Source organism: Micromonospora sp. SD12 (assembly GCF_052068495.1).
Classification (GTDB): Bacteria; Actinomycetota; Actinomycetes; order Mycobacteriales; family Micromonosporaceae; genus Micromonospora; species Micromonospora echinofusca.
In genome coordinates this window covers 57672-115342 of the sequence record NZ_JBQHDF010000018.1, presented here as the reverse complement: position 1 = coordinate 115342, position 57671 = coordinate 57672, and the positions used below count along the sequence as shown (strand labels likewise).

Sequence of the window (57671 nt, the reverse complement as noted above, 5' to 3'; positions counted from 1 at the left end):
CGGTGGCGGGCGCTGCTGTTGAGCAATCTCGCGGAGACCCGGTACGAGTTGGGTGACCTGGCCGAGGCGGTGCCGCTGCTGAAGCAGGCGTTGGCGGTGCAACGGGCCATCGACGACCGGGGGCAGGAGGGCAACTCGCTGTTCTTCCTCAGCATGACACTGCGCGAGCTCGGCCGTACCGACGAGGCGCTGGCCGCGATCGAGGCGGCGCTCGCCATCGCCGAGGATGGTAGCCCGGTGTGGTTGGCGCACTGGCTGGTCGAGTACGCCCGCGTGCAGCGCGTCCTGGGCCGGCCGGACGCAGCGCTGGAGGCGGCGCACCGGGCGGCCACGGTCCAACGCCGGCTGGGTGACCGCAGCCGGGAGGCGATGGCGCTGGACGAGACCGGCGAGGCGTACCGGGGGTTGGGGCGGCCGGAGGAGTCGGTTGCCTTCCACCGGCGGGCCGCCGCGGTCCACCGGCAACTCGGTGACGGCTGGCAGCTCGCGCTGGCCCTGGACCACCTGGCGACTGCACTGGCCGAGACCGGGCACACCGAGGAGGCGGAGCGCCATCGGCAGGAGGCGGTCGACCTGCTGTCCGCGTTCCCTGACGCTCGGGCGGTACGGCTACGCCAGCGCATCGCGGCGGCCCGCCGAGGCGCCGCCAGCTGAACATTGGCCGTCACCTCTACGGGCAGCGGTTTCGGGCGACCATTGATCTGGTCGGCCCGGAGCGCCATGCTCCCGGCGAGGACCGCGCGGACGGCCGACGCCGCGACGCCCCGAATCGGCGCTGTCCGTCTCGACCTCAGAAACTCCTGAGCCCGGCCAGGTCGACCCCGTCACGAGTCACAGGGCGAGAGCGTCGACCGGACGAGCTGTCGCAGTGCATGCAGCCGTACCCGACTGTCGGCAGACCACGCCGGCCCACCTCGAAGCGGACAAGCATGCGGGCGCAGCGTCCGCAGTCGTCGCCGAGCTGCCCGCTGCCCGGTGCGATGCCGGGCCGTCGCCGCTGTGCCCGCCGCACCGCGTCGGCGAACCCCGCGTGCCGGGTGCGGAGGACGACACCGGGGTCCGGGCCGAGCAGCGAACCGGTCGAGGTCCAGACCACGTCGTCGATGACGGCACTGGATTCCAGGATCGGCGTGCACGGGCGGATGTTCACGCCCCCACGTCTGGCCTCCATCGCCTCCGCCGAGAGGTATCCGTCGGGGTCCGGTTCGACCCAGACCGTCACCGGCTCCGTGTCGACGTCCTGCTCGGCGATCAGCTTCAGTGAGGGGATCAGCGGTTTCAGGCCGAGCAGTGGTGCGCGGGGCAGCCACATGTCCACCGATCTGGCGTCCGCCAGGTCGGCGACCAGCAGTTCGATGATGTCGTGGGTCACCCGGCGGGTCACCGACGCGTTGTGGAGCGCCTCGTCCGCCGTGAGGATCCGCCCCCGCTCGACCAGCCGCGCGAAGAACCGCCGCACCGCGTCCCTGGCGGTCCGCTGCCGGTGCAGTTGGTCCAAGGCGGCGACGACCACGAGGTGGTCGCGGGCGCGGCTGGCCGCCACGTTGAGCAGCCGGGCGCCCGTGCCGCCGGCCTCGCCCTCGGTGAACCAGCGGTGCAGCGGGCGTACGCCGCGGCCGGTGTCCACCGTGTCGTAGACGACGATGTCCCGCTCCCCGCCCTGGAACCGGTGCACCGTCGAGGCGGCCCAGCCCACCTGCTCTGCCTCCGGGAGCAGTGACTCCAGCAGACCGGCCTGCGCGGCGAAGGGTGAGATGACACCGAGGCTGGCCACGTCGCCGCCCGAGCCAGCGACGAGCCCGGCGATGAGCTGCGCGTGCATCAGGTTGTACCGGGAGGACATGCCCTGCTTACGGGCGGTCCGTGCGCCCAGCTGCGAGGTGTCGAGCAGGACAAGTTCCCCGTCGGCCCAGTCCGCGCAGCTGGGTCGTGGTCTGGTGGACACCTTCGGTCCGGTGATCAGTGGACTCTCCGGATAGAACGCCTCGCTCACCACGTGGTTGATGTCGCTGCGCATGCGGTACTGCTCGGTGAGCGCCGCGAGTCGACCCGGCGTCGTCCTCCCGCCGACCGCGAGGTCCACCGCGGCCTTCTCGAACGGGCTCTTCAGCAGCCACTCCTGGGCGGCCGGCGTGTCGGCGACGACGACCGGCGGCAACTGCCGGAAGTCGCCCGCGACGATGGTGTGTCCGCTGCCTGCGCCCGCCACGAGCATCGCCAGCGCCGTCGTGGTCATACTCGCCTCGTCGAGGATCACCACGTCGAAGGTGAGTTCGCGGAGCGTCCGCAGCACCACCTGGTGCGAGGTGGCCGCCACAACCTCGGCCTCGCGGCACACCTGCCGGCGGACCTGGTGCAGTGCCTCATCGAGTTCCCGAATCGTGGCGGTCGCCTCGGCCAGACCACGCTCCAGGGTCAGCCGCTCCTCCTGATCGGCGTCGGTGAGGTTCGCGTGCCGCCGTTGCAGAGCCTTGAGCCGCAGCCGCAGATCGCGAATCTCCTGCCCCTCACGGACCCGCCTCCGAGCCAGAACCTCGCCACGCTTGGCGGCGATCTCGTCGATCAGGACGTGCCCGTCGGACCGCCCGACGAGGTCGGTGTCGGAGGGCTGGCCGAGCCGCACCAGCCCGCCGCCGGCGAGTTCGGGGATCTCCTTCAGGACGGACTTGACCGCGATGTCGACGGCGGCGTTGGTCGGGGCGGTGAGCAGAACGCGTAGCCCGCGTACGCACAGTTCCGCCACGAGGGTGCCGATGGTGGTGGTCTTCCCCGTCCCCGGCGGGCCCCAGAGCCAGGTGACACCGGGGGTGAGGGCGAGCTGGACGGCGTACCGCTGGCCGTGGTTGAGGTGCTCGGCCGTGACGGTCGGCAGGTCGTCCGGCACGGCGGCCCGGCTGGCGGTCAGCAGGGCGGCGGCCTCGGCGTTGAAGCCCGGCCCACCGTTGGTCAGCTCGCGGAGCCGCTTGCTCTGGGAGGAGAGCAACCAGGAGAGGTCGCAGCGCAGTACGGCCTCCTCCGGCACGGTCGCCCCGGGCGGCACCGACAGGGTCACCACGTTGCCGAAGACCGACACCACCTCGACGTCGATCGGCGTGCCGTCGACGACGAGCGTCGCCTGGGCGCCTTCGGACACCCCGAGGTCACCCTCGGCCTCGAACCGCATGAGCTTCCGGGAGGTGGTCTCCGCGACCACGACACCGCCGCTGACGGGTACGTCCTGGAGGGTACGCCGGTCGGTGACGGCCCGGAGTTCCTCGTGCAGCGCCCGGGTCGCTTGCTCGGCGATCCGTGGCCAGGCGGCGGGTACGGGACCGACCGGCGGGGTCGGCTCGTCCATGGGGACGCCGATGGAGGAGGCGAGCCGGCGGATCTCGGCGGCTGCGCGCCGGTTGCCGGCCGGGGCGGGCGGGCTCGGTTGCGGAGCGGCCGTCCCGGTCTCGACCGCCGGGGCGGCCCAGCCGCGTGGTTCCCAGATGTGGCCCCGCAGATCGGCGAGGCCGTGCGTCGTGCACGCGATGTAGAGGCCGCTGCTGTCGGTGCGTACGCCGGCCTGCCGCAGCGCGACGAGCAGATCCTCCTGCGGCATCGGTCCCTGCGACAGTGCCTGTCGTACGGCCGTGACGAGCTTCCGCTCCGCGCCGGCACCCATGTCGACCCCCGTCACCCGCGGTTTCGGCGACGGCTCCGCGCCGTGGCAGCGCCGCTGTCCCGCGCCTGAGATATGCAGGTGCCGGCGAGTGTTGTCCGGACCACATTAGGGGCGGAGGAGTCGGAGGTGACTGGCCCGACCGGGCACGATCGTCGGCGCGGACCGTAGGTCGGGCCCATCCCTTCGCGATCATCTCTGACCGTCCAGCCGATGACACGACCCGGTCCCGTCGGTGGGACCCACACCAACACCTGATCATGCCTTCGTCCGCCTCGGGCAGGATCTGGATCATGACGACGCACCACCCGACCACCCGGCGCCTGGTCTACGGCCACGCGCAGATGCACGACTGCCTCGCCTTCGCCGACGCGGACACCGCCGCCGAGGAGGCCGCCGAGATCAAGGCGATCGCCGCCGCCCGCACCTGGGGTGAGGCCCGGAGGATCCGGACCACCCACGTGTCGAACCCCGCCGACCCGGAGTACTACGACCCCGACGAGGACCCCGCGGACGACGAACCGTTCAACATCAACGAGGTGGGTTCGGTCCTGGAGGGAGACTGGCCACCGTTGGTGGCGGAACGGGCCTTCACGCTGCTGCCGAAGGATCTGCGCACACGCTTCGGTAAGCAGCAGGCCACCGTGCTCAACGGCGATCTGCTGGAGATCCCGCTGAGCGATGAGGCGGAACTGGTGGCCGAGCTGCGGCGGCGCGGCTACGAGGTGCACCGCGACGACGAGCTGATCAACGTGCTCGACGGCCGCAGCTTCAGCCCACTGGCCGGCTGACCCCAACTGCCCGCCCCGACCGCCGGCTCCGGCCGACCCGCCGGAGCCGGCGACGAATTCCGACCACCCCAAGAAACATGCAGGACCCCCATTGGTACGCCGACAATCGTCGCATGGGAATTGCGCGTATATGACTGTTGTCGGGACCGTCTTGTATGGTCAGACGCGTATCGCTATTGATGTAGTGGAGCCGCCGGAGAATCGCCGAACGGCAACGGTCCCACGTTTCAACGATGGCGTCGAGATGTAACACCGTGCAACACGGAGAGGGGTGGCGGATGGCCGACGACATGGGATCGACAGTGCCGCGACGGCAACTCGGGCGGGCGCTGCGCGAGCTGCGCACCGAGGCCCGGATGACCCTCGACGGCGCGGCGGAGGCGTTGCAGTGCAGCCGGCAGAAGATGTGGCGCATCGAGACCGGCCTCGGCGCGGTCCGCGCCGTCGACGCCAAGGCCATGTGCGAGCTGTACGGGGCGACCGCCGAGCTGACCGGCGCGCTCACCGCCCTGGCCAACGAGACCAAGGCCAAGGGCTGGTGGCACTCGTACGGCGACGCCATCCCGGAGTGGTTCGAACTCTACGTCGGCCTGGAATCAGCCGCCTCCCGCCTTCGCGAGTACGACGACACCCTGATACCCGGGCTGCTCCAGACCAGAGGTTACGCCCATGGCGTGTACCAGCACCGCTCGCGCATATCTCAGAACGATCGGGAGCGGCTGGTCGAGGTTCGACTGCAACGTCAGGCGCTCCTGGAACGCCGCCTTCCACCCGCACCACAGTTCGAGGTCGTCCTCTCCGAGGCGGTTCTCCTCCGGGTCGTCGGTAGTCCCGCCACGATTGCCGAACAGCTACGACACCTGCTCGACGTCGGCAGGCTCCCCCACGTCTCGATCCGGGTGCTGCCCCTCAGCGCCGGACTCCACTTCGGCGCGGTCGCTGGCCCCTTCGTCATGTTGGACTTCCCGCTCCGCAACCGGGTCGATCCCGACCCACCGGTCATCTACAGCGAGTCGCTTACCGGCGCGCTCTACCTCGACCGCAAGGACGAACTCGCAATCTACGAAGAAGTCTGGACGAGCCTCACGTCACTGGCCCTCGATAAGCAACAATCGAGGTATCTGATCAACAAGATCGTCAGAGAGGTCCACCATGGCTGAGCTGACCGGCGCCCAGTGGCGCAAGAGCACCCGCAGCGGCGACAACGGCGGCAACTGCGTGGAGGTCGCCGACAACCTGCCCGGCCTAGTCGCCATACGCGACAGCAAGGACCCGGCTGGGCCCGCCCTAACCTTCACCGTTAACGCTTGGACCGACTTCGTCCGGTCAACGAAGTTTGCGCGCTGAACTGCACATCAGACGGAGGCGCGGCCAGCACCCTGCCGGACGCGCTTCCATCGTGCAAAGATCCACCCCGCTCCCCCACGCGCCAACTCAGCCCTCTGGCTAAACAGTTCCAGCAGTTCCGCCACGCAACTACGCTCAACGGCTAGACCGCCGCTTCACGTTACGGGAAGAAACTGCTCTCGCTACAAAGTGTAACCGACTACGACGACCGCCAGCCTCCGTTGGTCGCATCTCGAAGCCGTTTGCTGAACGCGGCATGGGCCTGCCGGTACTCGCTTTCCCGATCCGCCTTATAGAACGGCGCAGCATAGCCTTGCGGAACTAGATTCCGCTGCGGATGATCTAAGTACGCCACAAGTTGGGCGTAGTCATCCCGATTTTGTTTCAAACCACGCGACCTGCTATCACCACAGATCTTCATGCCTGAGGCGTCAAACCAGGTGACCGCCTCCCGCTCAGCAAGGACTGGATAACGAGTTCTATATACGGCAACTAGATCATCGGAGGGAATTCCCAACCACGCCGCCACTAGGGCGTCGACTTCAACGAGAGCAGCACGCCTTTCCCGCTCAGACCTAAGACCAGTCGAGCGACTCCACACGGGATCGACATTTGAGAGCGACTCCATCCCAGGCCATTCGACGGCCCAGTCTTCTTCATGCGGCCACGCCGCGTCAAAGAGCTCCTCCCAGAGATCGGCGTGGCTGGCGCTTAGACAATTGAGGCGTAACGCGCGCAGCAGGAGCGCAGAAGCTAATGGATGATCGCTTTCCCCCGCCGGCATGAACGGAAGGTCGGACGGATGCAGGTTTTTCTTACCAGTTATTCGGAGCAAGTAGTCTAGTGGCAGCGACGCCCAAAAACCAGCCGCGAGCGCGGTCGTAGCATTTTCCCGAAACGCCATCGAATAAAGGCCATCGATGTGAGTGGGACCCGGCGGAATCAGAGCGGCATAAAGGCTCCGCTCGCTATTGAAAGCGATCATTTTTCGCCAGGCCAGCCGGTAATATTCTGAATACCGACGCCCGCGCCAAGAATCCTGCGAATCCTGAAAGCGCCGACGATCACACGAACGAACGAAATTGGTCCGCGCCGAAAAGAGGGGAGCAGCGGTCTTCGGATCGAGAGGATCCCAATCGTTAGGCGATTTGCAGGGAACTCTCGCCTCTTTCGCGAGCGGTAAAGCGACTCCAACATGCGGTCCTTGCAATATCGCTTCATCAGGCTGATTCGGCGAGGTCGACTCCCAGCGGATCAGTCCACGTGTCTGCGCGCCCTTTTCATGCCAGCCTGAACTAACGAATGGGTCAAGCATACCCACCCTGAGGCGGGCCGATGACAACGCCAACAGCGGTCGTCGCTCAGCAGCGGTCAGCGGGTAGAGAAGCGCTGCAGCGTCGGCAGGGCTTTCCTTGTCGCCAGAGAGATCGCGCCAGCCAGCTAGAACCTCAGTGTCGACTTGAAAGAGCCTCAACTTGTGCGGACGGAGGTCCCATTTTTTCTCATTTTTAATACCTGGCAGAGGTCCTTCGCCGTCATGATCGAATGATTGCGCGAGTACCTGCGCTCCGTAAAGGTGGCTAACGTGAACAAATTCGGCAGGGCGTTGGCGGCCATAGATGTGCATTCCGAAGGGCTTGGTATCACCCACTGGCCGAGGGAAAGCCCAATTGCCCCCATTGATGAAAGTCGCATGGGCGCGTAGATGACGATAGGCGACGGACCTGAGGTGGCCAAAATGAACACCAGAGAAATGTGTGTCAGGATGAATAAGTCCAGCGACCCCCTTTCCGGAGCCGATACTTTTCCAGGCTCTCACCATGAAAGCTCGATAGAAATCGGGCTGACTACCAGCAAGCACGGGGTAGTTAGCTGACGCGGTTAGATAGTTGGCAATACCTGATACTATCGCTCGTTCTTGCTTGAATAGATCATGAGACTTGCCTCGGCGGAGCAGGTTCCATCGACGCTCACGCTTCGCGGTAAGGTCCGGCTTGCCGACGATCGCGAACCAGGCGTCCTCCTCGGCAAGGAGCGCGTCCTCGTCCCAGACGGGTTGCACCCATGGTGGATTACCAACCTGGATATCGAAGCCACCTTTTGCAAAGGCCAGACCGAAATTTAGCTCCCAATGGAAGAAAGCTTGCTGATTAGCGATCTGGTGGACGGTGAGTAGCCAGGGGAAACGGTCGTTGAGGGTTCCAAGCGAGTCGACGCCACTAACGCCTTCCAGTTTCCGCTCAAACTCACTCATCTCGCTCAGGCTGGTCAGCTTCCTGCCGTAGAACCGCTCGGTGTCCTCGTCCACGTCGCTGCGGCCGATGAGTGCTTCGGCGAAGGTCAGCCAGTCGTCCAGGTTGGACAGCGGCACCTGCTGGCGAAGCTGTTCCGCCACCGTCATCCGCCGGGTGCCGGTCGCCTTCGTCGGCATCTTCATCTGCTGCGGCTGCACGTTGCCGAAGATGTCCGCAGTCTCGTAGACCGGCGGTTCCTCGTACGCTGGCTCGTCCTTGACGTGGGAGACCTGGACAGGCGCGGCCGGATACGCCGGGTCGGAGCCGTCGAGCAGGCCGACCTTGTCCAGCGGCCAGAACCACAGCGCGCACCAGACGTCCATCAGCGTCTTGAGCCGCCAGTACGGCGTGCCGGGCGCGGTCAGGTCGGCGAGGATCTCGTCCCGGGGCACCGCCTCGGTGACCGGAGGCAGGTCGTCTGCGCCCCAGACCCGGATGTCGCGGCGGATCTCCCGCTCGGAGATGGCGAGCCGCTGCTGCACCAGCCCCCATAGGAACTCCACCCGCCCCGCCAGCGCCTGCAACCGCTTGACCTGTGAGTTCTTGCCCTTGGCGGAGGGGGCGCGCTTCATCGCCGTACGCCATGCCTTGAGCCGGGCGGTCTCGGCCGGCGCCAGCTCGCGGGCCTCCTTCTCCCCCGCGACCGCGCCCCACCCGTCGGCCGGGAGCAGGAAGTGGTGGATGGTGCCCTCGTCGATCGGCCCGTCCCGGAAAGGCTTCTCCGCCGGGGCGGTGGTCAGCCACGACTTGTCCGTGAGCTGCTTCGCCTCGTAGGTCATGCGTCCGCAGCCGATGAGCGAATTGCCGCGCTGGAGGTGCAGGCCGAACCAGGGGGCCTGAAGGCCGGCGTGCATGACGTTGAGCCAGAGCGACACCTCGGCCAGCTCGACAGCGGTGCGGTTGAGGTCGACGCCGTAGCTGTTGTGCAGGGCGATGTACGCCTTCACCCGCTGGAGTTCGAGGTGGTACTGCTCCGGGTCGAGGGTGATCTCGCGTTCCTTCTGGCGGCGGCGCAGGTATTCGGCGGCGACCTGGTTGATCGCCTCGTTGAGGAACGCGCCGGAGCCGAGCGCCGGCTCGCAGATCGTCCAGTCCAGCAGCTCCCGGGCCGGGGTGACCGTGCCGTCCTGGTCGAGGCGGTACTTGAGGGCGAGCTGGACGGTCACCTCGGTCAGCGACTGTGGGGTGTAGTAGGAGGCGCTGGTCTGCCGGTCCCGGCCGGCGAGCCGGTAGACGAACTGGCCGGGCTGGTAGCTGACCCGGCTGCGGACGCCGGTGTACGGGTCCTCCTTGTAGACGAAGACGTTGTCGTCGTACTCGTCGGCCTTGGAGGCCGGGATCATCCACGAGCCGTCCTTCGGGTCACCGTTCTTGGCGACCTCGTAGAGCTGCTCGGTGGCGACGAAACCGGTGTACGACATCAGGCCCTCGTAGACCGCGCCGAGCTGGTTGATGCCGAGCTGGGCGTACGAGATGAAGCCGCCACGGCGCTTCTTGCCGCCCTTGGTGAGCATGAGCCGGCGCAGCACCTCGTAGAGGACCTTGTTGCGCAGCCGGGTGTCGATTTTCGGCGCGTCGGCGTCGTCCATGTCGTCGGCGTCCGGCTCGGGGATGAGCCGGCCGATGAGCTTGGTCTTCTCCGGCAGGAACAGGTCCGACTTCATGGGCTCGAAGCGCAGCCCCTCCCCCTCGCTGGCCTTCTCGTCGACCGCCGCGCCGCCACGCGGCCGGTGCCCGTCGTTGACCATGCGGAACAGCAGGTCCAGCGATTCGTACAGGTGGTAGCTGCCCTCGGCAGAGGGGGCCATCCGCCGGGACACCAGGTCACCGAGGCGGGCGAGGCTGTAGCCCTCGACGTACTGGGGGTCGTTGACCGGCAGCACGCCGAGTTCGGGACGCGCCTCGGCGTAGAGCAGGAACAGGATCCGGTACAGGTAGCGCAGGGCCTCCCGGCCGAGTTCCTTGGCCAGCTCGTCCAGGGCCATCACCTGCTGCGGCTGGTAGCCGGCCCGCCGGATCTGGTCGAGGACCTCGTTGGCGATGAGTTCGACGGAGACCTTCAGTCCCTCGCGGAGTTCACTGGACACCCCGACGGCGTGCTGGCGGGAGCCGGCGACCAGGTCAGCGAGAGGTTCGGTGCCACCCTCGGCGGGTGGGCGCAGCGAGTCGGCGCCGAAGAGGGCGGCGACGACGTCGAGTTCCTTGTCGTCGTTGCGGGCGTACGCGGTGTCCAAGCTGACGGCCAGGTAGCGGCCCTCGCCCCAGACGGTGCGGTCGGCGAGGGTGACCACGCCACCGCTGAGGATCAGCACGTAGCGGAGCTTCGGGCTGTCGGCGGCGAACAGCAGGGACGCGAGCTTGGCGCCCGTCTCGATTGTCTCGGTGCTCGACAGGGTGAGCGGGTCGAGCAGGCGACCGGCGCCGTCCGGGTCCTGGGCCGCCTCGGTGTCGACCGCCCAACCACAGTCCAGCGCGACGATGCCGTGCGCGGCCTCCAGTTCGGCGTGGGCGACGCGGACCTCGTACTCCTGGCCGGTCCGCTCGACGGTGACGGTCTGTGGCTGGGGGTCGAAGCCGAGCGCCTCCAGCACGTCCCGGTGGTGCTTGCGCAGCCGCTCCGGGTCAAAGAAGTCGACGTCGGTCAGCTCGGTCTTGGCGTCGAAGAAGGGCCGGCGCATCCGGCGCAACCGGGTGCGCGGCGTCTGCTCGCCGCTCTTCTCCCGCTCGGCCCACTGCTTGAGCAGGCCGCCCTTGAGGGTGGTGGGCAGGATCTCGGCGAGGTAGTGGGCGGAGAGGTACTCGCCGCGGTTGGTCAGCGACTCGAAACTCATGCGGCACTCTCCTGCGACGGTACGAGGACGGCGAGGACCCGCAGCAGCGGGTCGCCGGCGGTTTCCAGGCGGTCGAGCAGGTCGTGCTGCTCGGCGACGGTGGCGTCGACGCGTTGGCGTCGCTTCTCCCGGTGCGGGCCGGGCAGCTCGTCGAGCAGGCTGGCCTGCTGGAAGGTCGTCAACTGCTCGCGGTAGCGGCACAGCGGCTCGGCGTTGGCCTCGGCCCAGGCGTCGCGTTCGCCTTCGAGGTACCGCCGGGCCACGTCGACGGCCGCCGGCAGCAGCTCCTTCAGCGGAGCGATCGCGATGGTCTCGGCGCGGTTGACCATGGCCGGGCCGACGTTGGCCTCCCGCAGCACCTCGTCCATGGGCCGGATGGTCGGTGACGCGGGCAGGCCGGTGACGGCCATCCACTGCACGACCGTGGGCTGGCCGAGACGGTTGGCGTAGACGCCCTGGATCAGGAACGTCGGCGCGGTCACGTCGGCGGTGAGCACCGGCGCCTGCTGGCGACCGAGCCGGATCAGCACCTTGTCGACCAGCCAGTCGACCATCGGGTGTACGTCGCTGAGGAAGGCGATCTCCGGCCACATCGGGGTTTTGCTCTGCCGGGCCTGGTCAAGCTTGCGTTGCGCGAGCGGCCGGTCGAAGGTGACCTTCAGTCGCAGGTCCTCACCCTCGCGGTGGGCGCGCAGGTAGGAGCGGGGCAGGTCGGTGAGCCGGTGCACCAGGTCGTCGGGGGCGAGGAAGGTCAGCAGCTCGTCCTCCCGGCGCAGGTCGATGTGATCCTCGGGCCGGTCCTCGTAGATCTCGTACAGGGCGGCGTCGACGAAGTCGCGGGTGGAGTCGAAGAGCTTCGGCACTCGCGCCTGAGGCACGTCCGCGGTGACTGGTGCGGTGCCGACGTCGCCGAAAAGGTCGGCCATGACGTCGATCTCCTCGTGGGCCTCCGCGTACGACTCCTCCACCGTCTTGCCGGCGAGCAGGTCACGGACCAGCCGGTCCTCCTCGGCCTTGGCGTCGTAGAGGCCGGTCGCCGCCTCGACGCTGCCGAGGCTGCGGTGGGCGGTCTCCTCCCGGTCGAGCAGCTTCTCGGCGACCGTCCGGTCGTCCTTGGCGTCCTCACGTTCCGAGGTGAGGATTAGCGCGCGGAACTGCGGCTGGTGCTTCTGCCCGTAGCGGTCGACGCGGCCGTTGCGCTGCTCGATCCGGATCAGGCTCCACGGGATGTCGTAGTGGATCAGGTGGTGGCACTGCTGGTGCAGGTTGACACCCTCGGAGGCGACGTCACCGGTGAAGAGCAACCGGACGTCGCTGCCGGCCAACTCGAACTCCTGGAGGATGGTCTGCTCGTCCTTGTCGGCCACCCCGCCGTGCAGCACCCGGATCTGGTTCGGCTTCAGGCCCAGCATCCCGGGGACCACCTCGGCGAGCCACTTGATGGTGGGGACCCGCTCGGAGAAGACCACCGCCCGGATGTCGCTGTTCTTCCCGACGCCGATCTTCTTCAGCTCGTCGACCAGCCCATTGAGCTTGCTGGAGTCCCGGTCGGTCATCGCGGAGGTCAGCTCCGCGAGCCGGTCCAGCGCCGCCCGCTCGGTGCCGGTGGCCTTCTTGCGCCGGTTGGTCACCGTCTCGTGCAGCGCCCGATGGGAGGAGAGGAAGGACTTCAACAGCGTGTACGGGAAGAGCCGGTGCTGCCCGGTGATCGCCTCGTCGGTCCACTTGCCGGCCAGCCACACGTCGGTCAGCTCGTCGAAGATCTGCTCCTCGACCGGGCCGGCCGCGCAGTGCACCGCCTGTGACGGGCCGCGCTCGGCCCAGCGGTCGCCGATCTGGTCGCGCACCTCCGGGCTGATCTTGGTGCGGCGAAGGTAGAGGTGCGCGATGTCCTTGGCCTGGTAGTCCTTCTCGTTGGCGATGGCCGCCGGGTCGAGCAGCGAGATCAGCTGCGCGAAGGACTCCTTGTCACCGTTGTGCGGGGTGGCGCTGGCCAGCAGCAGCGCGTCGGTCTTCGCGGCCAGGCGGCGGGCCAGCTCGTTGCGCTGGGTGCCCCGGTTAATGAGGTTGTGCGACTCGTCGATGACGACGGCGTCCCAGGTGGTGGCGTCCAGGTGGTGGCCGAACTGGCCGGCGTCCTTGAGCGTGTCGACCGAGATGATGGCCCGCTTGAAGTAGGTGAACGGGTTCCGCCCGGCGGGGATCTCCTGCTGGATGCGCTGGATGCCCGTCGAGTCCAGCCGCACCAGCGGGATCGCGAAGCGGGTCCACAGCTCGCGCTGGAACTGTTCCAGCACCTGCTGCGGCGAGACCACCAGGATGCGGTCACCCCGGCCCCGGCGGATCAGCTCGGCGAGGATCAGCCCGATCTCCAGGGTCTTGCCCAGGCCGACCACGTCGGCGAGCAGGATCCGCGGCCGCAGGCCGGACAGCGCCAGCTCGACGGGGCGCTGCTGGTAGGTCAGCGGGTCGAGCAGGAACCGGTCGGCCAGGGCCAGGCCCTTCTCGGTACGCGGCAGCGGAGTACGCCGCAGCACGGCCTCCAGGAACAGCCGGCTCTGCCGGAACCGCGACGACGTGTCCTGGACGAGTTCCGTCTCCTCGGGCACCAGCGGCGTGATGTCCTCGAGTGCGGTGAAGAAGGTCGCCTCGACGTCCTGCACGAACTCGGACACCCCGACCGCCTTGATCATGGTGCCGTCGGCGGTGCCGGTCTTGACGCTGCGGATCAGCCACTCCTCGTCGCGGACGACGATGCGGGAGCCCGGGGCGAAGGTCGCGGCCTGGGAGGTGGTCATCGGGTGGAGCCTTCCTACAGGGTCGAGCGGCGGGCGTACTGGCGGCGAAGCTTGTCGACCAGCCAGCTGACGTCGGTGGGTGGGGGCGCCGGGCGCTCGGGGTCGGCCTTCGTCGGTGCCGTCTCGGGTGCTTGCACGGTGCTCGCCTCGTCGACGACCGGCAACCCTTCCGGATCCTGCTGCGGATCGACCAGGTCCGGCGGGACCAGCAGTTCCGTGCCCGCGTCGTAGGTGAGGGCGGCGACGTCCCGGCGCAGGTCGAGGGCGGTCTTGCCGCCGCTCTCGGTGGCGACGGCAAGCAGTCGGGCGCGGACGTCGTCGAGCCCCGGCCGAGCCGTCGGATCGTGCGCCAGCATGGCGCCGAGCAACTGCACCAACTCGTCCGGCACCCGGGAGAGATCGGGCAGATCGGTCGGCTCGGTGATCCGCAGCAGCAGGTTCCAGGAGTTGGTCGGCGGATAGAGCCCGTGACCGGTGAGCGCGAAGACCAGAGTGGCCGCCAGCCCGTAGATGTCGACCGCCGCTGTCAGATCCCGCTCCCCGCGAACCTGCTCAGGGGACATGTAGGCGGGCGTGCCGACCAGCACACCGGCGTCGGTCACGTAATGCTCGCGGTCCATCAGCACCGCCAGGCCGAAGTCGATTAGCTTGGGGCCGTCCGGGCCGAGGATGATGTTCTGCGGTTTGAGGTCACGGTGCAGGAGCCCGGCCTGGTGCACCTTGGTCAAGCCGTCAGCGAGCATCGCCCCCACCATCGCGGCCATCGGCAGCGACAGCGGTCCCTTCGCGTCGACATGCTGGCGCAACGTGGCACCGGGCACGTACTCGACCGCCAGCCACGCCGGATCACCGGTGGGGTCGGCGTCCTCCAAGCGGGCCACCCGGGACCCGAACACCAGTTTCAGGCTGCCCACCTCGCCGGCGAACCGCTCGCGGATCGTCGGGTCCGACAACAGCTCCTTCTTGATCACCTTGAGCGCGACCCGGTCGGCGGTGGGCGAGACGGCGAAGTACACCGTGCCCATCCCGCCCGATCCGAGCGGCCGCACCACTTCGTACCCGCCGACTCTCTCCAGCGCCATCAGACCCCCCACGTGGTGGCACCCACCTGCACCGATGCGCCCGCCGCCGGCCCCACGCCCGGCGGACGCACGACCGTACAACGATGGACGAGCACGATGCCAGCCGCCGAACGGCGGTTCTTCCGCACCGCAAGCTTCATCCGCCGTGCGGACGGACACTGCCCTGGGCCAGGCCGTCGGCGGTGAGCTGGACGAGTTCAGCCCCCAGCGACGCCGCCTGTCGGATGGCCGACTCGAACGCGTTCAGCCGCCGGAACGCCTCCCCGTGCGCCCGCTGCTCATCCAACGGCAGCCGCCGCACCTGCGCCCGTCGGATGTCGAACCGCAGCGTCCCCGACAGGCTCGACGCCTGCTTCTCGTTGGCCGACGTCCGCAGTTGCCCGGCGAGGAACCACGGATCGAGGGCGGCCGGGTTGGGGCGTAGCAGGTGCAGGTTGCGCCCCAGCAGCGCACCTTCGGCGGTGATGACGCGGGCGGTGAGCGTACGGGCGATCATCGGCACCACCACGTCCCCGACGGCGAGCGGGATCTCCTGGCCGAGCCGCTCGTCGACCTGTCCGGTGGCGTCGACGCCGGCCAGCACGTCGGGCACGGTGAGCACCGGCGCCGAGCTGGTCACCGGGGTCGAGGTGGAGACCCGGACCGGGCCGAGCAGGTGGAGTGCGCCGCTGCGGATCAGCTCGGCGACCGACGTCGTGAGCGGTGCTGCCCCGTCAGGTGTGGGCGTGACCTGGGGCATCAGCGCGGGCAGGTCGCCGACGATCGCGGCGAGCCGTTCCCTGGTGCGTACCAGGTGCTCGCCGGTCCGCTCGACCCCGACGGCGGGTTGCCGGCGCGCGGGGGTGAGGTCGACGTCCTCGTCGAGCAGCTCGATGACCGGCACCGCGCGGGCGAACCCGGCCTCGTCGGCCTCGGCCTCGGGCGCGGCGGCGAAGGCCCGCCAGGCGGTGAGCACCCGCGCGGACAGCTCCGCGAGGTCGCCCTCGGCGGCGTCGACCAGCAGCGCCCGCGCCGGTGCGGGCGCGTCGGCGGCGGGTCGCCGCAGCACCCACAGGTGCAGAGGTACGCCGTGTGGCGCGGCCGCGCCGCTGGGCAGCGCGATGACGGCGCGCAGCGCTCCTCGGCGCAGCAGCTCGGCCCGGATCCGCCGGCCGGCACGCCGTCCGGCCACGGTCGGCGGCATGAGCAGTACGGCATGCCCGCCGGGCCGCAGGTGCGCCAGGGCGTGCTGCACCCAGGCCAGCTCGGGTTCGGTGCGGGGTGGGACGCCGTACTCCCAGCGGGGGTCGTAGCCGAGTTCCGCGTCGCCCCAGTTGGTGGCGCCGAACGGCGGGTGGCAGACGACCGCGTCGACGGTGCGGCCGGAGAACGCGTCGGCGCGCAGCGAGTCCCCCGGGCACACCTCGCCGGGCACCTCGCGCAGGGCGAGCGACAGCCCGGCGAGTCGGGCGAGGTCGGGATCGAGTTCCTGCCCGTACGCCGAGGTGCAGCCGGCGCGGGCGGCGGCCCGCAGGAGGGCGCCGGTGCCGGCGGCCGGGTCGAGGACGGAGCCGCCGACGCCGGCGAGGCCGACCATCAGGTCGGCGAGCTCGTCGGGGGTGGCGTAGGGCCGGCCCGGGCCGGGGGCGGAGAAGCGCCGCCACAGCTCATCGAAGGCGGCCTGGGGGCCGAGTTCGTCGGCGAGGGCGTCAACGTCGGGTAGCAGGGCGGCGAGATGGGCGTCGGCGGGTCCGGGTGCCGGGCGGTCGTCACGGTGGCGGGCGAGCAGCAGGGCGCCGACGGCGGCCAGCGCGGCGGCGGGGGTCTCCTTCGGGGCGGCGAGGTGTTGCCAGAGCCGGTCGGCGCGGGACAGCTGCGGGAGCTTGCCCTGGCCGCGTAGCCACTGCTCGACCTCGATGAGGTCGAACTCCGGGCTGGCCGTGGTGCCGCCCACCGGGGCCGGGAAGTCGGGGTGCCGTTTTCGCCAGTTGCTGACCGCGGCGCGTCCGACCCCGGCGAGCCGGGCGATCTCTGCGGCGGTCACGGTCGGTGTCTTCACGTAGAAAGTCTCGCACACCCGTCAAGGCTCACCTTGTCTGTTGACAGAGTTGTCGGACGATGCTCTTATTGACCCCGCCACATTCACAGTTGGAGGACAACGATGCGCAAGACCACGACCTTCGCCCTGCTCGCCACCGCCGTCGTCGCGCTGGGATGCGGCGCTGGTACCACCGACACCGACACCGCGACCAGCTCGGGCAGCGACAGTGCCGCCAAGGGCGAGGAGAAGGCGGCGAAGACCGCGAAGATCGGCCAGCCGGCCCGCGACGGGAAGTTCGAGTTCACGGTGAAGTCGTCCAAGTGCGGCGTCGCGAAGGTCGGCGACAGCGTGCTCGGCGAGAAGGCGCAGGGCCAGTTCTGCCTGGTCACGATCAACGTCAAGAACATCGGCAAGGAAGCCCAGATGTTCGACGGCAGCAGCCAGAAGGCATACGCGGCCGACGGCACCGAGTACTCCTCCGACACCGGCGCCGCCATCTACGCCAACAAGAACGCCGAGACGTTCCTCAACGACATCAACCCCGGCAACCAGGTCACCGGCGTCGTCGTCTTCGACATCCCGAAGAACGTCAAGCTCACCAAGCTCGAGCTGCACGACTCGCCGTTCTCGGGCGGCGTCACCGTCTCCCTGAGCTGACCACCCGCCGTCTCGTCGGGGCGGGCGGTCCCGCCCGCCCCGTTGCCTCCCGGGCGTCAGCCCACCACCGCGTCAGTTCACAGAGGAGCACTGTCGTGACCGATCCGACCACCCCGATGCCCGCCGAGCGGCCCGCCGTCCCACCGGTGTCCGCCGTGCCGCCGCACCCGGCCGCGCAGCTTCCGCCTCCCTCGACCGGCGCGGCGGTACCGCCGCCCGGCCCGTCCGGTTCGTCGGGCTACACCATCGCCGGGATGCCCGCCCCGCCCAGGCGCTCGAACGCCCGAGCCTGGGCCGTCGGTGGCGTGGCCCTCGTCGTCGCGCTGTGCTGCGGTGGTGCGGTCATCGGTGCGGTCGCTGGCAACGAGGACGAACCGGCCACCAGCGCCAGCAGCCTCCCGTCAACCACTCCGAGCAGCGCCACGCCGAGCACGGCTGCTCCCAGCACCGCCGCCCCGACCACGGCGGTTCCGACCACGGCCGCTCCCACCACCACCGCCCCCGAGCCGACCACGGCCCCGCCGACCCCCAAGCCCAAGGTGGTCAAGGGGCGCGGCGACGACATCGTGCGGGTCGGCGAGCTGACCGAGTTGTCGGTCGTCAAGTTCACGTGCAAGTGCTCCAGCAACACGGTCCTCAAGAGCGACGGGGACGGGCTGCTGGTCAACGAGATCGGCTCCTACAGCGGCAAACGGTGGATCAACCTCGAGGATGGCTCGCTGACCACCCAGTTCGAGGTGGAGGCGTCCGGGTCGTGGACGTTGACGATCGGCAGCGTGGCTCAGCTGGCCACGAAGGCAACCACCGGCAAGGCCGCGGGCAAGGGTGACGACGTGCTCGTGCTCGGCGGTGCCGGCACCGCCGCGAAGATCACCCACACCAGGGGCAGTGGCAACTTCGTCATCCACGCCTACTCGATGGAGACCGGGGAGGGCGGTCTGCTGGTCAACGAGATCGGCGGCTACTCGGGCGTCCGTCCGCTGGAAGCGCCCGCCCTCGTCCAGGTTACGGCGGACGGCAACTGGACCATCACGCCCGCCTGATCCGTTCACGACATCAGCTCCACAGCGGCGAGGGCGGGCCGACCGCGTCGCCCTCGCCCCTCCCCCGCTACGAGACGTCAGGAGGCGTCGTGCGTCCCGATGAGTTCCTGCGCGCCCTGGACCTGCTCCCCACTCCCCTACACGAGCGCGCCGTCGCGCTGCGCGCCTACGCCCGCGTCACCCGCTGCGACGACTGCCAGCGCATCGGCGACGCCGTGCGGCTGGCCCTCACCGCCGCCCACTACGACGAACTCGGCTCGGCCCGACAACTGCTCGACACGGCGGAGCAGCAGGCCGCCCGGCACGAGGTCCACCGCCCGCAGCCGAGCCCCGAACGCGGTCGCGGCCACGTCGGGCGCTGGGCGGGGACGTCCGCGCCGCTCGTCGCCGCGACCGACGCCAGCTGGAAGGGGCGCGCCGGCGGCATCGCGTACGTCGTCAGCGACGGTCACTGGGGCCTGCGCAGCCGGGGCACCGGCCGGCTGGACCCTACCGGCCCGTCGCGCGTGCTGATCAACGAGCTGCGGGCGGTCGAATTCCTGCTGTCCGCGTACGACGAGGTGCCCGCCGGCATGACCGTGCTGCTGGACAGCCTGATCGCCCTGCGGTACCTGCGCCGCTGGCAGGCCGGCGAGGCCGACGCCATGCCGGTCGGCTACAGCCTGCGCCCGCGCAGTTCGTCGGCCCAGCCGACCCTGGTCCGGCTCGCCGAGCTGGTGGGCCGGCGGCCGGATCTGTCCTTCGGGCACGTCAAGGGGCACAGCGGTCATGCCCTCAACGAGGCCGCCGACGGCCTGTCCCACATGGCCCGCCGCCGGCTCGGCGAATCCTTCGACGTGCGTCCCCGCGCGTACGCCCTGGTCGACGCGTTCCTCCGCGACTGGCACGCCACCGTCGCCACCTGACCACACCGGCTGACTTCTCACCCCGGGAGATGATCGTGGTTCTCGATGGCCAGCACAGCGTCGACTCGTACACGGAGGCGTTCCCTTCCTGGGTCGGCCCCGGCCTGATCCTCCGGCAGACCGGCACATTGGCGACCTTCCGCCTGCCGAGCCACACCCCCTGACCATCCATCCCGCTGACCCAGACCAGCCGCACACATCCGGAGACGAGCATGCCGGTCCCCCGTCAGCCGCCCGACCACACCATCTGGCTCTCCTCGATCACCGTCGCTGGGTTCCGCGCCGTCGGCCCGGAACGCACTCTGCGGATCGACCCCAGCCCCGGCATCACGCTGGTAATCGGGCGCAACGGCTCGGGCAAGTCGAGCTTCGCGGAGGCCGTCGAGCTGGCGCTGACCGGCGACAGCGCCCGCTGGGCGGAACGCCACATCGACTGGCGTACGGGATGGCGCAACCTGCACTCCCCCGACCCGTGCTGGATCGTGGCGCAGCTGCACGTCGACGGGGAGGCGAAGCCGGTGACGGTGACCCGGTCCTGGCCGCTCGGTGCGACGTTGGCCGACGCGGAGGTCACCGTCGCCAGCGAGCGGGGACGGCACTGGAGCCTGGCCCAGCTGAGGCTGGCCCGCCCGCTGGAGCGGTACCGGCCGTTCCTCACCGCCACCGAGCTGAGTCGGCTCACCGAGGCCAGCCAACGGGTCGCGCCGCGCGGGTGGGCGCCGGAGAGCCCGTTCCGGTTCGTCGTCGCCGACGACCCGGTGCGGGGCATGGACTCGGCCAAGGTGGACGGCCTGGCCCGGGTGCTCGCCGCGTTGGCCGTGCGGCGGCAGGTACTGGTCTTCACCCACGACGTCCGCCTGCCGGAGGCGGTCCGCCGGCTCGGCCCAGGCAGGGTCCAGATCGTGGAGATGACCCGTGCGCAGCGGTCGGTGGTGACACTGCGGCCCGCCGGCGACCTGTGACGCGCTGCTGACTCAGATCGGCAGGCGCCCGCCTTGGGACCGAAGAGAACGTACGCCTTGTCGCCCAGCGGGACGGTCGGAGATCGATAGCACTCTTTACGAGCGTGAAATCGGCTGTTACCTTTTCGTAAATCTTGCAGGAACTTGCAAGCACCCCGGTTTCGCGTCCCGTCCGGAGATGACCATGCCCGTAGCGCAAGCCTCGCGTGCCCGAGCCGCCCTCGCCGCCCTACTCTGCGCCGCCCTGGCCAGCGTCGCCGCGCCCCTGGTCACCGCGCCCGCACCGGCCGTCGCCGGGATCGACTCCCGCACCCTCGGCGCCCGCTACGACAGTGCCGGGTCGCGGATCACCTTCCGGGTCCACTCGTCCGCGGCCACCCGGATGACGGTCAACCTCTACGCCGCGCCCACCGGCACCCAGGAGAACGCCAGCTATCTGCTCACCAGGGACAGCGCCGGCACGTTCAGCGTCACCGTCGACGTCGCCGCCCTGCGCAGCGCGGGCATCACCGGCACCGTCTACTACGGCTACCGGGCCTGGGGGCCGAACTGGCCGTACCGCACGGGCTGGACGAAGGGTTCCTCGGTCGGGTTCGTCACCGACGTGGACGCCACCGGCAACCGGTTCAACCCCAACAAGCTCCTGCTCGACCCGTACGCCCGAGAGATCAGCCACGACCCGCTGCGGCCCGGCATGACCACCTCGACGGTGTACGCCTCCGGCCCGACGCACCGCAACGTCGACAGCGGCCCGCACGCGGCGAAGGGGGTCGTCCTACCGACCACCACGCCCGCCTTCGGCACCAAGCCGGGCCGCGCCCTGAAGGACGACCTCGTCTACGAGGTGCACCTGCGCGGGTTGACCCGCAACGACCCGTCGGTGCCGGCCGCCTACCGGGGCACCTACCGGGGGGCGGGGATGAAGGCCGCGTACCTGGCCTCGCTCGGGGTGACCGCGGTGGAGTTCCTGCCGTTGCAGGAGACCCAGAACGACACCATCGACGTCGACCCGACCGGCACCGCGGGCGACAACTACTGGGGTTACATGACCCTGAACTACTTCGCCCCGGACCGCCGGTACGCCTACGAGCGCTCGCCGGGCGGGCCGACCCGGGAGTTCCAGCAGATGGTGAAGGCGTTCCACGACGCCGGGATCAAGGTGCTCCTCGACGTGGTCTACAACCACACCGGCGAGGGCGGTGTCTACAGCTCCGGTGGGTCGAACGTCTACGACATCGTCTCCTGGCGTGGGCTGGACAACCCCACCTACTACTCGCTCACCGCCGACCGGCAGTCCTCCTGGGACAACACCGGCGTCGGCGGCAACTACAACACCTACAATCCGGTCGCCCAGGACCTGATCGTCGACTCGCTGGCGTACTGGAAGAACACGCTCGGGGTCGACGGCTTCCGGCACGACCTCGCCTCGGTGCTCGGCAACACCTGCCAGCACGGCTGCTTCTCCTACAGCCGCACCGACCCGAACACCGCACTCAACCGGATCACCCGGGAGATGCCGCCCCGACCGGGCGGCGGGGGCACCGGCGTCGACTGGATCGCCGAGCCGTGGGCCATCGGCGCCGGGACCTACCAGGTGGGCAACTTCCCCGCCGGCTGGTCGGAGTGGAACGGGCAGTACCGGGACACGCTGCGCCGCGACCAGAACAAGCTCGGCGTCAGCCCCGTCACCCCAGGCCAACTCGCCGACCGGTTCGCCGGCTCCTCCGACCTCTACGGCGACGACGGCCGGCGGCCGTGGAACTCGGTGAACTTCATGGTTGCCCACGACGGGTTCACCCTGGCCGACCTGTACGCCTGCAACAGCAAGAACAACAACCAGGCGTGGCCGTACGGGCCATCGGACGGCGGCAGCGACGACAACATCTCCTGGGACCACGGCGGGATCGCCGCCGACCAGCGCCGGGCCGCCCGCAACGGGCACGCCTTCCTGATGCTGTCGGCCGGCACCCCGATGGTCACCGGCGGCGACGAGGTGCTGCGCGGCATCCGCTGCAACAACAACCCGTACAACCTGGACTCGTCGGCGAACTGGCTGGGCTGGAGTCCGACCGCCGAGCAGAGCACCTTCCGCACCTTCGCCTCCCGGCTGGCCGCCTTCCGCCACGCGCACCCGGCGCTACGGCCGGCGAACTTCTACTCCGCCGCCGACACCAACGGCAACGGGCTTGCCCAGCTGGCCTGGTTTACCCCGGCCGGCACCAGCCCGGACGGCGCGTACTGGGGCAACGCCAACAACCATGCGCTGGGCTGGCGGATCGACGGCACCGAGCTCGGCGACCCGGCCCCGGCGGTCTACGTCGGCTACAACGGCTGGTCCGGGGACGTGAATTTCACTCTGCCATCCCCGGGAGCCGGAAAGAACTGGTACCGGGTCACCGACACCGCCACCTGGGCCGAGGGCGCCGACCAGGTCGCCGTACCCGGGTCGGAGACGCTGCTCGGCGGCCAGGGCACCAACTACCTGCTGCGTGGTCGCAGCCTGCTGCTGCTCATCGCCCGCTGACCCAAAAGGCGCTACGCCGCCGTCGAACTGGGTCCGACGGGCGCGCCTACGCGTCAACCCTCGAAACTCACGCTGAACGGCGTCAGCTCAGGGGGAGTGCGGCCACGGCCTGGATTTCGATGAGCAGGTGCGGGTGGGGTAGCTGGTGCACGGCGACGGTGGTGCGGGTGGGTCCGGTGGCGTCGAAGTACTCGGCCCAGACCTGGTTGTAGCCGCCGAAGTCGTTCATGTTGACGAGGTAGGTGGTGACCTGCACGAGGTCGGTCAGGTCGGCGCCGACCGTCCGCAGCAGGTCGGCGATGTTGTCGATGACGGCTCTGGTTTGTGCGCGGATGTCGAGGTTGGTGGTGCCGAATTCGTCGACTTCGACGCCGGCGAAGGTGTTGTCGGGCCGGCGTGACGAGGTGCCGGAGACGTAGACGAAGCCGCCGGCGACCTTGACGTGGGGGAACGCGCCGCGTGGTGTGGCCTTTCCGGCGACGACGTGCGCCTGCGTGCTCCCGCCGTGGCCAGCGGTCGCGCTGCGGCCTGCTGTCGTGCCCTGGTTCGCGGTCGTGCCCTGGCTCGCGGTCATGCGGTGGCTCGCAGGGTGGTGGTGCCGAGGTGTTCGACGACGGCGCGGACGTGGGCGCCGGGTTTGAGGGGCACGGCGGCGGTGGCGGCGCCGGCGAGGAACACCCAGCCCTCGCGTAGGCGTACGCCGTGGCGGCCGGCGAGGCGGATGCCTTCGTCGAGGGCGCGGCGGGGGTCGCCGAGGATCGCGGCGGTGGAGCCGACTTGCGCGACGCGTCCGTCGATCTCCAGCAGCACGCCCAGGTTGTCGAGGCCCTCGGGCACCGGCGACCAGGGCCCGATGACGAAGGCGGCGGCGGAGGTGTTGTCGGCGATCACGTCGGGCAGGGAGAAGCTGAAGTTCGCGTACCGGGAGTCGATCACCTCGATTGCGGGGGCGACGGCGCGCACGGCGTCGGTGAAGTCGCCCACCGGCTCGCCCGGCTCCGGGAGGCGGTCGAGCAGGAACGCCACCTCCGGTTCGACGCGGGGGTGGATGAACCTGGTGGGATCGAGGGTGCCGCCGTCGGGGATGCGCATGGTGTCGGTGAGGCGGCCCCAGATGACCTCGTCCACGCCGACCTGCGCCATCTTCGCCTTGCTGGTCAGGCCCATCTTCAGCCCGACGAGGCGTTCGCCCCGGTCGAGGCGACGCTGGATCAGCGCGGTCTGCACCGCATACGCCGCATCCACGTCCAAGCCGGTCTCGGCGGCCAACTGCGGGATGGCGGTGGCGGTGTCCGCCGCCATGCCGAGGCGTTCGGCGATACCGGCGGTATCCGGGCCGATCATGATGTCTCCTTGCCGGCGAGGTCCAGTGCCACGTCCACGATCATGTCTTCCTGCCCGCCGACCATGCGGCGGCGACCCAACTCGACCAGGATCGAGCGCACGTCCACCCCGTACTTGTCCGAGGCGCGTTCGGCGTGCCGCAGGAAACTCGAATACACCCCCGCGTAGCCGAGGGAGAGGGTCTCCCGGTCGACCTGCACGGGCCGGTCCTGCAACGGCCGCACGATGTCGTCGGCCGTGTCCATCAGGGCGAACACGTCACACCCGTGTTCCCACCCGTGCAACTCCGCCACCGCGACGAACACCTCCAACGGCGCGTTACCCGCCCCCGCACCCTGCCCCGCCAGGGACGCGTCGACGCGGACCGTGCGACCCGACGGGGAGCCGAGCGGCCCGTCGCCAGCGATCCGGCCGTGCTCCACGGCAACCACACTGTTGGCGACACCGAGGGACAGGTTGTGGTGGGCGTGGATACCGATCTGCATGGTCGGCTCCAGCACCTGCCGGTAGGCGTCCACCCGCTGCGCGACGTCGGACATGAGGAGCCGGCCGCCGGAGTCGGTGACGTAGACGCAGTGCGCCCCGTACGACTCCATCAACTTCGCCTGCCCCGCCAGACCAGCCGGGTCGTTCATGTGCGACATCATCAGGAACCCGGACACGTCCATGCCGTTCTCCCGCGCCCACGCAATGTGCTGCGCCGAGATGTCCGCCTCCGTGCAGTGCGTCGCGATCCGCACACTCGTCACCCCGAGCGCCTTCGCCGCCTTCAAATCGGCGATCGTGCCGATCCCCGGCAGCAGCAACGTCGTCAGCTTCGCGTTCGTCATCACCTCCGCCGCCGCCGCAATCCAGTCGGCATCACTGGCCGCACCATGGCCATAGTTCACACTCGACCCGGCCAGCCCGTCACCATGCGCGACCTCGATCGCCGCCACCCCCGCCGCGTCCAACGCCGCAGCGATGGTGCGGACCTGCTCGACCGTGTAGCGGTGGGCGACGGCGTGCATGCCATCGCGCAACGTCACGTCCTGGATGTACAGATCAGTCACCGGGCCACCTCCACGACGTCCCGACCCACGCCATCGCCACCAGCGCCGTCATGGCCCGCGCTGTCGCCGTCAGTGCTGGGGTGGTCCGCGCTGTCGTCATCAGCGCCGTCGCGGCCCGCGCTCTCATGACCGGTCGCTGCCGATCGCAGCCCGACCAGCCGCTCCGCCGTTCGCAGCGCCGCCGACGTCATGATGTCCAGGTTCCCCGCGTACGCCGGCAGATAATGGCCCGCGCCGGAGACCTCCAGGAACACCGACACCTGCAACCCGCTCAGGCGCCGACCCAACGACGGCACGTACGCATCGACGCGGTCGAACTGCACGTCCTGCTTCAGGCGGTACCCCGGCACGTACTCCTGCACCGCCGCCACCATCTGCGCCACCGATGCGGCGATCGCCGCCCGGTCGGCGTCGGCGTCCTCGCACAGGCAGTACACGGTGTCGCGCATCAACAGCGGCGGATCCGCCGGGTTCAACACGATGATCGCCTTACCGCGCTGCGCGCCGCCGACCACCTCGATCGCCCGCGCCGTGGTCTCCGTGAACTCGTCGATGTTCGCCCGCGTCCCCGGCCCCGCCGACTTGGAAGCGATGGAGGCGACGATCTCGCCGTACACCACCGGCGTGACCCGACCGACGGCCGCGACGATCGGCACGGTCGCCTGCCCACCACACGTCACCATGTTCACGTTGCGCTGGTGCAGGTGCTCGTCCAGGTTCACCGGCGGCACCACGTACGGACCGACCGCCGCCGGCGTCAGGTCCACCACCAGCCGACCATGCGCCGCCAACACCGCGTCGTTACGCCGATGCGCGCCCGCCGACGTGGCATCGAACACCAACTCCACCTCGGCGAACTCCGGCATCCCGACGAGGCCGTCGACACCCTCGGCGGTCGTCGCCACACCCAACCGCCGGGCCCGCGCCAACCCGTCCGACTCTGGGTCGATGCCGACCATCGCCACCATCCGCAACGACTCCGACAACCGCAATACCTTGATCATCAGATCGGTGCCGATGTTGCCCGACCCGATTACCGCCACACCAACACTCACGACGCCTCCCCCTCACCGAAGACCGCGACGGTCGCCGGGCCATACCGCGCATGCACCACCGCGAAGACCGCCACCGCACTCACGACGCCTCCCCCCAGAAGCAGGTACGCACCAAACCCAGCCCCGAGATGCGCGCCTCGTACGCCGCACCGGGCGTCACCGGCACCATCGGGCCGAGCGCCCCGGACAGCACCACGTCGCCCGCGCGCAGCGGGTCACCCGAGCGGGCCATCGTCTGCGCCAACCACTGCACCGCGTGCAACGGGTTGCCCAGGCAGGCCGCGCCCGCCCCCACCGACACCGGCTCACCGGCGTGCTCCAGGACCATCCCGCACAACCGCAGATCCACGTCCGCCAGCCGACGCGGCGTCGTACCGAGCACGAACAGGCCGCTGGAGGCGTTGTCCGCCACCGTATCCACGATCGAGATGTCCCAGCCCGCCACCCGCGAATCCACGATCTCGATCGCCGGCAACACGTGATCCACCGCCCGGATCACGTCCGCGCTGGTGATCCGCTCGTCGGGCAGGTCCGCACCGAGCACGAACGCGACCTCCGCCTCCACCCGAGGCTGCAACAGCCGGCCCATCGGCACCTCCGCGCCGTCCGGCACCGCCATGTCATCCAGCAGCACCCCGAAGTCCGGCTGGAACACACCGAAGCTCTCCTGCACCGCCCGCGACGTCAACCCGACCTTCGCACCCACCCGCCGATGACCGGCGTCCAGCCACCGCCGGACCTGGAGCTGCTGCACGAGGTACGCCGTGTCGACGTCGCCCTCCGGCAGGAGCCGCCCGCGCAGCGGCGGGCAGGGCGTGCCGGACTCCCGTGCCTGGAGCAGCTCGCCGGCCGCCAACTCGATGGCGGTCATGTCAGGTCCACGCAGACGTTCGTCAGCTCGGAATAGAAATCGAGGGAGTGCACGCCGCCCTCACGCCCGATACCCGACGCCTTCACCCCACCGAACGGCGTCCGCAGATCCCGCAGGAACCACGTGTTCACCCACACGATCCCCGCGTCCAACCGCATACCGGCCCGATGCGCCCGACCCACGTCCCGCGTCCACACCGCCGCCGCCAACCCGTACTCCGTGCCGTTGGCCAGCGCGAACGCCTCGTCCTCGTCATCGAACGGGGCGACATGCACCACCGGCCCGAAGATCTCCTCACGATTGGTCCGCGCATCCGCAGCAAGCCCCGTCAACACCGTCGGCTGTACATAAGCGCCACCATCACGAGCGTCACCGAACGCCGGCACACCACCCCCGGCCAACACCTGCGCGCCCTCGGTACGGGCAAGGTCGTAATAGCCGAGCACCTTGTCCCGATGCTGACGCGAAATCAACGGCATGTTCACTGTCGCCTCGTCGGCGGGCCACCCGAACCGCAACCCCGCGGCCTCCCGCGCAAGCCGCGCCGTGAACTCCTCGAACACCGGCCGCTGCACGTAGATCCGCTCCGTGCAAAGGCACACCTGACCACCATTGGTGAAACTCGACCGCACCGAACCCGCCACCGCCGCGTCGAGGTCGGCGTCGGCGAACACCAGACCGGCGTTCTTGCCACCCAACTCGAACGACACCGGCCTCACCCCGTCAGCCGCCGCCCGCATGATCGTGCTCCCGGTCGCCGACTCGCCGGTGAACGTGATCGCATCGACGTCCGGATGCCGGGTCAGGAACTCCCCCGCCGAATCCGGGCCGAACCCGTGCACCAGGTTGAACCCACCCTCCGGCACCCCGGCAGCGGCCATCACCTCCGCCAACAGCGTCGCCGACGCCGGCGTCTCCTCACTGGGCTTCACGATCACGGCATTGCCGCACGCCAACGCCGGAGCGACCTTCCAGGTGAGCAGCAGCAGCGGCAGGTTCCACGGCACGATCACCGCCACCACCCCGACCGGCTTACGCACGGCGTAGTTCAGCGCCCGCCCACCCGACGGCGTGACCGTCGTGAACGACTCCGTCGGCGCCGTCGCCACGATCTCCGCGAACGCCCGGAAATTCGCCGCACCACGCGGAATGTCCAACGTGCGCGCCTGCGAGATCGACTTACCCGTATCCGCCACCTCAGCGGTCACCAGATCATCGAAACGGCGCTCCAACTCGTCAGCCACCCGACGCAACACCTCCGCGCGTTCCCGCTCCCCCATCCGACCCCACGGCCCCCGCAGCGCCGCCCGTGCGGCGGCGACCGCGTCGTCCACGCACGCCCGATCCGCCTCCACCACCTCGAACACCGACTCACCCGTCACCGGACTGCGCTTGACGAACCGCCGCCCACCCTCGACGAACTCACCACCGACGAAGTTGCGCAGGGTCGGCGGGTCGGCGCTCGGGTGGCCGTCGCGCAGGCTCACCGGCCAGGATGACTCGGGCATGGTCGGGTGTCCCTTCCGGTTCAGGTGGTGGGGTCGGTCCGCTCGCTGCCGGGGTCGGCGACGAGCGCGACCACGGCGGCGTCCACGGTGGGTTGGCCGGTCACGGCCGCGGCGGCCTCGTCGGTGACGACCAGGACGGTGGTGCCGACGCCGACGTTCAGGGGGTCGACGGCGACGAGGTCGGGCCCGTCTCCGCGCGGCCGGACCAGGACGAGCCGCCTGCCCTGCAACGCCGGCAGGATGCGGTCGGCCCACACCTTGCCGACGACCTCACCGAGCACCATCGGTTTCTCCCCGCAGGCCGGCGATGACCTCGCGGATGCGGGCCGGTTCGGGCGCGTCCAGCAGGGCCGCCGTGGTCGGGTGGGGCTTCGGGTAGACCTGGGAGCTGCGCAGCTCGCCGTGGGCGCGGATGGCGGCTTCTCCGGCGGAGACGGCCTGGCGTACGGCGGCGAGGGTGCCCCGGACGGCGACCGCGAGGTAGCCGCTGGTGACCCGTTCCACGGCCACGCACCGGACGTCGGCGGTCTTGATCATGGCTTCGATCCCCGCCGAGAGCGCCACCAGGCCGCGTGTCTCGACGATTCCGATCGCGATGTCGGAGGACATGTCTGATTCTCCTTACCCGGTTGTCAGTTGCCGACGAGGTCAGGCTCGGCGGCCAGCGCGCTCACCGCGTCGCAGGGGCTGGCGAAGACGATCGAGCGCACCGAGCGGCTGCGCGTCCGGGCGGTCTCCTCGCCGATGTCCACCGCCTCCTCGACGGTGGCGAGGTCGCCGCGCACGGCGACCGCGACGATGCCGCCGCCGAGGCGTACGACCTTCGTCACCTCGACCTCGGTGGCCTTAACCATCGCGTCGACGGCGTCGAAGATGGGGGTGAAACCCTCGGCTTCGACGAAGCCCACGGCCACGTTTCGCATGTCTGCTCCTTGCTCTGGTTGCGGGTCGGCTTCGGTCAGGGACGCTCGGGCAGGTTCCAGGACAGGACGGCGGCGCCGGTGCCCCAGATCGGGCCGTACGAGTGCAGCTGCGCGGGGCCGCTCGCGGCGCCGGTCCCGGCGGCGAACGCGAGGGCGCGGAACTGGCTGTCCGCCTGCGCCTGCCGGGCGTAGTCCTCGCGGATCGCGAGCGCCTCGTCGACCTTGCCGGCGGTGAGCAGGTCGAGTACGCGGGTGTTCCACTGCTCGTGCGCGGGCGCGCCGATGTGGTCCTGCCCGGGCTCGATCCACTGCTGGATCAGCCCGGAGGACAGGCCGCTGACCACGACGACGGCGGCGCGTAGGCCGGCGTCGCGGGCGGCGGCGGCACCGGCCCGGCCGACGTCGGCGAGGGTGTCGGCGTCGGCGTACAGGTTGCAGGAGACCTGCGCCCAGCGCAGCTTGCGCTCCGGGTCGAGCAGCGCCGAGGTGACGATGGTGCCGGCGTCGATCGGGAATCCCTCGTAGCGGGTGCGGCGCGCCTGCTTGCCGTCGGCCCGCACCCGATCGGCCCACCGCTCACTGAACTCCACGTCGAAGCGCAGGTCGTAGCGGAGCAGGCCGTAGTCGTAGGCGTACCAGTTCTCGTCGACGTGTTCGCCGCGCGGGTTGGGGTCGCACTGGAACTGGTGGCCGAGGACGGTGAACCACTGGGTGGACAGCAGCAGGACGACGTCGGGCTCCAGCCGGCGCAGCCGTTCGCCCACGTCGCGCGCGGCCGAGGCCAGCGCTTTCCAGCTCGGTGCGGGTTCCTTCGCGAGCAGGTGGGGCATGCCGGGCAGGAGTGCGCCGGCGACGATTCCGGTCCGGTCAGCCATGGGGGCTCCCCTCGGGCAGCCACTCGACGACGGCGTTTCCGGTGCCGATGATCGTGCCGTAGCCGAGCACGTCACCGGCGACCTTGGGCCAGCCCATCGCGGCGAGCAGCCAGGTGAGGCTGCCGGCCTTCGTCTCCGACGCGGTGGCCTCGATGTGTTCGGTGATGAGTTCCCGCAGCGGGGCGGTCGGCCCCCGGCGGATCGCTTCGAGCAGCTTCATGTCCCACCGGTACTGGTGGTTGTTGTACGGGTGTTCGCGTTCCATGTCCTCCGGCAGCTCCGGCTCCTCGTGCCAGTGCAGGTGCGACAGGGAGTTGGAGGCGACCAGCACGGCGCGGCGGCCGGTGGCCTCGACGGCGCGGCGGGTGGCCTCGCCGAGCACCTCCATCTCCTCCAGGGACGCGTCGGAGTAGAAGTACGGGTTGTTGTTCGCCGACAGGGAGACCACGGGGATGTCCCAGGCGGGGTTGACCAGGTGCAGCGCGCCGATGGTGGCGTAGTCGACGCGTACCCGGGGGTCGCGCATCGCGCGGGTGACCAGGCCGAGGCCGCTGGCCTCCTCGACGATGGCCTCGCCGAGTTCGACGTCGCTACGGAAGTCGTACCGGTACCGGAAGAGGTGCGGGAAGATCGGCTCGACGGAGATGCCGCGCGGGTTGGGCACGCAGTTGACGTGGTGGCCGACCATCGTGATCCAGTGCGGGGCGTGCACGATCAGCACGTCGGGTCGGTGCACCTCCTGGATGCGCCGGCGCAGCCGCTCGTAGGCCCAGCGCAGCGTCTCCCAGCCGCCGGTGGAACGGGGTTCGTTCTGCGGCGGGTTCTCGGCGTAGATCAGGTGGGGCGGATGCGGGCTGAGGCAGCCGGCGACGATGCCGGCCCGGGCGGGCGCGGCCTGCGGGGCCGGGGCGCTGCCGGCGCCGGTGCCGCGAACGGCGCGGGGGTTGGTGGTCGCCACCGGCACCCGGAAGACCCGGCTCACGACCGTCCCTCCCCCGCGAGGACGCGCACGTACGCGCGGTGCGCGGCGGTGGCGCCGAGGATCTGCATCCCGTCGTCGTCGAGGGCGATCTCGTCGGCGGCGAGCGCGGCGTCGTGGCGCAGCCAGGCCCGCAGGGGCGCCGGGTGTACGCCGTGCAGCTCGACGAGGCTCTCCTCGGCCAGGCCGCTGCCGGGTGCGACGTAGGCCAGCCGGCGTTGGCCGCGCCGCCCGGTGTAGGCGGGCCGGTCGGTGGTGGCGAGGCGCAGCCAGTTCCGCTCGTCCCGCAGCCGCTGGCGCAGTTCGGCGGTGGCGGCGGGGTCGGCCTCGCCGGCGTCGTCGAGGACCACGCCGTAGCGCTGGCGGGCCTCGTCGCCGGTCAGGTAGTCCTGGCGGACGTCCTCGGCGACGGCGTCGGGCGCCCGGTCCAGGGGGTCGCCCCAGCCGCCGCCTCCGGCGGACTCCATGATCAGCACGTCCCCGGCCCGCATGGGGAAGCCGGCGATCTTGCCGGGGGTGTCGAAGTCGACCCGTCGGCCGTCGGCGCGGCGCAGGTGGGTGACCGTCGGGGCGCCGGGGCCGCCGTGGCGCAGCCCGTACGGGGGGACGGTGGTGCGGTCGGTCTGCACCGAGTACGACCCGCCGCTGGCCAGCAGCCGGGTCTCCCGTCGGCTGCCGAGGCCGCCCCGGTGGGTACCGTCTCCGCAGGAGCCGGCGCGCAGTTCGCACGCCTCGACCAGGATCGGGATCTCGGTCTCCAGCCGTTCGACGGACTGGATGGTGGAGATGTCGCCGAGGTCGACCGGGTTCATCGCGCTGGGGCCGTCGGATTCGAGGAACCCGCCGTTGCCGCCGGCCGGGTAGTCGTAGTAGAGGTAGGGCTGACCGGTGTGCTCGTCCACGCCGCCGATGAGGTTCTGGAAGGTGGTGCCGAACTGGTCGGCGGCGATGAGGTCGGGCGCCACCTGGCTCAACGCGGCCATCACCGCGGAGATGACCCGCTTGCGGACCTCGCTGTGGGCGTTGGCCGGGGCCGGGTAGCTGACGTGCACCACCGTGCCGGGTTCGGTGAGCACCCGCAGGGGCCGGAACGCGCCGTGGTTGACCAGGCCGCCGGGGTCGAGGGCGGACTTGACCGCGATGAACACCCCGGCGACGGTCATCGCCCGCGACGAGTTGACCACGGCGGCGACCTGGGTGGAGGAGCCCCGGAAGTCGGCTTCGATCTCGTCGCCGTCGACGGTCAGCCGGCAGCGCACGATCGCGGCGTCGTAGTCGCCGTCGGTGTAGAGGTCGAGGTAGTCCTCGTAGCGGTAGGTGCCGTCGGGCAGCGACCGGATCATGTCGCGCAGCCGCTGCTCGGTGCGGTCCATGTTGGCCGCGACGCAGTCGAGGATCAGCCCGGTGCCCCAGCGGTCGACGAGTTCCCGCAGCCGGCGCTGCGCCGTGTGGCAGGCGGCGATGCTGGACTCGAGGTCGCCGCGGCGCTCCTCGGCCATCCGGACGTTGGCGAAGAGGATGTCGAAGGCGGCCCGGTTGGGTCGGCCCGCCTCGATCAGCCTGATCGGCGGTATCCGCAGCCCCTCCTGGAGGATCTCGGTGGCCTGGCCGGACACGCTGCCCGGGGTCATGCCGCCGATGTCGGCCCAGTGCATCCGGACGCAGGGGAAGAGGAACATCTGCCCGTCGACGAAGACCGGGCTGATCAGGGTGACGTCGTTGAGGTGGCTGCCGCCCCGGTACGGGTCGTTGACGATGTAGAGGTCGCCGGGGCGCATCTCGGCGGCGAAGTCGGCGAAGATCTCGGCCACCGAGGCGGGCATGGCGATGACGTGTCCCGGCATGTCGCGGCCCTGGGCGACCATCTGCCCGGAGGGGTCGAACAGCGCGCAGGAGAAGTCCTGGGCGTCGGCGATCACCGGCGAGTGCGCGGTACGGAAGATCGTCTGCCGCATCTCGCGGACGATCGAGATGAGACTCTCGGTGACGACTTCCAGGTCGATCGGATTCACGGTCATGCGGATGCCTCACTGATTCCGGTGTCGGTCCGTGTCTTCCGCCGGAGGGGACCTGGACTGGTCGGGGCGAGTGGACCACCGTGCATTGGACCATCATGTGGTCCTAGAGTTATATTATGAAACCTAGCAGCCGGAAAGGCAGGGAAGCAAGATGTCGTACGCCACTGACCCGACGCCCGACGAGGGCGCCGCCCCCCGCGAGTCGGGCACCCAGGCGCTGGACCGCGCCCTGGGCGTCCTGCTGGCCTTCCGGGGTGACGCCGTCGAGCGCAAGGTCAGCGACGTCAGCCGCGAACTGGGCCTGCACAAGTCCACGGCCAGCCGGCTGTTCCGCGCGCTGGCCGACGCCGGCTTCCTGCAACGCAACGAGGAGAACGGCACCTACCGCCTCGGCGTCGCGGTCTTCGAGCTGGGCGCCCGCTTCCTCGCCGGGATCGACCTGCACGCGCTGGCCCGGCCCCTGCTGCACCAGCTCGCCGAGCGGGAGGGCGAGAGCGTCAACCTCGCCGTCCTGGAGGGCTCCGACGCCATCTCGCTCTACGTCGTGCAGGGCACCCGCAACGTGCAGCTCGTCTCCCGCCTCGGCCGGCGCATCCCCCTGTGGTGCAGCGCGGCCGGCAAGGCCCTGCTCGTCGACCACGACGACGACGCCCTGCGCGCCCTGCTCGCCACCGTGCCGTTCACGGCGATGACCAGCAACACCATCACCGACCTGGACACCTTCGTGGCGCACATGGCCACCGTGCGGCGGCAGGGCTGGGCGCTCAACGACCAGGAGAGCGAACACGGGCTGCGGGTGGTGGCCGCCCCCGTACGCGACCGGCACGACCGGGTGGCCGCCGCGATCAGCATCTCCGGGCCGATCTTCCGCCTGGACGACACCCGCACCCGGGAGCTGGCCGACGCCGCCTGCCGTACCGCCGCCGAGCTGTCCCGCCAGCTCGGCCACGGCTTCGGCGACCGGTGGGGCGACTGAGCGCGCCACCCACGAACCGGTCACCACGGGCCCCCGCCGTCGCGCCGGCACCGCGTCAGGTGCCGGCGGCGGCGCGGTGGGGCGTACGCCCTCAGAACCGCTCCTGGGTGACCTCGGGCAGGACCCGCACGTGCAGCACCGCCGGCCCGGTCACCGGCAGCGCCGCGTCGAGGGCCGCCTCGGCGCTCGCCTCGTCGGTGACCGTCCAGGCCGGTACGCCCAGGGACCGGGCCACCGCCGCCAGGTCCCGGGCCGGGAACCGGGCCAGCGCCGGGTCGACCCCGCGCGGGGCGAACTTGCGCACCTCCGCGCCGTAGCCGCCGTCGTCGAGGACCACCAGCAGTACCGGCGCACCGACCCGGGCCAGCGTGTCCAGCTCACCGAGGCCGGTGAGCAGGCTGCCGTCGCCCTCGAAGGCGACCACCGGCCGGTCCGGTCGGCCCACCCCGGCCCCGACGGCGTACGGCAGGCCGACGCCGATGCTGCCGAACTCCCAGGGCGCGATGAACGCGCGGTCCACGGCGGACGAGTCGAGCAGCAGGTTCGGCCAGCCCCCGAACTGCCCCACGCCCACCACGGTGGTGCGCCGGGCGGGCAGCCGCCGGGCGCAGATCCGCATGAACGCCCGGGGGTCGATGCCCGCCGCGCCCTCGACGAACGCGATGCCGTCGAACGGGTCGGCCGCGGCGATCTGCGCGGCCAGGGCGGGACTGCGCCACTGCGGGCGCTCGAGCGGGTCGAGCCGGGCCGTCACGGCCCGCGCGGTGACCGCCGCGTCCCCGACGATCCCCAGGTCGACGGGCCACCGCGCGCCCAGCGCCCGCGCGTCGACGTCGACCGCGACCACCCGCGCCCCGGGGAAGAGCGCGCCGTGGTCGGCCGTCCACCGGTTGAGTCCCGCCCCGAGGGTGACCACCAGGTCCGCCTCGGCCAGCACCCGCCGGGTCAGCGGGCGGGCCAGTCCCCCGGCCACCCCCAGGTGGTACGGGTGGCCGGCGAAGAGCCCGGCGGCCAGCACGGTGGTGGCGAGCACCGCGCCGCACCAGTCGGCGAGCCGGCGTACGTCGTCGGCCGCCGCCTCGGCGCCCCGCCCGGCCAGCAGCACCGGGCGGCGGGCGGCGGCCAGCAGGCCGACCAGCTCGGCGACCGCCGCGTCGGTCGGCGCCGGCGACGCGGGCCGGTACGCGACGACGGCCGGCGCGGGCACGGCCCCGGCGGGCACCGGCTCGTCCTGGAGGTCGATGGGGACGTCGAGGACGACCGGGCCGGGCCGTTCGGCGGCGGCGCGGAACGCCAGGCCGACGTCGCGGGCGGCGGTGGCCGGCGCCACCACGGGCACGAACGCCCCGGCGGTGGCCAGCGCGAACGGCTGCTGCGGGAAGCTCTGCACGTGCAGCGGGTCGCCGGGCGGGGTGTCGCCGGCGATCAGGACCAGCGGCGTGCCGGCCTGCCGGGCGATGGTCAGCGCGGCGCCGGCGACCGCCAGGCCGGGGCCCTGGGTCACGGTGACGACGCCGCACCGGCCGGTGGCGCGGGCCCAGCCGTCGGCCATCATCACCGCGGCGTTCTCGTTGCGGGCCGCCACGAAGCGGACGCCGTGGCGCTGGACCAGGTCCGCGACCAGGAACATGTTGGCGTCGCCGAGCAGCCCGAAGATGGTGTCGACCCCGTGCGCCACGATGGCGTCGGCGATCGCCTCGCCGGCCCTCACCGGGGATCCCGGGCGAGGTAGTCGCCGGCGGGGCGCAGCGCGACGCTCAGCGCGCCGAGGTAGGAGTCGTTGGCGGCGGCCTCGAACCGGGGCCCGGCCAGGCGGGCCGCCCGTTTGGTCATCGACCGCCCGACGGCGGAGGTGGCCAGCAGCCGCTCGGCGAGCCCGGTCGCGGCGTCGGCGAGCCGCCCCGGCTCCACCACCTCGGTCACCAGCCGCAGGTCGCGCAGCTCGTCGGCGGGGATCCGGTCGCCCAGCAGCAGCCAGCGCTTGGCCAGGTCGGCGCCGACGAGGTCGGCGAGGATCGCCATGCCGCTCCAGGTCAGCGGGATGCCGAAGCCCACCTCCGGGAAGGTCGCGAAGCAGGTGTCGGCGGCCACCCGCAGGTCGCTGGCCAGGCCGAGCACCGCCCCGGAGCCGATGGCCGGGCCGTTCAACGCCGCGACGGTGCTCTGCTCCAGCCGGTACCAGCGTTCGACCAGCTCGGCGGTGCGGCGCTGGACGGACATCGTGGCCCGGGCGTCGAGGGTCGCCAGCTCGTGCAGGTCGGTGCCGGCGCAGAACGCGGTGCCCGCGCCGGTGAGCAGGACGACCTCGGTCCCGTCGTCGCGCGACAGCTCGTGCAGCACGTCCTCGAAGCGGGCGAGCATCGCCAGGTCGAAGCTGTTGCGCCGGGCGGGCCGGTTCAGCGTCACCCGGGCGAGTCGGCCGTCGCGGTGCAGCAGCACGGACTCCTCGGCGCGGTGTGCGTCGGTCATGGCGACTCCGAGTTCAGTAGGGCGCGGTCGACCAGCGCGGCGGCGTGGCCGACGTACGACAGCGGGTCCAGCAGGCCGGCGAGTTCCGCCGTGGGCAGGGCGGCGGCCACCTCGGCGTCGGCGCGCAGCGCCTCGGCGAACGGGCGGCCCTGCTCCAGGCTGTCGCGGACGATCCGCATGACCAGGTGGTGGGCCTGCTCCCGGCCGAGCGGGCCGGCCAGGCGCAGCATCACCGCCTCGGAGAGCACGAGCCCGCCGGTGAGGTCGAGGTTGGCGCGCATCCGGTCGGGGTTGACGCCGAGGTCGTTGAAGACGTCGACCAGCCGCTGCAACGCGCCGCCCAGCAGGATGAAGCACTCCGGCAGCAGCTTCCACAGCGTCATCCCGACGCCCATGTCCCGGTCGTCCTGGGCGACCATGGTCTGCAACGCCAGAGGCACCTGGGCCCGCAGGGTGCCGGCGGCGGCGATCACCGCCTCGCAGCGGATCGGGTTGCGCTTGTGGGGCATCGTGCTGCTGCCGACCTGGGTGGACCGCTGCGACTCGTACGCCTCGCCGACCTCGGTGCGGCCGAGGAAGTAGACCTCCCGGGCCAGCTTCTCGGCGCTGGCCGCGACGAGGCCGAAGACCATCAGGCACTCGGCGAAGCGGTCCTGGGTGGCGTGCCACGGGGTGGCGGCGACGCCGAGCCCCAGGTCGGCGGCGACGGCCTGCTCCAGTGCGAACGCCTGCGGGCCGTAGCCGGCCATCGTGCCGGCCGCGCCGCCCATGCTCGTCACCAGCAGCCGCTGGCGCAGTTGCCGCAGCCGGACGCGGTGGCGTTGCAGCTCGTCCTGCCACACCGCGCAGCGCAGGCCGAAGGTGGTCGGCAGCGCCTGCTGCCCGTGGGTGCGGGCGGCCATCGGGGTGGCGCGGTGGCGCAGCGCCAGCCGGCGCAGCGCGCGGACCAGCTCGTCGACCTGCCGCTGCACGATGTCCAGTCCGTCGCGGGCCCGCAGGACGAAGCCGGTGTCCATCACGTCCTGGGTGGTGGCGCCGAGGTGGACGTAGCGGCCGGCGTCGCCGGGGCAGGCGGCGGTGAGCGCGCGCACCAGCGGCACGAGGGGGTGCACGGTGTCGGCGGCGTCGGCGGCGAGCACCGCCGTGTCGAGCCGCTCGACGCGGGCGGCCTCGGTGATGGCCTGCGCGGCGGCGGACGGGATGACGCCCAGTTTCGCCTGGCCCCGGGCGAGGGCGGCCTCGACGTCGAGCCACGACTGCATGAGCTGCCGGTCGTTGAAGACCCCGCGCATCTCGGCGTTGCCGAAGAAGCTGGTGACGGTCAGCGAGTCCAGGAAACACGAGCCGAGCTGCATCAGCGTTCCTCCCCCGGAGCGACGAGCAGGTCCCGCGCGGCCCGCCGGTCGACCTTCCCCGACGGCAGCAGCGGCAGGTCGGCGACCGTACGGATCAGGGTCGGCACCTTGTGCCGGGCCAGCCGTTCCGTGGCGGCCCGGGTGAGCCGGTCGACGTCGCAGCGCCCACCGGGGACGGTCACGACCAGGGCCGCGACCTCCTCCCCCCAGCGCGGCGACGGCACGCCGAGGACGCACACCCGGGCCACGGCCGGGTCGTCGGCGAGCACGGCCTCGACCTCGGCGGGGTGCACGTTCTCGCCGCCACGGATGATCAGTTCCTTGATCCGGCCGGCCAGGGTGAGGACCCGGTCGCCGGTCAGCGCGCCAAGGTCGCCGGTGCGCAGCCAGCCGTCGCTGGTGATCGCGGCGGCGGTGGTGAACGGGTCGTCGGCGTAGCCGCGGGTGACCGATTCTCCGCGTACCAGCAGCTCACCGACCTGCCCGGCGGGCATCGGGGCACGGGTGGCGGGGTCGACCACGGTGGCCTCAAGGGCCGGCAGGACGCGTCCGACGGTGTGCCCGGGCGGCCCCCAGCTTCCGTCGCCGGGGTCCAGGCTGATCGTCGGGCCGGCCTCGGTCTGGCCGTAGACGACCGCCACCCGGTCGAGTCCGAGGACCCGGCGGGTGCGGGTGAGCAGCGCCGGGGTGCAGGTGGCGCCGCCGAGGAAGCCGACCCGCAACGACGACAGGTCCCAGCGTCCGGGGTCACGCTCGACGTGGTCGGCGAGCATCGACGCCATGGTGGGTACGGCCTGCACCACCGTGCACGCGTGCCGCTCGATCTGGTCGAGCACCGGCTCGGTGCGGAACCTGCGGGTGGAGACCCACAGCGCGCCGGTCACCAGCGCCAGCATCGCCCCGCTGCCGAGCCCCGCCGCGTGGGCCAGCGGCAGCGGCGAGGCGATCCGGTCGTCGGGGCGCAGCCGGGCCGCCTCGGCCGTCCAGACCGCGTTGGTCAGCAGGTTGGCCGCACTCAGCGACACCATCTTGGCCGGGCCGGTGGAGCCGGAGGTGAACTGGATGTTGCAGGCGGCGTCCGGATCGCCGACGGGCGGCGGGACCGGGTCGTCCCAGCCGGGCAGCCCCGCCAGCGCCGCCGCGCCCAGGTCCGCGCCGAGGACGTGCCAGCCGTCCGGGCGCTCGCCCGGCGGCAGCCCCGCCAGGGCCCGGGTGACGGTGGGCGGGCCGGGCCGGTCGCGGACCCGCTCGGCGGCGAAGAGCCGCCGTGGTCGGGCGCGGGCCAGCGCCGAGGTCAGCTCGGGCCCGGTGAGGCCGGGGTGCAGGGTGGTCAGGGCGGCGCCCCGCCAGGCCGCGGCGGCCAGCAGCACCAGCCAGGCCAGCCCGTTCTCGGCCCAGACCGCGATCCGGTCGCCACGGCCGACGCCCTGGGCCGCCAGGACGGCCGCCGCCCGGCCGGCGAGGTCGGCGAACTCCCCCGTCGTCACGGGCCGGTCCGGGTCGTCGAAGACGTACAGGGCGCGGTCCGGCTGCCGGGCGGCGCGCTCCAGCACGGTGAGGTCGAGCGCTGGCGGGATCACGGGTCACTCCTTGGTCAGCAGCAGGTTTCCGTGGTCGTCGACCGTGGCGCTCCAGCCGCCGCCGACGACGGTGGTGCTGCCGTTCTCCCGTACGACGGCGGGGCCGGCCACGACGGAGTCGGGGCCCAGGTCGGCGCGGCGCCACACACTGGCCTCGACCCAGCCGCCCGTGCGGTAGAGGCGGGTCGTGCCGGGCTGCGCCGGGCCGCCGGCCGGGGCGGCGAAGCGCACGGCCGGGCGGGGCCCGAACGCGGTGAGCCGGCAGTTGACGATCTCGGCGGGGTGGTCGGAGCGGGTGTAGGCGTAGCGCTCGGCGTAGGCGGCGTGGAAGGCCGCCACCAGCTCGTCGGCCGTGGCCGGCAGCTCGGGCAGGGCGACGGCGAGGTCGAAGCTCTGCCCCCGGAACCGCATGCCGACCGAGAGGCCGAAGCTGACCTGGTCCGGCTCGACGCCGTCCTCGGCCTTGAGCTGGGCCAGGGCGCCGTCGCGCAGGTCGGCCAGGGCCGCCCGGGCGGCAGCCAGGCCGTCGTCGTCGGCCGGCACCAGGACGGTACGCACGTAGTCGTGGCGGGCCTGGGCGGTGACGAAGCCGAGCGCGGAGAAGTTGCCCGGCACCGGCGGTACGAGGACCCGGCGGATGCCGAGTTCATCGGCGAGGTCGGTGGCGTGCATCGGGCCGGCGCCGCCGAAGGGCATCAGCACGAAGTCGCGCGGGTCGTGTCCGCACGCCACGGAGATCTCCTTGATGGCGCTGGTCATCTTGACCGTGGCGAGCGTCAGGATGCCGCGCGCCAGCTCCAGCTCGTCGAGGCCGAACGTGCCGGCCAGCCCGGCCAGGGCGGCGCGGGCGGCGTCGGGGTCCAGGGGCACCTCCCCGCCCAGGCGATCGCTCGGGTCGAGGTGGCCGACGAGCAGGTGCGCGTCGGTGGTGGTCGGCTCGGTGCCGCCCCGGCCGTAGGCGGCCGGGCCGGGGGTGGAGCCGGCGCTGCGCGGCCCGACGCGCAGTTCCCCGCCCAGGTCGCGCCAGGCGATCGAGCCGCCGCCTGCGCCGATGGTGTTGATCTCGACCTGGAAGGTGCGGTTCGGGTAGCCGGCGATCTTCCCGTCGTTGGTCATCAACGGGGTGCCGTTCTTGATCAGGCAGACGTCCGTGCTGGTGCCGCCGATGTCGCAGGTGATGACGTTCGGATAGCCGGCGAGCGAGGCCAGGTGGACGCTGGCGGCGACCCCGCCGGCGGGCCCGGAGAGGGCCAGGTTGATCGGCAGCCGCCCGGCCTCGTCGGTGGAGACGACACCGCCGCTGCTCGTCATGATCGACAGGGGGTGGGCGTATCCGCCGTCGGCGAGGGCGTCACCGAGCCCGCGCAGGTAGTCGGCGACGGTCGCCCGCACGCTCGCGTTGAGCACGGTGGTGGCGAAGCGCTCGTACTCGCCCTGCTCCGGCACCACGTCGGAGGAGACGGTGCAGACCAGGCCGGGGTGCCGCTCCGCCAGCCGCCGCGCCGCGGCCCGCTCGTGCGCGGGATTGCGGTACGAGTGCAGCAGGCAGACCGCCACCGCCCGGGGCCCGGCGGCGGCCACCCGGTCGAGTGCCTCGTCCAGCTCGTCGGCGTCAAGCGGCCGTACGACGCTGCCGTCGGCGGCGATGCGCTCGCGCAGCACGTGCCGGTGCCGGCGCGCGACGAGCGGCGGCCGGGCGCTCTCCTTGACGCTGTAGAGGCGGGGCCGGTGCCCGAGGCCCATCTCCAGCACGTCCCGGAAGCCCTCGGTCGCCAGTACGGCCACCGGCTCGCCGGAGCCTTCGAGCAGCGCGTTGGTGACCCGGGTGGTGCCGTGCACGAACCGGTCGACGGTGTCCAGGCTGACGCCGAGCTTGGCGAGGCCCTCGAAGATCGCCGCCGCGGGGTCGTGCGGGGTGGAGAGGGTCTTGGCCTCGGCGAGCCGGGCGGTGGCCGGCTCGTAGACGATGACGTCGGTGAAGGTGCCACCGATGTCGACGCCGATGCAGAGCATGGCGAGCCTTTCGGGTAGGGGTGGATGGCGTCGGCGACTAGAACGTCACGCCGTAGCGGCGCAGGGTCCGTCCCGTGACCAGCCGCAGGATCCAGTCGAAGAGGTAGCCGAGCAGGCCCAGGGCGATGATGCCCACGAAGACCCACTCGGTCTTGGCGTAGTTGCGGGCCGTCCAGATCAGCGAGCCAAGGCCGCTCTGGGCGGCGACGATCTCGGCGGAGACGATCGTCAGGAACGAGTTGCCCATCGCCAGCCGGGCCCCGGTGACCACGTGCGGCACCGTCGACGGCAGCACGACCGAGACCAGGCTGCGTACGGGGCCGGCGCCGAGGGCGCGGGCCGCGCGCATCCGGATCTCGTTGACCGACAGCACCCCGGCCAGGGTGTTGAGGGCGACGATGAAGACGGTGGTGTAGAAGATCAGCGCCACCTTCGACGCCTCCCCCGGCCCGAGCCAGATGATCGCCAGGGTGACGAAGGCGATCGGCGGCACGAAGCGGAAGAATTGGATGTACGGGTCGAGCATCAGCCGCAGCCAGGGGATGCAGCCCATCAGCAGACCCATCGGTACGCCGACGAGCACGCCGAGCAGCCAGCCGGTGAGGATGCGGGTCGAGGACGCGCTGACCGAGTCCCACAGGGTTCCGTCGCGGACGAGTTCGACCGCGCCGTCGAGGGTGAGCCGTGGCGAGGGCAGGAAGAAGGCGGTGTAGTTGCGGCTGACCAGGTCCCAGATCAGCACGCCGAGCAGCACCGACAGGACCGACAGCCCGATGCGGGTCAGCCGGGGCCAGCGGTTGCGGCGGGGGCCGGTCGGCGCCGCCGCCCTGGTGCGGTCGGGGACCGTGGGTGCCTCGACGGTCATCGTCCCTCCGTCCGCTCGGCCCGGCCGCCGCCGGGTCGGCCGTCGTGGCCGTCGTCGAGCCCCTGGGCGCGCAGCGTCCGGGCCACCTCGGCGCCGATGTCCTCGCGCAGCTCGCGGAAGAGCGCCGCGCAGGCCGGGTCGGTCAGGTCGCGGGGCCGGGGCAGGTCGCAGCGGTAGTCCTTCTTGATCGCCGCCGACGGCCCCGCGGTCATCGTGACGATCCGGTCGCCGAGCAGGATGGCCTCGCCGATGTCGTGGGTGACGAAGACGATCGTGGCGCCGGTCTCGCGCCAGATCCGGTCGAGTTCGACCTGCATCACCAGCCGGGTCTGGGCGTCCAGGGCGCCGAACGGCTCGTCCATCAGCACGACCGAGGGGTCGTTGGCCAGGACCCGGGCCAGCTGGGCCCGTTGGCGCATGCCGCCGGAGAGCTGTTCGGGGAACCGCTCGGCGCTGTGTGCGAGGCCGACCATCGCCAGGTAGCGGTCGACGACCGCGTCGCGCCGGGCCTTCGGCACGCCGCGCATCTGCGGTCCGAAGGCGACGTTCTGGCGTACGGTCAGCCAGGGGAACAGCGCCTCGGCGCTCTGGAAGACCACGCCCCGCGACACGTCCGGCCCGGTCACCGGCTCGCCGCCGCAGGTCACCTCGCCGGCCGCCGGGCGGACGAACCCGGCGACCGCGTTGAGCAGCGTGGACTTGCCGCAGCCGCTCGGGCCGAGCAGGCAGACGAGCTCACCGGCACCGATGTCGAGGCTCGCGCCGCTGACGGCCACGAACTCGCCGAAGCGGATGTCGACGTCGCGGATGCGGATCGGGGAGCCGGCGCGGCTGGCGGGCAGCCCGGCGGAGGTGGCGGGGGCGGTGCCGTCGACTGTCACGCCACCCCCTTGACCATGACGGTCGCCGGGTCCGCCTTCTGGGTGACGATCTTGCTGTCCTGCTGGAACTGGGCGATCTCGCCGTAGCGCTTGAGGTCGTCGTCGGTGAAGTCGCGGACCTGGCACTGGACGCCCTCGAGCAGCGTCTGGGCTTCCTTCGCCGGCACCTTGATGGCCTTCTCGGTGACCGTGCCCGCCTTGGCGGGGTCCTTGGTGAGCTGCTCGCACGCCTGGGCGATGGTCTGCACGACCTTCTTGGCGGTCTCCTTGTTGGCCTCGTACCAGGCGCCGTCGACGCCGATCACCAGGTTGTAGACGTAGCCGATGTCGCCGCTGGTCAGCAGGACCTTGCCGCCGTTGGCGACGCCGCGCGAGGGCCACGGCTCCCACATGATGTAGCCGTCCACGTCGCCGCGTTGCAGCAGGGCCGGCATCTCGGCGGGCGAGGCGTTGACGAACTCGACGGACTCCCGGCTGATGCCGCGCGCCGCGAGGACCTTGTTGGTGGCGTACTCGTTGACCGTGCCGGGGACGACGCCGTACTTCTTGATGCCGGCCACGTCGGCGACGCCGGAGCGCGCCACGAGCTTGATGAAGCTGGGCGACTGCGAGAAGACGGCCAGGCCCTTGATGTCGCCCCGGGTGGCCCGGTTGAGCAGGCTCGACTCGGTGCTCGCGGTGACCTGGCCCTGCTTGGCCAGGATCGCGTCGAGGCCACCGGTGCCCTCCTGGAACTGGGTGACGGTGACGTTCAGGCCGTTGGCCTGGAACAGCTTCTCCTGGTCGGCGAGGTAGATCGGGGAGTACGCCGGGTCGACGCCCACACCGAAGTTGACCGCCACCGAAGGGGCCGCCTCGCCGCCACCGGACTCGGTCGGGGTCTGGTTCTCCGCGCATGCCGCAACGGCGGCGGTCACCAGCAGGGCTGCTACCGCAGCTCGCAATGCTCGCATTCTCATGGCTACCCCAGATACCTAGCGGCTCATATTATGGTTACCGTTGCTTAATATGGGACGCTACTGCTGGGCGGTGGGCACAGTCAAGAGATTCGACCTCACCTTCCTGCAACAGACAGTAGCCGTCGGCGATCGACGGTCGGCGGATCGAATCTGCGGCCACAAACCGGGAGTCCGATGAACACGCTGGACAAACGGGCCGATGCCGGTCGCCCCGAGCCGGCACCCGCCGCGGGGGCGATGACGTCGACCACTCTGCGTAGTCGCGCGTATGGCCCAGGCGGTCGAGGTGCCGCCGGCGGACGACCGAACCGCGGCCGGGCGGCGAAGCGCGAGGCGCGCGGGGGCGGTCGGGCGGGGGCGCGCCGATGAGCACACCGGGAAGAGGCGGCCCGCTGCCGGCGCTCGTCGGCCTGCGTACGTCGTCGCGTCGGGCCTGGACCTCCACCGAGACGATCCTCTACGCCCTCGGGGTCGGGGCGGGGCAGCGCGACCCGGCCACGGAACTCCGCTTCACCACCGAGAACTCGACCGGCCACCCGCAGCGGGTGCTGCCGACCTTCGCCAGCGTCCTCGCCGCCGACCCGCCGCCCCTGGGCGACCCCACCGCCGTCCGGCACGCGGAGGAGGCGCTCACCCTGTTCCGCCCGCTGCCGCCGGCCGGGCAGGTGCACACCACCGCCACCGTGACCGCGCTGCACGACCAGGGCAGCGGCGCGCTGGTCCAGCAGGTCTCCCGGCTGCGCGACCCGGCGGGCACGACGGTGGCCGTCGTACGCCGGTCCATGTTCGTCATCGGCGCCGGCGGCTTCGGCGGCAGCCGCGCCCGGGCCACCCCCTGGCGCGCGCCGACCGGCCCGCCCGCGCACCGGATCGTCGCCGCCGTCCGCCCGGACCAGGCGCTGCTCTACCGGCTCAGCGGCGACCGCAACCCGCTGCACTCCGATCCGGTCGTCGCCGGTCGCGCCGGGCTGCCCCGCCCGATCCTGCACGGCCTGTGCACCTTCGGCTTCGCCGGCCGGCTCCTGCTGCCCCTCGTCGGCGACGACCCGACCCGCGTACGGCACGTCCGGGCCCGCTTCAACGCGCCGCTGCACGCTGGCGACACCCTGACGGTGCACGCCTGGCGGCGCCCGTACGGCATGCTCTTCCGCGTCGGCGACGGGGCGGGACGGATCGTCCTGGACCGGGGCGTGCTGGCCCTCGCCGCCCGGTGACCGGCCCGCCGTGCTGGCCGAACGGCGCGCGGACCGGGACGTTCAGCGGCGGCCCGCTGGCCGATCAGTTCACGGACGGTAACCGCATCGGTGCGAGGTGTCGGGTTCGCGTCGCAACCCGGTCGGGTCCCCGCTAGAGGGCGCTGACCTGCGGGCGGAGGGTGTGGGCAGCCGACTTTCCACTCCGAGACGAGGTAGTCATGCCCGTGACTCCGAGCTATCCCGGCGTCTACATCGAGGAAGCCCCGAGCGGCGTCCGACCCGTCATCGGCGTGGCGACCGGGGTGGCCGCCTTCGTCGGATACGTCCGCACCGGCCCGGAGCACCGCGCCGTCCGGGTGAACAGCTTCGGCGAGTTCGAGCGCCGCTTCGGCGGCGTCGACCGCGACTCCGAACTCAGCCTGGCCGTGCAGCAGTTCTTCCGCAACGGCGGCTCCGCCGCGCTCGTCGTACGGGTGCCCCGCGCCGACGCCCGCCCCGCCTCGGTCACCCTGCTCGACAAGGTGGGCGCCGGTCCGAAGTCGGCGCTGGTGCTGGACGCCGCGAGCACCGGCAGCTGGGGCAGCGCGCTGCTGATCGACGTCGACCACGACGACGCGGCCGACCCGAAGACGTTCAACCTCAGCGTCCAGGACCCGGCGACCGGCGCGAGCGAGCGCTTCACCGGGCTGTCGTCCGACCCGGCGAGCGCCGCGTACGCCGTCGCCGCGCTCAACGACCCCGACCGTGGCTCCTCGCTCGTGCGGGCCCGGGCCGGGGCGAGCGGCGCGGGCCGGCCGGTGCCCAGCGGCACCCTCGGCGCGGCCATCGGCGCGCCGACGGTGGACGCCGCGAAGAACTACCGGCTCACCGTGCAGCCGGACCGGCCCACCAAGCCGGACCCGGCGGACCCCACCAAGACCGTCCCGGCCGTCGCCGCCGTGACCGTGACGGCGCTGGAGAAGGGCGAGCGGCTGCCGTCCTCGCCCGCCGGCGTGGCCGCGCTGCTGCAACGGAAGATCAACACCGCGCTCGGGGCCGCCGACGGGGCCGCCGGGCTGCGGGTGCGGGTGCTGCCCACCGCCGACGGCGGGCTGCGCGTCCTCGGCGACGTGGACCCGCTGGTGGCCCCGGCGGCCGTCGACGCGGCCTTCACCGTCACGGGCGCGACCGCCTCCGGCGACGTGGCCGACGGCGCGGCCCTGCTCGGCCTGGGCGGCGCCACCACGAACGTCGGCCGGTACACCCCCGTCGGCGCCAAGCGGCTCGGCCAGGGCGACCTGGTCACCGGCTCGGACGGCACGCTTCTGCCCGGCGCCGCCGCGCTGATCGGCTCCGAGGCCGCCTACACCGGCATCTACGCCCTGCTCAGGACCGACCTGTTCAACCTGCTCTGCATCCCCGACGCGACCCGCGCCAAGCCCGGCGACCCGGGGGCCGTCGACACCGGGGTGGACCCGGACGCGGTCTGGGCCGCCGCGTACGAGCTGTGCGCCCGGCGTCGGGCGATGCTGCTGGTCGACCCGCCGCCCGGGGTGGACGACCCCGACCGCGCGCTGGACTGGATCAACCAGCTCGGCGTCAAGGGACCCAACGCCGTGGCGCACTTCCCCCGGCTGCGGATCCCCGACCCGACCGACGGGTTCCGGCCCCGTACGGTCGCCCCCGGCGGCACCCTAGCCGGCCTGTACGCCCGCCAGGACACCGAGCGCGGCGTGTGGAAGGCCCCGGCCGGCACGGAGGCGCAGCTGCGCGGGGTGACCAACCTGGTCCACCCGCTCACCGACGCCGAGAACGGCGTGCTCAACCCGCTCGGGCTCAACTGCCTGCGGACGTTCCCGGTCGTCGGCACCGTCAACTGGGGGGCCCGCACCACCGCCGGCGCGGACGTGCTGGCCAGCCAGTGGAAGTACACGCCGGTGCGCCGGCTCGCGCTCTACATCGAGGAGAGCGTCTTCCGGGGCACCCAGTGGGCCGTCTTCGAGCCCAACGACGAGCCGCTCTGGGCCCAGCTGCGGCTGAACCTGACGTCGTTCATGCAGGACCTGTTCCGCAAGGGCGCGTTCGCCGGGCGTACCCCGCGCGAGGCGTACCTGGTGCGGTGCGACGCGGAGACCACCACCGGCGACGACCGGGACCGGGGCGTGGTGAACGTCGTCGTCGGGTTCGCCCCCCTCAAACCCGCCGAATTCGTGATCGTGCGGATCCAGCAGCTCGCCGGCCAGAGCCCGTCCTGAGAGGTGTGAGTCATGGTGCAGTTCGCGGTCAATCCGACGCGCTTCGACCCGTACAAGAACTTCAAGTTCCGGGTGAAGTGGGACGGCCGCTACGTGGCCGGGGTCAGCAAGGTCAGCGCGCTGAAGCGGACCACCGAGGTGGTCAAGCACCGCGACGGCGGCGACCCGTCGACCAGCCGCAAGTCCCCCGGGCGTACGGAGTTCGAGGCCGTCACCCTGGAGCGCGGCCTGACCCACGACGCCGAGTTCGCCCAGTGGGCCGGGCGGATCTGGGCGCTGCACGCCGGCCTCGGCTCGGAGGCGTCGCTGGCCGACTTCCGGCGCGACATCACCATCGAGCTGCTCAACGAGGCCGGGCAGGTCGCCCAGTCGTACCGGCTGTTCCGCTGCTGGGTGTCGGAGTACCAGGCGCTGCCGGAGCTGGACGCCAACGCCAACGCGGTGGCGATCGAGCACATCAAGCTGGAGAACGAGGGCTGGGAACGCGACGAGGCGGTCACCGAGCCGGCCGAACCCCGGCTCGCCTCGTGACCGCCGGGCCGCCGCCGACCGAGGTGGAGCTGGTCTCCGCCTGGGACCGCGCGCTCGGGCAGCCGGCGCCGCGGCGCCCCCTGCTGCTGCTGGGCCGCGAGGACGCCGACCGGCTGCCGGTGGGCGAGGTGGCGGCCCTGCTGCTGCGTACGGCCCGGTCCTGGACCGGCGGCCGGGTGGAGGCCACCCTCGACTGCCCGGCCTGCCCGCAACGGCTCGAGGTCGGCTTCGCCGTGGCCGACCTGCTGGCCGCCGCGTCGGACCCGACCGCCGACTCCGCACGCGGCGGCGCGCGGCGCGTCGGCACCGGGGCGTTCACGCTCGACTGGCGGGGGCACCGGCTGACCCTGCGGCTGCCCACCCCCGCCGACCTGATGGCGGCGGCGCGGGCCGGGGACGCGGCGGCGGCCGAGCGGTGGCTGCTGCGGGCGTGCCTGCTCGCCGCCGATCCGCCGCTGGACGATCCCGCCGCCGCCCTGCCGGAGGTGTCGGCCGTGATGGCCGAGCGCGACCCGCTCGGGGTCGTCGCGGTCACCCTGACCTGCCCGGGCTGCGGCACCACGACCGAGGCGCTGCTCGACGTGCCCGCCTGGGCGTGGCAGGCCGCCGACGCCCGGGTCCGGCGGCTGCTCGGCGAGGTGCACCGGCTGGCCCGCGCGTACGGCTGGTCGGAGGCGCAGGTGCTCGGCCTCGGGCCGCACCGCCGCGCCGCCTACCTGGAGCTGGTCCCGTGACCGGCTACCTGGCGGCGCTGGCCGCCCTCGCCGTCGACGCCGCGCCCCGGCTGCGGCCCCGCACCCTCGGCCGGTTCGAACCGGAGCAGCCGCAGGCGGGCGTCGACGTCGAGGCGTACGACGTGGAGCGGCCGACCCCCACGCCGTACCGGCCGGCGGCGCGTCCCGCCGTGGCGGGCGCGTCGGGCGCGGCCCCACCCGGCTCGCCCGCCGCGTCCCCGCCGGTGACCGCTCCGGCGGCCCCGACAGCCCCCGGCGGCGACCGGTCGGCCACGCCGGCCGCCGCACCGCGCACGCCGCCGCCCGCGCCGGTCGCGCCGACCGCGCCGGCCCCCGACCGGCCGGGCACGCCCGCGACCCGGCCGCCGGTACCGGCGGACGCGGTGCGGCACGCGGCGGAGCGGGACGCCCCGAACCCGCCGCCCCCCGCACCACGCCACCAGGTCCCACCGCCCGCCGCGCCGGCCGTTCCCGCGCCGCCCGCCCTCCCCGCGGCCGTACCGACTCCCCCGGTCGCGGCGCCCACGGTCGCGGTGTCCACGGTCGCGGTGCCCGCGTCACGCGCGCCGCAGTCGCCGCCCGCGCGCGCCGTGGCGGTGACCCGCGCCGCCGCCCGGGCGCCCGAACGCCCCACCGTGCACCTGCACATCGGCCGCATCGACGTGCGGCTCGCCCCCGGGCGGCACACCGCGCCCGCCGCCCCCGCACCGGTCACCCCGGTCGCGCCGGCGCCCGCCGTGGCCCCGGGACCGGCCCCCGAACTGGAGGCCTACCTGCGCGAGGCGGAGGGACGGTCACGATGAGCACCGCGTACGCCCTCGCCGCCGTCACCGCCGTGCTGCGCGCCCAGCTCATGGCGTACCTGCGGGCCACCGGCGCGTCGTCGGCCGTCGGCGGGGTGTCGGTCACCGCCGGCCCGCCGGACCGGGTGAGCGTGGGCAACCAGGAGGGCAACCAGGTCAACCTGTTCCTCAGCCGGGTCACCCGCAACCCGACCTGGGCCAACCTCGGTCCGCCGCCGCGCAACGGCGCCGGTGACGACGTCGCCGCCGTCCCGCTCGGCGTCGACCTGCACTACGTGGCCAGCGTCTACGGCCACGACCCGCTGACCGGCGAGATCCTCCTCGGGCACCTGCTGGCGATGCTGCACGAGACGCCGGTGCTGACCCGCGCGGCGATCCGCCGGTCCCTCGCGCCCGACCCACCGGACGCGACCCTGCCCGCGCCGGTGGCCGAGTCCCGCCTCGCCGAGCAGGTGGAGCAGCTGCGGATCAGCGTCGCCAACAGCCCCGGCGGCGAGGAGAGCTTCCGGCTCTGGTCGGCGTTCAGCGCGCCCTACCGCAGCAGCGTCTTCCTCGACGTCTCGGTGGTGCTGATCGACCCGCTGCGGGGAGCCCGCGAGCCCCTGCCGGTGCGGTCGGTCACGGCCGGCACGGTCGACGTGCGCGGCCCCGAGGTCGACGCCGTACGCGCCGACGGGCCGACCGGCACCCCGGTCACCGCCGCCGCGACCCTCGTCGTGACCGGCCGCAACCTGACCGGCCCGGACACCCGCATCCGCGTCGGTACGGCCACCGCCAGCCCTACCACCGCGTCGGCCACCGAGCTGCGGGTGCCCCTGTCGGCCTTCGACCGGCCCGTCGCCGCCGGCCTGCGGGGACTGGTCGTCACCCACTCCGTCGACCTGGGCGACCCGCCCGCGCCCCGGGCGGCGCTCAGCTCCGACGCCGTGCCGGTCACCTACCGGCCGACGATCACCGTCGCTCCCGCCGACGTGGTCGTCGACTCCAGCCGCACCGTGGACTCGGTGGTGCTGCGTACCGGCACGGTCACGGTCACCGTGCAGCCGCAGGTGGAGGCGACGCAGCAGGTCACCCTCTCCCTGACCGGGACGGCCGGCACGATCCTGCCCGCGCCGCCCGGCAACGGCGTCGCCGGCGGCGCCAGCGCCACCGACCGGGTCCGCTTCGCCTTCCGCGACCTGCCCGCCGGGGCGTACCTGGCGCGGCTGCGGGTGGACGGGGTGGACAGCCCGCTGAGCACCGACCCCTCCGGACGGTACACCGGCCCCTCCGTGGTGCTGTGATGCCCGCCGCCCGCGCCGCCGCCCGCTGGCCCGCCCCCGCCGTCGCCGAACGGGCCGACGACGGGCTGGCCGCCGAGGTGGAACGGATCCGGCTGCTGCTCAAGGGCGAGCCCGCCCAGGCCGGCCGCCCGGACGGCGGGCACCTCGACCGGATCGCGGCCGGGTTCGGGCTCACCGGCTTCGAACGCGACGTGCTGGTCGCCGCCGTCACGGGGGAACTCGGCCTGCTGGACCGCCCGCCCACCTTCGCCTGGTGCCTGGACGCCCTGCCCGGCGGGCACTGGGACGCCCTCGCCCCCGACCGTCCGCTGCGCGCCGCCCGCCTGGTCGAACTCGGTGACGGACCGCTGCCGCACGCCCCGCTGCGCGTCGACGAGCGGATCCTGCACGAGGCGCGCGGCGCCGGGCGGCTCGACGAGCGGCTGCGGCCGTACGTCACCGAGCTGCCCGGACCACCGGCGGGCCTGCCGGGCAGTCGGCGGCGGGCCGCGGCGGACCTCTGCGCCGCCTGGCAGGCCGGCCGCCGGGCCCTGCGGGTCACCGGGCCGGACCGGGCCGACCGCACGGACGTCGTCGCCGCCGCGGCGGCGACGGTGGGCCGCCGCGCCCACCGGCTGGCGGCGGCCGACCTGCCCGGCGCCGTCACCGACCGGGACGCCCTGGCCCGGCTGTGGAACCGCGAGGTGGTGCTCGCCGACCCCGTGCTGGTCGTGGAGCTCACCGGCGACGAACCGCCCGAGCAGACGGGCGTCGTGGCGCACCTGCTGGGGCGACTCATCGGCGACGTCGTCGTCTCCGTGCCGCGCGCCGTCACGCTCGACGGGGTAGCCGCCGGGCCCGACGTGGACCGGCCCACCCGCGAGGAGCAGCGGGCGCTGTGGCGAGCGCTGCTGCCCGCACGCCCCGCCGCCGCGCTGGCCCGCGAGTTCGACCTGGGCCACCACGAGATCCTCGCCACCGCCGCCCGCCCCGCCACCGACCCGGCGGCGCTCGCCCGGGACCTGGTCCGCGAGCGGATCCGCCGGGACCTCGACGGGGTGGCCGAACGGATCGCCGTGAAGGCCGGCTGGGACGACCTGGTGCTGCCCGCCCCGGCCCTGGCCCAGCTGCGGCAGCTCACCGCCGCCGCGGCCGGCCGCGCGCTGCTCGCCGAGCGAGGCTTCGGGCGGCGTACCGGGCGGGGGCTCGGGGTCACCGCCCTCTTCGCCGGTCCGAGCGGCACCGGCAAGACCCTGGCCGCCGAGGTCCTCGCCAGCGCGCTCGGCCTGGACCTGCACCGCGTCGACCTGGCCACCGTCGTCAGCAAGTGGATCGGCGAGACCGAGAAGCAGCTCCGTCGCGTCTTCGACGCCGCCGAACGCGGCGGCACCGTGCTGCTCTTCGACGAGGCCGACGCGCTGTTCGGCCGCCGGTCCGAGGTGAAGGACAGCCACGACCGGTACGCCAACATCGAGGTGTCGTACCTGCTGCAACGCATGGAGCAGTACCGGGGCGTGGCGGTGCTGACGACGAACATGCGTACCGCCATCGACCCCGCGTTCCTGCGTCGGCTGCGGGTGCTGGTGCCCTTCGGGCATCCCGGCCCGGCCGAGCGGGCCGACCTGTGGCGGCGTGCCTTCCCGCCGCAGGTCGCCACCGAGGGCCTCGACCTGCACCGGCTCGCCGGCCTGGACCTGACCGGTGGCGACATCCACACCGTCGCCCTGCGGGCCGCGCTCGTCGCCGCCGGGGAGCACACCCCCGTCCGGATGCGGCACGTGCTCGACGCCGTGGCCGCCGAGTACGCCAAGCACGACCGGCCCGCCGACCCGGGGCTGTGGTCATGAACATCGAGGTCGACGTCCGCGAACTCGTCCTCACCGGGGTCGAGGCGCCCGATCCCGCCGCGCTCGGCGACGCGGTGCGCGTACGGCTGGCCCGGCTGCTCGCCGAGCGCGGCCTGCCGCCCGCCTCTCCCCCGCCCGGCCCGCTGCCGGCGCCACCGGGAACGGACCTGCCGCAAGCGCTGGCCGAGGCGATCTGGGCGCAGTTGGGCCGGCCCGCCTGCCGGGAGGTGGACCGGTGAGCGAGCGCGAGGCGGCCGTCCGGCCGCAGTCCCCGACCGGCGAGCGGAACGCCGAGCTGGCCGGGCTGACCCGGGCCCTGGTCGAGCGGTACGCCCCCGCGCTGGGCCTGCGGCCCGACGCCGTACGGGTGCACCTCGGCGAGGCCGGACGGCGGGCCGCCAACCACGGCGCGAAGGGGCTCCTCGCCGACGGCGCGCTGCACCTGGCCCCCGGCTACGACCCGACGCGCGCCGCCGGGCGGGCCCTGCTCGCCCACGAACTCGGCCACCTCGCGCAGGCCGCCGCCGCCCCGGGCGCGTACCCGGCCAGGCCCTCGGCGCGCAGTGCGGCCAGCACGGCGCCGGCGTCGACGACGACGACGAGCGTGACCGACCCGGAGGCCGAGGCACGGGCGCTGGCCGAGGCGGCCGCGGCCGGGCGGGCGCTCTGGACGCCGACGGCCCGGCTGCCGGCCGACGCGGTCGCCGCCGACACCGGCGCCGTCGCCACCGCTGCCCGCCCCGCGCCGGCCCCCGACGCGGAAACCGGCACCGGACCGCTGGAGGCGCAGCTCAGCGAGCTGGTCGAGCGCCGCTACCGGGCCGAGCGGGCCCGGATCATCGACCTGCTCGACGGCCTGTGGGTCTCCGGCGACGACGTGCGCGGCTGCCTGCGGGTGCTGGACACGCTGCCCTTCCTCGTCGCCCGGAGCCTGGTGCACAGCCTGCCGTCGCCACGGCGCAGCGACCTGGGCCGCAACCTCGACGACGGCCACCACCGGCTCTACCCGGGTGCCGCCCTCGCCGCGCTCGGCGGCCAGACGCCCTACCTGCTGCGCCTGCTGGAGGCCGGCAACGTGCGCGGGCTGAGCACCGAAGGGCTCGGTCCCCTCGAGCGGCGCACCGCGCGGGACGTGCTGCGGGCCCTGCGCACCAGCGTCCTGCGGGAACTGCTCACCGGCGACCGCGGGAGGCACTTCCGGAGCCTGCTGACGCAACTGCCGGAGCGGGGCAGCGACGCCGACGCCCTGCGCGAGCAGATCACGGCGCTGCGCGGGACCGACGCCGAGGCCGGCCGGCTGGACGAGGACACCGGCCTGCGTGAGCAGCTCCGCCACGTGGAGCGGCTGATCGGCCAGCGACAGGGCAGCCAGGCGCTGGCGCTGCTGGCCGGGCTGGCGCCGGCCCCGCCCACCGCCGGAGGCACGGCCGGCACGGCCACCGCCGGGGGCCCGGTCGGCAGCGCCACCGCCGGCCCGCCCGAGCCGGGTCCCCGCCTGCGCCACGTGGTCCGCCGGCTCGACGAGGCCGGGCGCATCGACGCCCTGCTGGAGCAGCTGCCGTGGGAGGAGAAGCGGGTGGGCGCTCCCCTCGGCCCGCGGCTGCTCGTCGTGCTGGCCGCCCGGGAGGAACACCAGAACCTCACCCGCGTCGAGGGCCTGCTGTCGTACGGGGTCTTCGACTGGGCGATCCGCGACCACGAGGCCCGCTTCGCGTACCTGCTGCTGCGCAGCCTGCCGCTGGCCGCCCAGGACCGGTGGGTGCGGCTGGAGCAGGGCCGCTGGTTCGCCCGGCTGGAGGAGAACATCCCGGCCGAGGACGTCCTGGGCGGGCGGTACGCCGGGCTCGGCAGCCTCGCCGAGCCGCTCGACCCGGCCCGGCGCGGTGGCGGCCGGGCCGACGCGGACCGGATCGTCGCCGAGATCCACCAGCAGGTGCGGGCCGGGGTGGACGGGCACAACTCGGTGGAGCTGGTCCGCCGGCTGATCGGGCTGGACCGGGGCACCGCCGTGGCGCCGGCCCGACCCGCCGGACCGGGCCGGGAGACGCTCACCTCGGTCGTACGCCGGCTCGACGCGCTGCGGGACCTCGACCGGATCGTCGAGGCGCTGCCCGACGCGTACCTCACCCACGAGAGCTGGCGCTCGGAGCTGCTGGACCTGTTCGCCCGCCGCGATCCCGCCCAGCTCGCCCGGCAGGCCCGCCACCTGCTCGACATCGGGCTGCTCGACTGGGGGGTCAATCCCCGCGAGGCGTGGCTCGCCTTCCACCTCGTGCGCAACCTGCCGGCCGCCGAGCAGAGCCGGCTCGCCGCCGAGGACCCGGACCGCTGGGCCCGGATGCAGTCGGCGATGACCCCCGAGATGCGCGCGTCGCTGGCCACCACCGCCATCTCCGGGCCGCGCCGGCTGGAGACCCGCGACGCGCTGCGCGACCGGCTGCGCGACGACCGGCTCTGGAGCGCCGCGCAGGCCACCGAGCTGCGCGCGCTGATCATCCAGCTGTACGCGCTGGACGACCGCCGCTGGGTGTTCCTGCGGTCGCGGGAGGTGCGGGCCGACCGGGTGCCGGCGCTGGCGTCCCTCGTCGAGCAGCTGCGCCTTTACCACGAGCGCAACCGGCCGTCGTTCGTCCCCGAGCGGCTCGACTCGGGCGGCCTGCCCCGCGTCTTCGGCGAGCTGGGCCGGCTGGTCGCCGTCGGCCTGAAGCTGCTCTTCCTCAGCCGGACCGGCCTGAGCCTGTTCACCGAGGAGGTGACGGTCCGCGACTTCGACCTGCACGAGTTGCAGTGGGTCAGCGGCGACGTCGGCGGGGCGCGACTGCGCGACCGCGCCCCGGGCGAGCGGTCCAACGAGCTGTCGCTGTCGGTCGACGCCCGGCAGGGCGTCGTACGGGTGCGGCTGCCCCGGCTGGAGCTCAGCGGGGTGAACCGGGTGTTCACCGGGAGCTCCCTGCGCACCGGCCGGGTCACCCTGACCGACCTGGACGTGGTGGCGTCCTTCTCCGACCGGGGCTACGAGCGGCCGGTCGGCGCGCAGGCCGGGGTGGGCGGCGTCAGCGCCGCCGACGTGGTCTTCGCCAGCGAGTCGCTGCCCGGCGGGATGCTCGGGCTGACCCGGTTCGGGCTGTCGCGCCTGTTCTTCCGCGCGGGGGCCACCGGCACGGAGGACCTGGACGAGCCGTCGCGGCGCGGCTGGATCGGCATCCCGCTGATCAATCCGCTGATCCACCTGCTGCACAACGTCATCTCGTTCTACGGCGGGCTGCCCTTCCTCTCCAAGATCAGCGACGCGTTGATCGCCCCGTACACGGCCGGCGCGCCGTTCCTGGCCCGGCAGGTCGCCTCGTACACCGCCGGGGAGATCTTCAGCCCGCTGGCGAATGCCACGATCGGTCTGATCACCGACGGCGTCTTCCGGCCGCCCCGCGCGGTGGGCGAGCGCGTCGGGGACGCCGCCGGCATGCTGCGCTCGTTGCAGGTCAGCTTCGCCAGCGCCACCGCCGAGGGGCTCTCCTTCGCCGGCATGCAGCAGATCGGCCGGGTCGAGATCGGCCGGACGCTGCTCGGCGTGGGCACCAGCCTGCCCGCCCGGCTGCGCGCCGAACAGCGCTCGATCGAGGAACGGCTCGGCCGCGCCGGCACCGCCGCGCAGCCCGCGCTGCGCGAGCGGCTCGCCGCCGTACGCCGGCAGGTCACCGAGCTGGAGCCGCTGGAGCGGGAGCTGCAACGCCTGGAGGGCCGGCACCGCTGGCACGCCGACTCGCTCAGCGAGGCCGAACGCCGCCGCATGATCGAGCTGTCGGACCGGCTGCGGTCGAGCGCCGGCGGCACCCTCGACATCGGCGGCATCCGGGTCACCGGGCTGACCGGCCGCGTCGAGGCCGCCGGCGTGGAGATCGACCCCGTACACGCCGAGGCGTCGCTGCCCTCCCGCGTCGGGCAGCACCTGCCCGACGACGAGCTGATCGACCGGTTCCGCGCCCAGCGGACCCCGCCGGACCTCACCACCACGGCCCGCGCCGCCACCGCCTCGGTCGAGGCCGCCGGCGTACGCCTGCTGCCCGGCGCCGACGGCGCGCCCGCCCTGCGGCTGACCGCCGCCGAACTGCCCACCCCCGAGCAGGTACGCGAGCAACTGGCCGCGCTGCCCGACGAGCCCCGCCACGCGCAGCGGCGTGCCGAGCTGACCCGCTGGCTGACCGGCCTGGCGCGGATCCGGGAGCTTCAGGCGCGTCCCGCCGAGCCGGTCGACGCCGCCGACCGCCACGTGCCGGGGCACCGCACCCGCGCCGAGGAGCAGGAGCTGCAACGGCTGCGCGAGGCGGCCCGCCGGTACTTCGGCGTCTCCGTCGGCGGGCTCGCCCTCGCCGGGTTCGGCGCCTCGCTCGACCCCGCCACCCTCGGGGTGAGCGTGCGGCTCGCCGAGGCCACCGCCACCGAC

General features: G+C 72.4%; 44 protein-coding genes and 1 pseudogene (2 of these 45 cut by a window edge). 20 read left to right on the top strand and 25 right to left on the bottom strand.

Translation table 11 applies throughout. The features are described from left to right. Positions 1-654, top strand: partial view of an ATP-binding protein gene (locus ACTMS2_RS25075; protein ID WP_441177586.1) — the final stretch only. 1737 nt of this gene lie to the left of the window's left edge; only the last 654 of its 2391 coding nucleotides appear in the window; its start codon lies beyond the left edge, outside the window; the stop codon is at positions 652-654. A gap of 136 nt (positions 655-790) precedes the next feature. On the opposite strand, the gene ACTMS2_RS25070 is transcribed toward ACTMS2_RS25075, so the two are convergent. Continuing rightward, the gene (locus ACTMS2_RS25070) at positions 791-3664 is read right to left on the bottom strand and encodes a DEAD/DEAH box helicase (RefSeq protein ID WP_441177584.1); all 2874 of its coding nucleotides are present in this window, start codon (positions 3662-3664) and stop codon (positions 791-793) included. A gap of 275 nt (positions 3665-3939) precedes the next feature. On the opposite strand from ACTMS2_RS25070, the gene ACTMS2_RS25065 reads away from it, so the two are divergent. The 3 genes from ACTMS2_RS25065 to ACTMS2_RS25055 all read left to right on the top strand — a co-directional run bounded on the left by ACTMS2_RS25065 (position 3940) and on the right by ACTMS2_RS25055 (position 5784). Further along, positions 3940-4437, top strand: a complete 498-nt coding sequence (locus ACTMS2_RS25065) for a hypothetical protein (protein WP_441177583.1) — start codon at positions 3940-3942, stop codon at positions 4435-4437. 278 nt (positions 4438-4715) lie between these two features. Further along, complete coding sequence (locus tag ACTMS2_RS25060; RefSeq protein WP_441177582.1) at positions 4716-5597, top strand: helix-turn-helix domain-containing protein; 882 nt, start codon at positions 4716-4718, stop codon at positions 5595-5597. Further along, a complete protein-coding gene (locus tag ACTMS2_RS25055; protein WP_441177581.1) occupies positions 5590-5784 on the top strand; it encodes a DUF397 domain-containing protein in 195 nt (64 codons plus the stop codon). Before ACTMS2_RS25060 ends, ACTMS2_RS25055 begins: the two co-directional genes overlap by 8 nt. Positions 5785-5983: 199 nt before the next feature. On the opposite strand, the gene ACTMS2_RS25050 is transcribed toward ACTMS2_RS25055, so the two are convergent. The 4 genes from ACTMS2_RS25050 to ACTMS2_RS25035 form a co-directional block, all read right to left on the bottom strand. After that, positions 5984-10909, bottom strand: a complete 4926-nt coding sequence (locus tag ACTMS2_RS25050) for a class I SAM-dependent DNA methyltransferase (protein ID WP_441177580.1) — start codon at positions 10907-10909, stop codon at positions 5984-5986. Continuing rightward, entirely contained in the window at positions 10906-13707 is a 2802-nt protein-coding gene (locus tag ACTMS2_RS25045; RefSeq protein ID WP_441177579.1) for a helicase-related protein, read from the bottom strand. Before ACTMS2_RS25045 ends, ACTMS2_RS25050 begins: the two co-directional genes overlap by 4 nt. Positions 13708-13721: 14 nt before the next feature. Next, positions 13722-14789, bottom strand: a complete 1068-nt coding sequence (locus ACTMS2_RS25040; protein WP_441177578.1) for a serine/threonine-protein kinase — start codon at positions 14787-14789, stop codon at positions 13722-13724. 136 nt (positions 14790-14925) lie between these two features. Beyond that, positions 14926-16827 carry an N-6 DNA methylase gene (locus ACTMS2_RS25035; RefSeq protein ID WP_441177576.1) on the bottom strand — a complete coding sequence of 634 codons (1902 nt, stop codon included), beginning with the start codon at positions 16825-16827 and terminating at the stop codon, positions 14926-14928. A gap of 102 nt (positions 16828-16929) precedes the next feature. Here ACTMS2_RS25035 and ACTMS2_RS25030 point away from each other — a divergent pair, with 102 nt between their 5' ends. The 6 genes from ACTMS2_RS25030 (at position 16930) to ACTMS2_RS25005 (ending at position 22900) form a co-directional block, all read left to right on the top strand. Beyond that, positions 16930-17466 carry a DUF4352 domain-containing protein gene (locus ACTMS2_RS25030; RefSeq protein ID WP_441177574.1) on the top strand — a complete coding sequence of 179 codons (537 nt, stop codon included), beginning with the start codon at positions 16930-16932 and terminating at the stop codon, positions 17464-17466. A gap of 95 nt (positions 17467-17561) precedes the next feature. Further along, positions 17562-18509, top strand: coding sequence for a hypothetical protein (locus tag ACTMS2_RS25025; RefSeq protein ID WP_441177573.1), 948 nt, complete (start codon positions 17562-17564; stop codon positions 18507-18509). Between the two features lie 89 nt (positions 18510-18598). Beyond that, complete coding sequence (locus ACTMS2_RS25020) at positions 18599-19414, top strand: ribonuclease HI (protein WP_441177572.1); 816 nt, start codon at positions 18599-18601, stop codon at positions 19412-19414. Positions 19415-19449: 35 nt separating this feature from the next. Then, positions 19450-19578: a hypothetical protein gene (locus tag ACTMS2_RS25015; RefSeq protein ID WP_441177571.1), complete on the top strand. Its 129-nt coding sequence runs from the start codon at positions 19450-19452 to the stop codon at positions 19576-19578. A 48-nt stretch (positions 19579-19626) separates the two neighbouring features. Continuing rightward, positions 19627-20376 carry an AAA family ATPase gene (locus ACTMS2_RS25010; protein WP_441177570.1) on the top strand — a complete coding sequence of 250 codons (750 nt, stop codon included), beginning with the start codon at positions 19627-19629 and terminating at the stop codon, positions 20374-20376. A gap of 178 nt (positions 20377-20554) precedes the next feature. Continuing rightward, the gene (locus ACTMS2_RS25005) at positions 20555-22900 is read left to right on the top strand and encodes a glycogen debranching protein (protein ID WP_441177569.1); all 2346 of its coding nucleotides are present in this window, start codon (positions 20555-20557) and stop codon (positions 22898-22900) included. Positions 22901-22982: 82 nt separating this feature from the next. Here the strand turns inward: ACTMS2_RS25005 and ACTMS2_RS25000 are convergent, their stop codons facing one another. From ACTMS2_RS25000 to ACTMS2_RS24945, 12 genes and pseudogenes are all read right to left on the bottom strand, one after another. After that, positions 22983-23474, bottom strand: coding sequence for a RidA family protein (locus tag ACTMS2_RS25000; RefSeq protein WP_441177568.1), 492 nt, complete (start codon positions 23472-23474; stop codon positions 22983-22985). Further along, entirely contained in the window at positions 23471-24244 is a 774-nt protein-coding gene (locus tag ACTMS2_RS24995; RefSeq protein WP_441177567.1) for a 2-keto-4-pentenoate hydratase, read from the bottom strand. Before ACTMS2_RS24995 ends, ACTMS2_RS25000 begins: the two co-directional genes overlap by 4 nt. Then, on the bottom strand, positions 24241-25296 hold the full coding sequence (gene dmpG, locus ACTMS2_RS24990) for a 4-hydroxy-2-oxovalerate aldolase (RefSeq protein ID WP_441177566.1): 1056 nt from the start codon (positions 25294-25296) through the stop codon (positions 24241-24243). Before dmpG ends, ACTMS2_RS24995 begins: the two co-directional genes overlap by 4 nt. Before the next feature lie 140 nt (positions 25297-25436). After that, positions 25437-26351 (bottom strand): annotated as a pseudogene (locus tag ACTMS2_RS24985) (acetaldehyde dehydrogenase (acetylating)); the annotation flags it as partial. A 79-nt stretch (positions 26352-26430) separates the two neighbouring features. Continuing rightward, positions 26431-27222, bottom strand: coding sequence for a 2-keto-4-pentenoate hydratase (locus tag ACTMS2_RS24980; RefSeq protein WP_441177565.1), 792 nt, complete (start codon positions 27220-27222; stop codon positions 26431-26433). Further along, complete coding sequence (locus ACTMS2_RS24975) at positions 27219-28730, bottom strand: 2-hydroxymuconic semialdehyde dehydrogenase (RefSeq protein WP_441177564.1); 1512 nt, start codon at positions 28728-28730, stop codon at positions 27219-27221. The genes ACTMS2_RS24980 and ACTMS2_RS24975 overlap by 4 nt, the downstream gene beginning before the upstream one ends. A gap of 20 nt (positions 28731-28750) precedes the next feature. After that, positions 28751-29014: a EutN/CcmL family microcompartment protein gene (locus ACTMS2_RS24970; protein WP_366642263.1), complete on the bottom strand. Its 264-nt coding sequence runs from the start codon at positions 29012-29014 to the stop codon at positions 28751-28753. Then, on the bottom strand, positions 29001-29339 hold the full coding sequence (locus ACTMS2_RS24965; protein ID WP_089000517.1) for a BMC domain-containing protein: 339 nt from the start codon (positions 29337-29339) through the stop codon (positions 29001-29003). The genes ACTMS2_RS24970 and ACTMS2_RS24965 overlap by 14 nt, the downstream gene beginning before the upstream one ends. 23 nt (positions 29340-29362) lie before the next feature. After that, a complete protein-coding gene (locus tag ACTMS2_RS24960; RefSeq protein ID WP_089000518.1) occupies positions 29363-29653 on the bottom strand; it encodes a BMC domain-containing protein in 291 nt (96 codons plus the stop codon). Between the two features lie 35 nt (positions 29654-29688). Further along, a complete protein-coding gene (locus ACTMS2_RS24955; protein ID WP_441177563.1) occupies positions 29689-30528 on the bottom strand; it encodes a 2-amino-5-chlorophenol 1,6-dioxygenase subunit alpha in 840 nt (279 codons plus the stop codon). Continuing rightward, positions 30521-31510, bottom strand: a complete 990-nt coding sequence (locus tag ACTMS2_RS24950; RefSeq protein WP_441177562.1) for a tRNA U-34 5-methylaminomethyl-2-thiouridine biosynthesis protein — start codon at positions 31508-31510, stop codon at positions 30521-30523. Before ACTMS2_RS24950 ends, ACTMS2_RS24955 begins: the two co-directional genes overlap by 8 nt. Then, positions 31507-33525 (bottom strand): hydantoinase B/oxoprolinase family protein, encoded by a 2019-nt coding sequence (locus ACTMS2_RS24945; protein WP_441177561.1) that lies wholly within the window; start codon positions 33523-33525, stop codon positions 31507-31509. Before ACTMS2_RS24945 ends, ACTMS2_RS24950 begins: the two co-directional genes overlap by 4 nt. Before the next feature lie 151 nt (positions 33526-33676). Between ACTMS2_RS24945 and ACTMS2_RS24940 the strand changes: the two genes are divergently transcribed. Continuing rightward, positions 33677-34501 (top strand): IclR family transcriptional regulator, encoded by an 825-nt coding sequence (locus tag ACTMS2_RS24940; RefSeq protein WP_441177560.1) that lies wholly within the window; start codon positions 33677-33679, stop codon positions 34499-34501. 91 nt (positions 34502-34592) lie between these two features. Here the strand turns inward: ACTMS2_RS24940 and ACTMS2_RS24935 are convergent, their stop codons facing one another. Genes ACTMS2_RS24935 through ACTMS2_RS24900 form a run of 8 tightly spaced genes read right to left on the bottom strand, consistent with a single transcriptional unit; the run spans position 34593 to position 44617 of the window. Further along, a complete protein-coding gene (locus ACTMS2_RS24935; RefSeq protein WP_441177559.1) occupies positions 34593-36212 on the bottom strand; it encodes a thiamine pyrophosphate-binding protein in 1620 nt (539 codons plus the stop codon). After that, complete coding sequence (locus ACTMS2_RS24930) at positions 36209-36970, bottom strand: enoyl-CoA hydratase/isomerase family protein (RefSeq protein ID WP_441177558.1); 762 nt, start codon at positions 36968-36970, stop codon at positions 36209-36211. The genes ACTMS2_RS24935 and ACTMS2_RS24930 overlap by 4 nt, the downstream gene beginning before the upstream one ends. After that, positions 36967-38325 (bottom strand): adenylosuccinate lyase, encoded by a 1359-nt coding sequence (gene purB, locus ACTMS2_RS24925; RefSeq protein WP_441177557.1) that lies wholly within the window; start codon positions 38323-38325, stop codon positions 36967-36969. Before purB ends, ACTMS2_RS24930 begins: the two co-directional genes overlap by 4 nt. Continuing rightward, positions 38325-39905, bottom strand: coding sequence for a class I adenylate-forming enzyme family protein (locus tag ACTMS2_RS24920; protein ID WP_441177556.1), 1581 nt, complete (start codon positions 39903-39905; stop codon positions 38325-38327). The genes purB and ACTMS2_RS24920 overlap by 1 nt, the downstream gene beginning before the upstream one ends. A gap of 3 nt (positions 39906-39908) precedes the next feature. Next, positions 39909-41918 carry a hydantoinase/oxoprolinase family protein gene (locus ACTMS2_RS24915; protein WP_441177555.1) on the bottom strand — a complete coding sequence of 670 codons (2010 nt, stop codon included), beginning with the start codon at positions 41916-41918 and terminating at the stop codon, positions 39909-39911. A gap of 37 nt (positions 41919-41955) precedes the next feature. Continuing rightward, entirely contained in the window at positions 41956-42783 is an 828-nt protein-coding gene (locus tag ACTMS2_RS24910; RefSeq protein WP_363904844.1) for an ABC transporter permease, read from the bottom strand. Next, positions 42780-43664 carry an ABC transporter ATP-binding protein gene (locus tag ACTMS2_RS24905; RefSeq protein ID WP_441177554.1) on the bottom strand — a complete coding sequence of 295 codons (885 nt, stop codon included), beginning with the start codon at positions 43662-43664 and terminating at the stop codon, positions 42780-42782. The genes ACTMS2_RS24910 and ACTMS2_RS24905 overlap by 4 nt, the downstream gene beginning before the upstream one ends. After that, entirely contained in the window at positions 43661-44617 is a 957-nt protein-coding gene (locus ACTMS2_RS24900) for an ABC transporter substrate-binding protein (RefSeq protein ID WP_441177606.1), read from the bottom strand. Before ACTMS2_RS24900 ends, ACTMS2_RS24905 begins: the two co-directional genes overlap by 4 nt. Before the next feature lie 371 nt (positions 44618-44988). Here ACTMS2_RS24900 and ACTMS2_RS24895 point away from each other — a divergent pair, with 371 nt between their 5' ends. The 9 genes from ACTMS2_RS24895 to ACTMS2_RS24855 form a co-directional block, all read left to right on the top strand. After that, positions 44989-45837, top strand: a complete 849-nt coding sequence (locus tag ACTMS2_RS24895; protein ID WP_441177553.1) for a MaoC/PaaZ C-terminal domain-containing protein — start codon at positions 44989-44991, stop codon at positions 45835-45837. 200 nt (positions 45838-46037) lie between these two features. Further along, entirely contained in the window at positions 46038-48053 is a 2016-nt protein-coding gene (locus tag ACTMS2_RS24890) for a phage tail sheath family protein (RefSeq protein WP_441177552.1), read from the top strand. 12 nt (positions 48054-48065) lie between these two features. Further along, a complete protein-coding gene (locus ACTMS2_RS24885) occupies positions 48066-48584 on the top strand; it encodes a phage tail protein (protein WP_089000531.1) in 519 nt (172 codons plus the stop codon). After that, positions 48581-49318, top strand: a complete 738-nt coding sequence (locus ACTMS2_RS24880) for a hypothetical protein (protein WP_441177551.1) — start codon at positions 48581-48583, stop codon at positions 49316-49318. Before ACTMS2_RS24885 ends, ACTMS2_RS24880 begins: the two co-directional genes overlap by 4 nt. Beyond that, a complete protein-coding gene (locus ACTMS2_RS24875) occupies positions 49315-50121 on the top strand; it encodes a hypothetical protein (protein WP_441177550.1) in 807 nt (268 codons plus the stop codon). The genes ACTMS2_RS24880 and ACTMS2_RS24875 overlap by 4 nt, the downstream gene beginning before the upstream one ends. Continuing rightward, a complete protein-coding gene (locus ACTMS2_RS24870; RefSeq protein WP_441177549.1) occupies positions 50118-51404 on the top strand; it encodes a DUF4255 domain-containing protein in 1287 nt (428 codons plus the stop codon). The genes ACTMS2_RS24875 and ACTMS2_RS24870 overlap by 4 nt, the downstream gene beginning before the upstream one ends. Then, on the top strand, positions 51404-53230 hold the full coding sequence (locus ACTMS2_RS24865) for an ATP-binding protein (protein WP_441177548.1): 1827 nt from the start codon (positions 51404-51406) through the stop codon (positions 53228-53230). Before ACTMS2_RS24870 ends, ACTMS2_RS24865 begins: the two co-directional genes overlap by 1 nt. Continuing rightward, positions 53227-53469: a hypothetical protein gene (locus tag ACTMS2_RS24860; RefSeq protein ID WP_089000536.1), complete on the top strand. Its 243-nt coding sequence runs from the start codon at positions 53227-53229 to the stop codon at positions 53467-53469. Before ACTMS2_RS24865 ends, ACTMS2_RS24860 begins: the two co-directional genes overlap by 4 nt. Continuing rightward, on the top strand, positions 53466-57671 hold the 5' portion of the coding sequence (locus tag ACTMS2_RS24855; RefSeq protein ID WP_441177547.1) for an eCIS core domain-containing protein. The gene runs 3354 nt beyond the window's last position; the window shows 4206 of its 7560 coding nt (coding positions 1-4206); its start codon is at positions 53466-53468; its stop codon lies beyond the right edge, outside the window. Before ACTMS2_RS24860 ends, ACTMS2_RS24855 begins: the two co-directional genes overlap by 4 nt.

Bases quoted from the DNA above. Each gene is read 5' to 3' on its own strand.
- ACTMS2_RS25065 (WP_441177583.1), top strand. From the start codon at position 3,940: ATGACGACGCACCACCCGACCACCCGGCGCCTGGTCTACGGCCACGCG.
- ACTMS2_RS25060 (WP_441177582.1), top strand. From the start codon at position 4,716: ATGGCCGACGACATGGGATCGACAGTGCCGCGACGGCAACTCGGGCGG.
- ACTMS2_RS25055 (WP_441177581.1), top strand. From the start codon at position 5,590: ATGGCTGAGCTGACCGGCGCCCAGTGGCGCAAGAGCACCCGCAGCGGC.
- ACTMS2_RS25050 (WP_441177580.1), bottom strand. From the start codon at position 10,909: ATGAGTTTCGAGTCGCTGACCAACCGCGGCGAGTACCTCTCCGCCCAC.
- ACTMS2_RS25045 (WP_441177579.1), bottom strand. From the start codon at position 13,707: ATGACCACCTCCCAGGCCGCGACCTTCGCCCCGGGCTCCCGCATCGTC.
- ACTMS2_RS25040 (WP_441177578.1), bottom strand. From the start codon at position 14,789: ATGGCGCTGGAGAGAGTCGGCGGGTACGAAGTGGTGCGGCCGCTCGGA.
- ACTMS2_RS25030 (WP_441177574.1), top strand. From the start codon at position 16,930: ATGCGCAAGACCACGACCTTCGCCCTGCTCGCCACCGCCGTCGTCGCG.
- ACTMS2_RS25010 (WP_441177570.1), top strand. From the start codon at position 19,627: ATGCCGGTCCCCCGTCAGCCGCCCGACCACACCATCTGGCTCTCCTCG.
- ACTMS2_RS25005 (WP_441177569.1), top strand. From the start codon at position 20,555: ATGACCATGCCCGTAGCGCAAGCCTCGCGTGCCCGAGCCGCCCTCGCC.
- ACTMS2_RS25000 (WP_441177568.1), bottom strand. From the start codon at position 23,474: ATGACCGCGAGCCAGGGCACGACCGCGAACCAGGGCACGACAGCAGGC.
- ACTMS2_RS24995 (WP_441177567.1), bottom strand. From the start codon at position 24,244: ATGATCGGCCCGGATACCGCCGGTATCGCCGAACGCCTCGGCATGGCG.
- ACTMS2_RS24980 (WP_441177565.1), bottom strand. From the start codon at position 27,222: ATGACCGCCATCGAGTTGGCGGCCGGCGAGCTGCTCCAGGCACGGGAG.
- ACTMS2_RS24975 (WP_441177564.1), bottom strand. From the start codon at position 28,730: ATGCCCGAGTCATCCTGGCCGGTGAGCCTGCGCGACGGCCACCCGAGC.
- ACTMS2_RS24970 (WP_366642263.1), bottom strand. From the start codon at position 29,014: ATGGTGCTCGGTGAGGTCGTCGGCAAGGTGTGGGCCGACCGCATCCTG.
- ACTMS2_RS24965 (WP_089000517.1), bottom strand. From the start codon at position 29,339: ATGTCCTCCGACATCGCGATCGGAATCGTCGAGACACGCGGCCTGGTG.
- ACTMS2_RS24960 (WP_089000518.1), bottom strand. From the start codon at position 29,653: ATGCGAAACGTGGCCGTGGGCTTCGTCGAAGCCGAGGGTTTCACCCCC.
- ACTMS2_RS24955 (WP_441177563.1), bottom strand. From the start codon at position 30,528: ATGGCTGACCGGACCGGAATCGTCGCCGGCGCACTCCTGCCCGGCATG.
- ACTMS2_RS24945 (WP_441177561.1), bottom strand. From the start codon at position 33,525: ATGACCGTGAATCCGATCGACCTGGAAGTCGTCACCGAGAGTCTCATC.
- ACTMS2_RS24940 (WP_441177560.1), top strand. From the start codon at position 33,677: ATGTCGTACGCCACTGACCCGACGCCCGACGAGGGCGCCGCCCCCCGC.
- ACTMS2_RS24930 (WP_441177558.1), bottom strand. From the start codon at position 36,970: ATGACCGACGCACACCGCGCCGAGGAGTCCGTGCTGCTGCACCGCGAC.
- purB (WP_441177557.1), bottom strand. From the start codon at position 38,325: ATGCAGCTCGGCTCGTGTTTCCTGGACTCGCTGACCGTCACCAGCTTC.
- ACTMS2_RS24915 (WP_441177555.1), bottom strand. From the start codon at position 41,918: ATGCTCTGCATCGGCGTCGACATCGGTGGCACCTTCACCGACGTCATC.
- ACTMS2_RS24910 (WP_363904844.1), bottom strand. From the start codon at position 42,783: ATGACCGTCGAGGCACCCACGGTCCCCGACCGCACCAGGGCGGCGGCG.
- ACTMS2_RS24900 (WP_441177606.1), bottom strand. From the start codon at position 44,617: ATGCGAGCATTGCGAGCTGCGGTAGCAGCCCTGCTGGTGACCGCCGCC.
- ACTMS2_RS24895 (WP_441177553.1), top strand. From the start codon at position 44,989: ATGAGCACACCGGGAAGAGGCGGCCCGCTGCCGGCGCTCGTCGGCCTG.
- ACTMS2_RS24890 (WP_441177552.1), top strand. From the start codon at position 46,038: ATGCCCGTGACTCCGAGCTATCCCGGCGTCTACATCGAGGAAGCCCCG.
- ACTMS2_RS24885 (WP_089000531.1), top strand. From the start codon at position 48,066: ATGGTGCAGTTCGCGGTCAATCCGACGCGCTTCGACCCGTACAAGAAC.
- ACTMS2_RS24870 (WP_441177549.1), top strand. From the start codon at position 50,118: ATGAGCACCGCGTACGCCCTCGCCGCCGTCACCGCCGTGCTGCGCGCC.
- ACTMS2_RS24865 (WP_441177548.1), top strand. From the start codon at position 51,404: ATGCCCGCCGCCCGCGCCGCCGCCCGCTGGCCCGCCCCCGCCGTCGCC.
- ACTMS2_RS24860 (WP_089000536.1), top strand. From the start codon at position 53,227: ATGAACATCGAGGTCGACGTCCGCGAACTCGTCCTCACCGGGGTCGAG.